The 57,671-nt window shown below is 51.7% G+C and carries 52 protein-coding genes and 1 tRNA gene (1 of these 53 running past the window's edge); 33 read left to right on the top strand and 20 right to left on the bottom strand.

The genetic code is table 11. The features are described 5' to 3' along the window. The first annotated feature begins 358 nt into the window (after positions 1-358). The 7 genes from sapA to fabI all read left to right on the top strand — a co-directional run bounded on the left by sapA (position 359) and on the right by fabI (position 9,339). Positions 359-2,053 carry an ABC transporter substrate-binding protein SapA gene (sapA, locus tag K6K13_RS09145; protein WP_222160509.1) on the top strand — a complete coding sequence of 565 codons (1,695 nt, stop codon included), beginning with the start codon at positions 359-361 and terminating at the stop codon, positions 2,051-2,053. Further along, positions 2,050-3,015 (top strand): putrescine export ABC transporter permease SapB, encoded by a 966-nt coding sequence (gene sapB / locus K6K13_RS09140; protein ID WP_222160508.1) that lies wholly within the window; start codon positions 2,050-2,052, stop codon positions 3,013-3,015. The genes sapA and sapB overlap by 4 nt, the downstream gene beginning before the upstream one ends. Before the next feature lie 1,262 nt (positions 3,016-4,277). Next, a complete protein-coding gene (locus tag K6K13_RS09135) occupies positions 4,278-5,357 on the top strand; it encodes a linear amide C-N hydrolase (protein WP_222160507.1) in 1,080 nt (359 codons plus the stop codon). Positions 5,358-5,670: 313 nt separating this feature from the next. Continuing rightward, on the top strand, positions 5,671-6,561 hold the full coding sequence (gene sapC / locus K6K13_RS09130; protein WP_222160506.1) for a putrescine export ABC transporter permease SapC: 891 nt from the start codon (positions 5,671-5,673) through the stop codon (positions 6,559-6,561). Between the two features lie 15 nt (positions 6,562-6,576). Continuing rightward, the gene (sapD, locus tag K6K13_RS09125; protein WP_222160505.1) at positions 6,577-7,569 is read left to right on the top strand and encodes a putrescine export ABC transporter ATP-binding protein SapD; all 993 of its coding nucleotides are present in this window, start codon (positions 6,577-6,579) and stop codon (positions 7,567-7,569) included. Continuing rightward, positions 7,569-8,384, top strand: a complete 816-nt coding sequence (gene sapF, locus K6K13_RS09120) for a putrescine export ABC transporter ATP-binding protein SapF (protein WP_222161026.1) — start codon at positions 7,569-7,571, stop codon at positions 8,382-8,384. Before sapD ends, sapF begins: the two co-directional genes overlap by 1 nt. Before the next feature lie 166 nt (positions 8,385-8,550). Then, entirely contained in the window at positions 8,551-9,339 is a 789-nt protein-coding gene (gene fabI / locus K6K13_RS09115) for an enoyl-ACP reductase FabI (RefSeq protein ID WP_222160504.1), read from the top strand. A 58-nt stretch (positions 9,340-9,397) separates the two neighbouring features. Here fabI and K6K13_RS09110 read toward each other — a convergent pair whose 3' ends face one another. Beyond that, positions 9,398-10,303, bottom strand: a complete 906-nt coding sequence (locus K6K13_RS09110; protein WP_222161025.1) for a LysR family transcriptional regulator — start codon at positions 10,301-10,303, stop codon at positions 9,398-9,400. A gap of 272 nt (positions 10,304-10,575) precedes the next feature. Here K6K13_RS09110 and K6K13_RS09105 point away from each other — a divergent pair, with 272 nt between their 5' ends. The 3 genes from K6K13_RS09105 (at position 10,576) to K6K13_RS09095 (ending at position 17,052) form a co-directional block, all read left to right on the top strand. After that, positions 10,576-12,891 carry an FdhF/YdeP family oxidoreductase gene (locus tag K6K13_RS09105; RefSeq protein ID WP_222160503.1) on the top strand — a complete coding sequence of 772 codons (2,316 nt, stop codon included), beginning with the start codon at positions 10,576-10,578 and terminating at the stop codon, positions 12,889-12,891. Positions 12,892-13,087: 196 nt separating this feature from the next. After that, positions 13,088-15,025 carry an exoribonuclease II gene (locus tag K6K13_RS09100; RefSeq protein ID WP_222160502.1) on the top strand — a complete coding sequence of 646 codons (1,938 nt, stop codon included), beginning with the start codon at positions 13,088-13,090 and terminating at the stop codon, positions 15,023-15,025. A 257-nt stretch (positions 15,026-15,282) separates the two neighbouring features. Further along, positions 15,283-17,052: a carbon starvation CstA family protein gene (locus K6K13_RS09095; protein WP_222160501.1), complete on the top strand. Its 1,770-nt coding sequence runs from the start codon at positions 15,283-15,285 to the stop codon at positions 17,050-17,052. 65 nt (positions 17,053-17,117) lie between these two features. On the opposite strand, the gene yczE is transcribed toward K6K13_RS09095, so the two are convergent. Beyond that, positions 17,118-17,729 carry a membrane protein YczE gene (yczE, locus tag K6K13_RS09090; RefSeq protein WP_222160500.1) on the bottom strand — a complete coding sequence of 204 codons (612 nt, stop codon included), beginning with the start codon at positions 17,727-17,729 and terminating at the stop codon, positions 17,118-17,120. A 140-nt stretch (positions 17,730-17,869) separates the two neighbouring features. On the opposite strand from yczE, the gene yczR reads away from it, so the two are divergent. Further along, on the top strand, positions 17,870-19,297 hold the full coding sequence (yczR, locus tag K6K13_RS09085) for a MocR-like transcription factor YczR (protein WP_222160499.1): 1,428 nt from the start codon (positions 17,870-17,872) through the stop codon (positions 19,295-19,297). A 2-nt stretch (positions 19,298-19,299) separates the two neighbouring features. On the opposite strand, the gene araD is transcribed toward yczR, so the two are convergent. After that, on the bottom strand, positions 19,300-19,995 hold the full coding sequence (gene araD, locus K6K13_RS09080) for an L-ribulose-5-phosphate 4-epimerase (RefSeq protein ID WP_222160498.1): 696 nt from the start codon (positions 19,993-19,995) through the stop codon (positions 19,300-19,302). A 328-nt stretch (positions 19,996-20,323) separates the two neighbouring features. On the opposite strand from araD, the gene osmB reads away from it, so the two are divergent. Next, positions 20,324-20,536, top strand: a complete 213-nt coding sequence (gene osmB, locus K6K13_RS09075) for an osmotically-inducible lipoprotein OsmB (RefSeq protein ID WP_222160497.1) — start codon at positions 20,324-20,326, stop codon at positions 20,534-20,536. Positions 20,537-20,578: 42 nt separating this feature from the next. Here the strand turns inward: osmB and yciH are convergent, their stop codons facing one another. The 5 genes from yciH to pgpB form a co-directional block, all read right to left on the bottom strand. Then, a complete protein-coding gene (gene yciH / locus K6K13_RS09070) occupies positions 20,579-20,905 on the bottom strand; it encodes a stress response translation initiation inhibitor YciH (protein ID WP_222160496.1) in 327 nt (108 codons plus the stop codon). Further along, entirely contained in the window at positions 20,902-21,639 is a 738-nt protein-coding gene (gene pyrF / locus K6K13_RS09065) for an orotidine-5'-phosphate decarboxylase (RefSeq protein WP_222160495.1), read from the bottom strand. Before pyrF ends, yciH begins: the two co-directional genes overlap by 4 nt. A 232-nt stretch (positions 21,640-21,871) precedes the next feature. Next, positions 21,872-23,041, bottom strand: coding sequence for a lipopolysaccharide assembly protein LapB (lapB, locus tag K6K13_RS09060; protein WP_222160494.1), 1,170 nt, complete (start codon positions 23,039-23,041; stop codon positions 21,872-21,874). A 12-nt stretch (positions 23,042-23,053) separates the two neighbouring features. Further along, the gene (locus K6K13_RS09055) at positions 23,054-23,359 is read right to left on the bottom strand and encodes a LapA family protein (protein ID WP_222160493.1); all 306 of its coding nucleotides are present in this window, start codon (positions 23,357-23,359) and stop codon (positions 23,054-23,056) included. Positions 23,360-23,866: 507 nt separating this feature from the next. Continuing rightward, positions 23,867-24,634: a phosphatidylglycerophosphatase B gene (gene pgpB, locus K6K13_RS09050; RefSeq protein WP_222160492.1), complete on the bottom strand. Its 768-nt coding sequence runs from the start codon at positions 24,632-24,634 to the stop codon at positions 23,867-23,869. A 307-nt stretch (positions 24,635-24,941) separates the two neighbouring features. Between pgpB and ribA the strand changes: the two genes are divergently transcribed. Next, positions 24,942-25,541, top strand: coding sequence for a GTP cyclohydrolase II (ribA, locus tag K6K13_RS09045; protein WP_195312282.1), 600 nt, complete (start codon positions 24,942-24,944; stop codon positions 25,539-25,541). An 88-nt stretch (positions 25,542-25,629) separates the two neighbouring features. Here the strand turns inward: ribA and acnA are convergent, their stop codons facing one another. After that, positions 25,630-28,302, bottom strand: a complete 2,673-nt coding sequence (acnA, locus tag K6K13_RS09040; RefSeq protein WP_222160491.1) for an aconitate hydratase AcnA — start codon at positions 28,300-28,302, stop codon at positions 25,630-25,632. 415 nt (positions 28,303-28,717) lie between these two features. Here acnA and gstA point away from each other — a divergent pair, with 415 nt between their 5' ends. After that, on the top strand, positions 28,718-29,326 hold the full coding sequence (gene gstA / locus K6K13_RS09035; RefSeq protein WP_222160490.1) for a glutathione transferase GstA: 609 nt from the start codon (positions 28,718-28,720) through the stop codon (positions 29,324-29,326). Between the two features lie 39 nt (positions 29,327-29,365). Here gstA and pdxY read toward each other — a convergent pair whose 3' ends face one another. From pdxY to anmK, 5 genes are all read right to left on the bottom strand, one after another. After that, a complete protein-coding gene (gene pdxY / locus K6K13_RS09030; protein WP_222160489.1) occupies positions 29,366-30,226 on the bottom strand; it encodes a pyridoxal kinase PdxY in 861 nt (286 codons plus the stop codon). Positions 30,227-30,314: 88 nt separating this feature from the next. Beyond that, entirely contained in the window at positions 30,315-31,592 is a 1,278-nt protein-coding gene (gene tyrS, locus K6K13_RS09025) for a tyrosine--tRNA ligase (protein WP_222160488.1), read from the bottom strand. 136 nt (positions 31,593-31,728) lie between these two features. Next, entirely contained in the window at positions 31,729-32,412 is a 684-nt protein-coding gene (gene pdxH, locus K6K13_RS09020) for a pyridoxamine 5'-phosphate oxidase (RefSeq protein WP_222160487.1), read from the bottom strand. A gap of 84 nt (positions 32,413-32,496) precedes the next feature. Further along, entirely contained in the window at positions 32,497-32,829 is a 333-nt protein-coding gene (locus tag K6K13_RS09015; RefSeq protein WP_222160486.1) for an MliC family protein, read from the bottom strand. Positions 32,830-32,951: 122 nt separating this feature from the next. Further along, positions 32,952-34,064: an anhydro-N-acetylmuramic acid kinase gene (gene anmK, locus K6K13_RS09010; protein WP_222160485.1), complete on the bottom strand. Its 1,113-nt coding sequence runs from the start codon at positions 34,062-34,064 to the stop codon at positions 32,952-32,954. A gap of 518 nt (positions 34,065-34,582) precedes the next feature. On the opposite strand from anmK, the gene K6K13_RS09005 reads away from it, so the two are divergent. Beyond that, a complete protein-coding gene (locus K6K13_RS09005) occupies positions 34,583-35,050 on the top strand; it encodes an outer membrane lipoprotein (RefSeq protein ID WP_222160484.1) in 468 nt (155 codons plus the stop codon). 398 nt (positions 35,051-35,448) lie between these two features. Here K6K13_RS09005 and slyA read toward each other — a convergent pair whose 3' ends face one another. After that, positions 35,449-35,895 carry a transcriptional regulator SlyA gene (gene slyA, locus K6K13_RS09000; protein WP_222160483.1) on the bottom strand — a complete coding sequence of 149 codons (447 nt, stop codon included), beginning with the start codon at positions 35,893-35,895 and terminating at the stop codon, positions 35,449-35,451. A 229-nt stretch (positions 35,896-36,124) separates the two neighbouring features. Continuing rightward, positions 36,125-36,373: a DUF1289 domain-containing protein gene (locus tag K6K13_RS08995; RefSeq protein ID WP_222160482.1), complete on the bottom strand. Its 249-nt coding sequence runs from the start codon at positions 36,371-36,373 to the stop codon at positions 36,125-36,127. A 328-nt stretch (positions 36,374-36,701) separates the two neighbouring features. Between K6K13_RS08995 and gloA the strand changes: the two genes are divergently transcribed. Then, on the top strand, positions 36,702-37,109 hold the full coding sequence (gene gloA, locus K6K13_RS08990) for a lactoylglutathione lyase (protein ID WP_195312293.1): 408 nt from the start codon (positions 36,702-36,704) through the stop codon (positions 37,107-37,109). Positions 37,110-37,300: 191 nt separating this feature from the next. Beyond that, a complete protein-coding gene (gene rnt, locus K6K13_RS08985) occupies positions 37,301-37,951 on the top strand; it encodes a ribonuclease T (RefSeq protein ID WP_222160481.1) in 651 nt (216 codons plus the stop codon). Positions 37,952-38,062: 111 nt separating this feature from the next. Here the strand turns inward: rnt and K6K13_RS08980 are convergent, their stop codons facing one another. Continuing rightward, entirely contained in the window at positions 38,063-38,419 is a 357-nt protein-coding gene (locus tag K6K13_RS08980) for a Grx4 family monothiol glutaredoxin (protein ID WP_222160480.1), read from the bottom strand. A 409-nt stretch (positions 38,420-38,828) separates the two neighbouring features. Here K6K13_RS08980 and K6K13_RS08975 point away from each other — a divergent pair, with 409 nt between their 5' ends. After that, positions 38,829-39,740, top strand: a complete 912-nt coding sequence (locus K6K13_RS08975) for a C40 family peptidase (RefSeq protein WP_222160479.1) — start codon at positions 38,829-38,831, stop codon at positions 39,738-39,740. Between the two features lie 74 nt (positions 39,741-39,814). Here K6K13_RS08975 and cydH read toward each other — a convergent pair whose 3' ends face one another. Then, a complete protein-coding gene (gene cydH, locus K6K13_RS08970) occupies positions 39,815-40,075 on the bottom strand; it encodes a cytochrome bd-I oxidase subunit CydH (RefSeq protein WP_222160478.1) in 261 nt (86 codons plus the stop codon). 222 nt (positions 40,076-40,297) lie between these two features. Here cydH and purR point away from each other — a divergent pair, with 222 nt between their 5' ends. Further along, a complete protein-coding gene (purR, locus tag K6K13_RS08965; protein ID WP_222160477.1) occupies positions 40,298-41,323 on the top strand; it encodes an HTH-type transcriptional repressor PurR in 1,026 nt (341 codons plus the stop codon). Positions 41,324-42,029: 706 nt separating this feature from the next. After that, the gene (gene cfa / locus K6K13_RS08960; protein WP_222160476.1) at positions 42,030-43,181 is read left to right on the top strand and encodes a cyclopropane fatty acyl phospholipid synthase; all 1,152 of its coding nucleotides are present in this window, start codon (positions 42,030-42,032) and stop codon (positions 43,179-43,181) included. A gap of 67 nt (positions 43,182-43,248) precedes the next feature. On the opposite strand, the gene K6K13_RS08955 is transcribed toward cfa, so the two are convergent. Beyond that, entirely contained in the window at positions 43,249-43,899 is a 651-nt protein-coding gene (locus K6K13_RS08955) for a riboflavin synthase subunit alpha (protein ID WP_222160475.1), read from the bottom strand. Between the two features lie 462 nt (positions 43,900-44,361). Between K6K13_RS08955 and K6K13_RS08950 the strand changes: the two genes are divergently transcribed. From K6K13_RS08950 to K6K13_RS08910, 9 genes are all read left to right on the top strand, one after another. Beyond that, a complete protein-coding gene (locus K6K13_RS08950) occupies positions 44,362-45,732 on the top strand; it encodes an MATE family efflux transporter (protein ID WP_222160474.1) in 1,371 nt (456 codons plus the stop codon). A 205-nt stretch (positions 45,733-45,937) separates the two neighbouring features. Then, positions 45,938-46,014, top strand: a tRNA-Val gene (locus K6K13_RS08945). A gap of 587 nt (positions 46,015-46,601) precedes the next feature. After that, positions 46,602-47,585: an NAD-dependent epimerase/dehydratase family protein gene (locus tag K6K13_RS08940; protein WP_222160473.1), complete on the top strand. Its 984-nt coding sequence runs from the start codon at positions 46,602-46,604 to the stop codon at positions 47,583-47,585. Further along, a complete protein-coding gene (locus K6K13_RS08935) occupies positions 47,586-48,749 on the top strand; it encodes a DegT/DnrJ/EryC1/StrS family aminotransferase (protein ID WP_222160472.1) in 1,164 nt (387 codons plus the stop codon). A gap of 29 nt (positions 48,750-48,778) precedes the next feature. Next, a complete protein-coding gene (locus tag K6K13_RS08930) occupies positions 48,779-49,225 on the top strand; it encodes an NUDIX hydrolase (RefSeq protein WP_252120459.1) in 447 nt (148 codons plus the stop codon). Further along, positions 49,207-50,088, top strand: coding sequence for a DMT family transporter (locus K6K13_RS08925; RefSeq protein ID WP_222160470.1), 882 nt, complete (start codon positions 49,207-49,209; stop codon positions 50,086-50,088). The genes K6K13_RS08930 and K6K13_RS08925 overlap by 19 nt, the downstream gene beginning before the upstream one ends. A gap of 482 nt (positions 50,089-50,570) precedes the next feature. Beyond that, on the top strand, positions 50,571-51,053 hold the full coding sequence (locus K6K13_RS08920) for a cold-shock protein (protein WP_222160469.1): 483 nt from the start codon (positions 50,571-50,573) through the stop codon (positions 51,051-51,053). Positions 51,054-51,196: 143 nt separating this feature from the next. Further along, positions 51,197-51,736, top strand: coding sequence for a DUF2058 domain-containing protein (locus tag K6K13_RS08915; RefSeq protein WP_222160468.1), 540 nt, complete (start codon positions 51,197-51,199; stop codon positions 51,734-51,736). Between the two features lie 80 nt (positions 51,737-51,816). Beyond that, entirely contained in the window at positions 51,817-52,062 is a 246-nt protein-coding gene (locus K6K13_RS08910) for a DUF2543 family protein (protein ID WP_222160467.1), read from the top strand. A 100-nt stretch (positions 52,063-52,162) separates the two neighbouring features. Here the strand turns inward: K6K13_RS08910 and K6K13_RS08905 are convergent, their stop codons facing one another. Then, the gene (locus K6K13_RS08905) at positions 52,163-53,053 is read right to left on the bottom strand and encodes a LysR family transcriptional regulator (RefSeq protein WP_222160466.1); all 891 of its coding nucleotides are present in this window, start codon (positions 53,051-53,053) and stop codon (positions 52,163-52,165) included. A gap of 115 nt (positions 53,054-53,168) precedes the next feature. On the opposite strand from K6K13_RS08905, the gene K6K13_RS08900 reads away from it, so the two are divergent. From K6K13_RS08900 to nhaC, 4 genes are all read left to right on the top strand, one after another. After that, the gene (locus tag K6K13_RS08900; protein ID WP_222160465.1) at positions 53,169-54,590 is read left to right on the top strand and encodes a coniferyl aldehyde dehydrogenase; all 1,422 of its coding nucleotides are present in this window, start codon (positions 53,169-53,171) and stop codon (positions 54,588-54,590) included. Positions 54,591-54,621: 31 nt separating this feature from the next. Beyond that, entirely contained in the window at positions 54,622-55,320 is a 699-nt protein-coding gene (locus K6K13_RS08895; protein ID WP_222160464.1) for a type 1 glutamine amidotransferase domain-containing protein, read from the top strand. An 80-nt stretch (positions 55,321-55,400) separates the two neighbouring features. Next, positions 55,401-56,399 (top strand): LacI family DNA-binding transcriptional regulator, encoded by a 999-nt coding sequence (locus K6K13_RS08890; protein WP_222160463.1) that lies wholly within the window; start codon positions 55,401-55,403, stop codon positions 56,397-56,399. Between the two features lie 155 nt (positions 56,400-56,554). Next, positions 56,555-57,671: the 5' portion of a Na+/H+ antiporter NhaC gene (gene nhaC / locus K6K13_RS08885; protein ID WP_222160462.1), read on the top strand. 332 nt of this gene lie beyond the right edge of the window; the window shows 1,117 of its 1,449 coding nt (coding positions 1-1,117); its start codon is at positions 56,555-56,557; the stop codon falls past the right edge of the window.

The raw sequence follows: 57,671 nt of genomic DNA, 5'->3' as shown, positions 1-57,671 counted from the left end.
CTGGCTAAAATAATACTGGAAGCAATGTGAGCAATGTCGTGCTCCCCTTGCGCGCTTACGAGAAGCCGTTTGGAGTGCGAGATTAATGATAATAGTTATCAGTATCAGTTGTAAAGCACTTTGTTGAGAATTTTTCTCATTTCCGTAGTAACGGTAGGGTTCTTTCTGGTTTAGCTTTACCTCTGTGACACTATGCACCCGGCACGTTATCGCCCCCCCCCTGACGAACCATGTTCATGTTTTATCGAATTTGGTGGAAAATACAGCAGGTGAGCATCGACACAGTGGGGCACTTTAGCAGAGTGCGGTACACTCTTATCATGACAACTCTGATTTTTAGCCAACGTAAGCGCATCGTATGTCTGGATACACCTCCTGCCTGATCAAAATAGGCGCGCTGTTCTCCGCCTGCCTGATAGGGTCTGCGTTCGCTGCAGCCCCCGCACAGACGCAGCGGGAAGATATCCGCCACAGCGGTTTCGTGTACTGCGTCAACGGCGTGGTCAACACCTTCAACCCGCAGATGGCGCGCAGCGGCGTAATAATCGATACGCTGGCGGCACAGCTTTACGATCGGCTACTGGATGTGGATCCTTACACCTACCGCTTGATGCCGGAACTGGCCCAGCGCTGGGAGGTTCTGGATAACGGTGCGACCTACCGTTTATATCTGCGCCACGATGTGCCGTTTCAAACCACCGATTGGTTTACGCCTACCCGCCCGTTAAACGCCGATGATGTGATTTTCAGCTTGCAACGAATGCTGGATAAAACCCACCCGTATCATGACGTGAACGGCGGTGAATACCCCTATTTCACCAGTTTGCAGTTTGCCGATGTGGTACAAAGCATCCGCAAGCTGGGCGACTATGCGCTGGAAATCCGCCTTAACAGCCCAGATGCCTCTTTTTTGTGGCACCTGGCAACCCACTATGCACCGGTACTTTCTGCCGAGTATGGCCAGCAGTTGATCAAACAGGACAGAAAGGAACTGTTAGATCGTGAACCCGTCGGTACAGGTCCTTATCGGCTGGAAGCCTATCGCAGCGGGCAGTATCTGCGCCTGATGCGCAACGATCGCTACTGGCGTGGAAAACCACGAATGCAGCAGGTGGTTGTCGATTTGGGCGTCGGAGGCACCGGTCGTCTCTCTAAATTACTGACCGGCGAGTGCGACGTGCTGGCTTACCCTGCCGCCAATCAGTTGCCTATTTTGCGCAACGACCCGCGGTTACGGCTCTCGCTGCGTCCCGGGATGAATATCGCATATCTCGCCTTCAATGTGCGTAAACCGCCGTTGGATGACATGCGCATTCGCCGCGCCATTGCGCTGGCAATTAACAATGATCGTTTGATGCAGTCCATCTATTACGGCACGGCAGAAACCGCGGCGTCTCTGCTACCCCGCGCCTCTTGGGCTTATGACAGCGAATCGCGCATTACCGAATACAACCCGGAAGAAGCACGCCACCTGCTGACAACGCTTGGGGCAACCGACCTTAACCTCAAGCTGTGGGTGCCAGTTGCATCGCAATCCTATAATCCCAGCCCGTTAAAGACCGCTGAGCTGATTCAGGCGGATTTGGCGCAAGTGGGAGTTAAAGTGACCATTGTTCCGGTCGAAGGCCGTTTTCAGGAGGCTCGCCTGATGGAGATGAGCCATGACCTGACGCTCTCCGGCTGGATCACCGACAGTAACGATCCTGACAGTTTTTTCCGCCCGCTGCTCAGTTGCGCTGCCATTCACTCGCAAACCAACTACACGCATTGGTGCGATCCTACGTTCGACAGTGTGCTACAAAGCGCCCTTACCTCACAGCAGTTGGCCAAACGCATTGAGTACTACCAACAGGCCCAACAGATATTAGCGCAGCAATTACCAGTGCTGCCGTTGGCCTCTTCGCTGCGTATGCTGGCTTACCGTTATGACATGAAAGGGCTGATATTGAGCCCCTTCGGCAATGCCTCTTTCGCCGGCGTGTATCGCGAGTTAGGTGAGACCCCGACGCCGGAAGCACCACCGCAGGTGGGTAAAGAGGGAGAGCAGCCATGATCATTTTTACCCTGCGTCGCCTGTTGCTGTTGCTGATAACCCTGATGCTGCTCACATTGGTCGGCTTCAGCCTCTGTTACTACACCCCCAACGCCCCACTGGGCGGCGCCACGCTGTTCGACGCCTACGGCTTCTTTATGCGCAGCCTGATGCGCGGCGATCTGGGTATTTCGTCGATTAACGGCGAATCGATCAGTGTGCAATTAAAGGAAGTGCTTCCCGCCACCATTGAACTGTGCGTGTTGGCCTTCTCACTCTCTTTGTTAGTCGGCATCCCGCTCGGCGTCACCGCGGGGGTGATGCGCAATAAAACGCCTGACATCATCATCAGCGCCATCGCGTTGGTGGGTTTCTCTATTCCGGTATTTTGGCTGGCGCTGCTGCTGACGTTACTGTTCTCACTGCAACTCGGCTGGCTGCCGGTTTCAGGCCGTTTCGATCTGCTTTATCAGGTTGAGCCGGTGACTGGGTTTGCGCTCATTGACGCCTGGTTGTCCAATTCTCCTTATCGCGATGAAATGCTGATCAGCGCCGTGCGCCATCTCATTTTGCCGATTATTGTGCTGGCCGTCGGCCCCACGATGGAAGTCATTCGTCTGATGCGCATTAGCACCACGGATGTGATCAGCAAGAATTATGTCAAAGCCGCCGCCACCCGCGGTCTGTCGCGCCTTACCATTATTCGCCGCCATGTGCTGCGTAATGCGCTACCGCCCATTGCACCGCAGCTAGGACTTCAGTTTCCCACCATGTTGACGCTGGCGATCATTACCGAAGTGGTGTTCAGTTGGCCCGGTATAGGACGCTGGCTGGTGGATGCCATTCGCCAGCAGGATTATTCCGCTATCTCCGCCGGCGTTATGGTGGTCGGAGCGATGGTGATTACGGTTAATGTGCTGTCCGATATTTGGGGCGCAATGGCGAATTCACTGAAACATAAGGAATGGTATGCCCTGCGATAGGGCTATCACAGAATAATAAATAGACATCAACCGATTGAGTAATCACTCATGCGTTAAGGTGATCAACACACCGTATCTACATCTCATCATGAGTGAAGACCTTCATGGGTAGCCATACAAGGACCACTCACCCCAGCCCTTTTTCACGCTTGAAGATGCACTCGACATTATCGGCGTGCGCTGAGGCATTTTCACTTTGCAGGTTTAACATGCGCTGGCAGCGACGCCCGTAGCACAATAATGTTTTTTGATATTACCTATTCTCTCTTTCGGGGAGAATATTCAGCAGTCCATTCATTGGCGGAGCACGACGATACGATATTCATTAATGATTAATCATTAAGGATAACACCATGAACAGAGTCGGTTCAGAACGTCATCAACACCCTATGTGGCGGACATTACAAGACAATGTCGGCCCCCCCAAGGGCTGCAACCTATAACAAAGGGATCATTAATTCTTACGTAACCGAATTAAACGCTTATCACAAACCCGAGCCGGATTACAGCTAAAGAAAATACATTTCTGAATTAATCTCTAACATGAAGCATGCCGACAGTGATGACGTGCAATCTTCTTTAAAAACCGAGTTAAAAATGGCTATAGCAGGCCTCATTAGGGATATAACGCTAACACGACATAACACATTCGTGATACATAATGAGTATACCAAAGATGTTTATGGGGTTTTGGCAAATAACTGCACAACCAATGAGTGCGATAACTAGGTGAAAAGTGTTGTGATTCTACATGAATTAATCAACGACGCTAGCCAACTGGCTGACACGCCATCTAACTATCACTCTTAATATCCCAGCGTTGAAGGACCCTACCTCTCTTTCATTCAGACCCTATCTTGTTTATAGACAAATAAACCGAACGGTTACTGTCGTCACTTTATATCGTTGCCATTTCGTTAATCGTCATCACCACAGGGTTCAGCACAGCCGGTGCTCTCGGGCAGCTATAATCGGCGTTGGTTTCTCTCCGCGTGTATCATCACCGCTCTCATATCGGCTAACAGCGCGATGCCCACCAGTGATTGACTCTGTTCTTCAAAAAGAGCCTCCCTCTGCCAAAGGGTGCTCTGACACTCGAAATAATCACGTGTTCTGATATAATTAACAGCGTTGAATCCTTGATATGTTGCTCTAACTTGAACTGATTTAGCGCTCTGATCGAGTATCATTACAATAGACTGTATGCGGTAGAGATACTTAATTGATAATCATTATTACTTTAATCATAAGGAGTATCTTGAATGAAAAAACACCTTCTTTTTTTTATGTTTTTGCTGATTTCCTCTGCCCCCTTTAGCGCAGAACCCTCTACCTGCTTGGCCATTCAGGACATCAATAATAATCTATATCATGGCCGCACGCTTGAATTAACCACAGATTTACCTTCATGGATAACCTATTACCCAGAAAATACCCTTTTTCAGAATAAAACACCCGATGGCAAAGCGGGAGCTCGCTATCAGTCTCACTATAAAATACTTGCCATTAGTACCAATGTATATGACGACGGTGATATTTATAACATTTTCCAGGGTATGAACAGCGGGGGGCTTTCATTCAGTGCGAGTCTGATAAACAGTGCGGATCTTGATGATGTAAAGCCTAATGAATATCAAAATGCTATCCCGGTAACGGCGATCGGCGAATGGGCCCTGTCTCAATTTTCCCGCGTCAGTGAAGTCAAAGCATCTGTCGAAAAGACCAAATTCCGGCCTCCTGTTATTAACGGATTTGGTAATATTAAAGCGCCACTTCATTATGCTTTCTATGATAAAGATGGCGGCAGTATCGTGATTGAAGCTGTTGATGGTAAATTAACCGTTTATGAAAATCCAACTCGGGTTATGACCAATGGACCAGGTTTCCCCTGGCACTTGCAGAATCTCAATAACTATACGCATTTGACCAATATAGATCGTTCTCACGCAACGCTTGGCAACGTATCAATCCGTCAACCAGACAGCGGTATTGCCATTGCGGCACTCCCCTCTTCAGACACGTCTGTAGGCCGATTCATTCGTGGTGTATTTTATACCACCTCTGTACCTAAACCGGTAAATGCTGCGCTCGCGATGAATACGCTAGCTCATATTATGAACAGGTTTGATCGTATTAAAGACATCACGGTAGACGAGCGGCAGGCGCGCGGAGAGGTCAAAACGTCACAGACGGAATATACCGTATGGACCAGCCTGTCTGACCTTAAGGAAGGAAAGATGCTGGTGAAAGGATATGCTGATATTAACTATACCAAATTCTCTTTTGATAAAATGAAAGACAAAAAAATGCCTTATTTTGAAAGAATAAATGCAGAGCAGTAAACGGCATTCCGGTAGCTCGACACACAGGTCATAACCGTCGGTGATCCTCCAGAGAGCAAATTGCTGCCCACGCTCTCTTGCCTGCGACAGGGATATAGAAGGATAATCACCTATGCTTAACGCTATGGGCTTCTTTCCCCGGCGGTATCGGTAAAAAAGCGGCAGCACAGGACATCACGAACCTGACATCCAGTCAGTGTGAATCAGCGATTATCTCTACTTTGTCTCGGTGTTTTTCTGACCCAAGGTAATGATATGATTGATATAAGTAGAGTAACACCACATGCATCAAAAGCAGTTCAAGTGAAATCATATGCCCTTCGATAACGTTTACAGTGAAAAGCGCCTGCCCAGCCGCGTGCGGGATATCTGGCAATTTTTCCATCGCGATACGCTGGCGATGATTGGGCTATACGGATTTTTGGCGCTGCTGTTTCTGTGTCTGTTTGGTTCGGCCATCGCCCCTTATGCTGTCGATCAGCAGTTTTTGGGCTACCAGTTGTTGCCCCCTTCCTGGTCACATTACGGTGAAGTCTCCTTTTTTCTCGGAACGGACGATCTGGGGCGCGACCTATTGAGCCGGTTATTGACCGGTACTGCGGCGACCGTCGGTTCAGCGCTGATCGTCACCTATGCGGCGGCCTTCTGCGGCATTGTGCTCGGCACATTAGCAGGCGTAACACACGGCCTGCGCTCCGCATTGTTGAAACATATTCTTGACACGTTACTGTCAATACCCTCATTACTGCTGGCTATCGTGGTGATTGCCTTTATCGGCCCGGATTTGACGCACGCTATGCTGGCCGTGTGGCTGGCGCTGCTGCCGCGCATGGTGAGAACGCTCTACACTGCCGTACACGATGAGATGGATAAGGAATATGTGATCGCCGCCCGGTTAGACGGCGCATCAACCCGCTATATCATTTGGTACGTGGTGTTACCCAATATCGTGCCGGTGCTGGTGTCCGAGTTTACCCGCGCGCTCTCTATCGCCATTCTGGATATTTCAGCACTGGGCTTTCTCGATCTGGGCGCTCAAATGCCAACGCCCGAATGGGGTGCCATGTTAGGCAATTCGCTGGAACTGGTGTATGCCGCGCCCTGGACGGTGATGTTGCCGGGTGTGGCCATTACCCTCAGCGTACTGATTGTGAATCTGCTGGGCGATGGCATCCGTCGTTCCCTGCTGTCACAAATGGATTAATGGCGGAGAAGAACCATGGCACTACTTGATATTCGTAATCTGACCATTGAATTCCTTACGCCTGACGGCCCGGTCAAGGCCGTCGATCGTGTCAGCATTACCCTGACTGAAGGGGAAATCCGCGGCCTGGTCGGCGAATCAGGATCGGGCAAGAGCCTTATCGCTAAAGCCATCTGCGGCGTAACCAAAGATAACTGGCGAGTGACGGCTGATCGCTTCCGTTTTGATGATATCGACTTGCTGCAACTCTCACCCCGCGCACGGCGTAAGCTGGTAGGCCACAATGTGTCGATGATTTTTCAGGAGCCGCAATCCTGTCTCGATCCCTCCGAGCACATTGGCAAACAGCTGATGCTTGCCATTCCCGGCTGGACCTACAAAGGTCGTTGGTGGCAACGCTTTCAGTGGCGCAAACGCCGCGCCATCGAACTGTTGCACCGGGTCGGCATTAAAGATCATAAAGATATCATGCGCAGTTACCCCTATGAATTGACGGAGGGTGAATGCCAGAAGGTAATGATTGCCATCGCCTTGGCGAATCAGCCGCGTCTGCTGATCGCCGATGAACCAACCAATGCGATGGAATCGACCACGCAGGCACAGATTTTCCGGCTACTGTCGCGGCTGAACCAAAACAATAACACCACCATTTTATTGATCAGTCATGACCTGCAAACCATGAGCAAATGGGCCGATCGCATCAACGTGCTTTACTGTGGACAGACGGTGGAAAGTGCGCCAAGTGAAGAGTTGATCACCGCGCCCCACCACCCTTATACCCAGGCGCTGATCCGCGCCATGCCCGATTTCGGGCGTTCGTTGCCGCACAAAAGCAGACTCAACACGCTGCCGGGTGCGATTCCGTCTCTGGAGTACCTGCCGGTAGGCTGCCGTTTGGGCCCACGCTGCCCCTATTCGCAGAAAAAATGCATGCAGACACCGCTGTTGGTCTCGACCAAAAATCACTGGTTTGCCTGCCATTTCCCGCTTAATACGGAGGAGCAATGATGGATGACATTCTGCTCGAAGCTCGCAACCTGACCAAAACGTTCCGCTACCGTACCGGGTTGTTTCACCGCCAACACGTTGAAGCCGTGAAATCGGTGAGTTTCACGCTGCGAGAGCGGCAGACGCTGGCGATTATCGGTGAGAACGGCTCCGGCAAATCGACCCTGGCGAAAATGTTGGCGGGCGTCATTCCACCGACCTCCGGTGAACTGCTGATTAACGATCACCCTTTGTGCTACGGCGATTATCGCTTCCGCTGCCAGCAGGTGCGCATGATTTTTCAGGACGCGGGCAATGCGCTCAACCCACGTCAGCGTATCGGCCAACTGCTTGATATGCCGCTGCGGTTGAATACCACATTGAACGGTCATGAGCGGGAAAAAATGATCAACCAGACGCTTCAACAGGTAGGCCTGCGCCCGGACCACGCTTACTACTACCCGCAGGCGCTGGCGCCCGGCCAAAAACAACGCGTGGGATTGGCTCGGGCGTTAATCTTGCAGCCCAAGGTGATCGTGGCTGATGAGGCGCTGGCCTCATTAGATATGTCGATGCGCTCGCAAATCATTAATTTGATGCTGGAACTTCAGGAAGAACAAGGGATCTCCTATATTTATGTCACTCAGCATCTGGGCATGATGAAGCACATCAGCGATCAGATCGTGGTAATGCACGACGGTGAAGTGGTCGAGCGAGGCAGCACCGCAGACGTGTTGGCCGCACCGCTGCACGATTTGACCAAACGCCTGATTGCCAGCCACTTTGGCGAAGCGCTCAGTGCCGATGCCTGGCGCCGTGACGGCGCGCAGTTTTAACCAGATTCGCCAGTGCCACATCGCGGCAAACGCACGGGCGATACTGCTCGGAGTACCCCACGGGGGGCAACCATGCTAGAATCTCCCGGTTTACTCACTTCGAACGCCCTGATTAACGCATTCTGTGCAGACGTTCGCAGCAACTATAATCACAAGGATTACTGCTATGGGTTTTCTAACCGGTAAGCGCATTTTGGTAACGGGTGTTGCCAGTAACCGCTCAATTGCATTCGGTATCGCACAGGCGATGCAACGCGAAGGCGCTGAACTGGCGTTTACGTACCAGAACGATAAGCTGAAATCGCGTGTTGAAGGCTTCGCACAAGAGCTGGGTTCCAGCATCGTACTGCCGTGCGACGTTGCGGAAGATGCCAGCATTGAAGCGCTGTTTGCCGAACTGGCTAACGTATGGCCGACCTTTGACGGTTTTGTCCACTCCATCGCGTTCGCTCCGGGCGATCAATTGGATGGTGATTACGTCGACGCCGTGACCCGTGAAGGGTTCAGCGTTGCACACGATATCAGTTCCTACAGCTTTGTGGCGATGGCAAAAGCCTGCCGCGCCATGCTGAACCCGAACTCTGCGCTGGTCACGCTCTCCTATCTGGGTGCCGAGCGCGCTATCCCGAACTACAACGTGATGGGCCTGGCCAAAGCCTCTCTGGAAGCGAACGTTCGCTACATGGCGAACGCCATGGGCGCACAAGGTGTGCGCGTTAACGCCATTTCCGCAGGCCCCATTCGCACGCTCGCAGCGTCTGGCATCAAGAACTTCAAAGAAATGCTCTCCCACTGCGAGGCCGTTACGCCTATCCGCCGTGTGGTCACGATTGAAGACGTGGGCAACACGGCTGCGTTCTTGTGCTCGAATCTGGCTGCGGGTATCTCCGGTGAAGTCCTGCACGTGGATGGCGGCTTCAACATCGCCGCCATGAATGAGCTGGAACTGGATTGATTTCCAACCGCTATTAGCAAAAACCACCGGTATCCGGTGGTTTTTTTTTCGTCTCAACTCAATCCGCGTGTGCTGCCAGCCACGTCTGCGCGAAAACAAAGAAATTTTGCGCCAGGGCAGTAACCTTGCCAACCGGAGCCACAACCAGCGCCGCCTGACGCTGCATCGGTGGCAACGTGAGTGGGCGAAAACGCAGTGCGGGTATCATTTCCGGCAACAGGCTTCCCTGAGGCACAACGGCGCAACCCAATCCTAAAAATACGCTTTGCATCAATTGCATCACCGAGGCACTTTCCACCTTCACCCTCGGCGTCACGCCCGACTCGCGAAAGTGTCCATCAAGATAACGCCGAAAATAGCGGCTGGGCTCAGCCAGACACAGCGGTATATCCGCCAAATCCGATAATGCCAGCGGCGTCTCTCCGACCATCTGCGGGAATGACTGCGGGTGGTACACCAGAGAAATCTCACGGCGTTGCACGGGAGCCGCCTGAAAAGCCAGCTCTTTGAGCGTGGCAAGCTCGAAAAAACCCAGACCGATATCCACCGCATGGGCATTCAACGCCTCAAGAAGCTGATCGGCACTGAACAAGGAGACCTGATAGTCGAGCTGCGGGTAGATCTCATGGGCGGCAGCCAGCAGTTGCGGCAGCACCATTCCCGATTGCGGCACCGCACCAATGCGCAATACGCCGCTCACGCCACGCTTGAGCGACGCCACTTCCAGCTTCAATCCCTGATAAATCGACACGATTTCTCGCGCCCAGGCCAAAACGCGCTCACCCTCTGCCGTGAATCCTTCAAAATTGTTCCCGCGATTGATCAGCGCCAAATCGAGCTCGCGCTCCAGGTTTTTTAGCCGCATTGAGAGCGTGGGCTGGCTGACGAAACTGGCCTCCGCCGCACGGCCAAAATGACGTTCTTTCTCAAGATTGCACAGGTAAATAAGCTGTTTGATGTCGATGATATCGCTTCCTGTCTGGCGTGAACATTAAGGGGAACGTCCCATTGAAGTGACAGTGAAACCAATTTCTCCGTGTACCGCAAGTCATTCACCAATAAGGGGTTATAAAATACGAAATGTACCAAGTACATAAATTCAATAACCCTGACTAATCGCGCCATAGTCACAGTCGATTAGACGACCGACGCCCTCACTCTTAGACTGACCACACATCGCAAATATTTAATATAAAATTTACATAACACAAACATTTAACACCTGCGGACACCACCATGAAATTTAAACCCGCCATCAAGCCATACCAGAGCGCAGCAGGTGGTTGGGGCTCTTTAGAAGCCACAACCCGCTTTGTGCTCGACAGCAAGCAAGCGCTGAAAAATATCCGAAACTTGCTCCGCGTCAATAAATCGAAAGGCTTTGACTGTCCCGGCTGCGCCTGGGGTGACGATAACAGCAGCACCTTCAGTTTTTGCGAAAACGGGGCCAAAGCAGTGAGCTGGGAGGCCACGCGCAAAGCCATCGATCCGGCGTTCTTTGCCGCCCACAGCGTGAGCCGACTGCGCCAGCAGAGCGACTATTTTCTCGAGTATCAGGGACGGTTGACCCATCCGATGCGCTATGATCGCGCCAGCGCTCGCTATGTCCCGATTGCGTGGCAGGACGCTTTTGCGCTGATCGCCCGGCATCTCCACGCCCTGGAGCACCCCAATCAGTTGGAGCTGTACACCTCGGGACGGGCCAGTAATGAGGCCTCTTACCTGTATCAGCTGTTTGGTCGCCTGTTTGGCACCAATAACTTCCCCGACTGTTCCAATATGTGTCACGAAGCCAGCGGCACCGGTTTAAAGCAAAGCATCGGTGTCGGCAAAGGCACCATTCGCCTTGAAGATTTTGAACATGCCGATGCCATTTTCGTCTTTGGACAAAATCCCGGCACCAACCATCCGCGGATGCTCCACAGCCTGCGCCATGCCGCCGATCGCGGCGCACACATCGTGTCATTCAATACGCTGCGCGAACGCGGTCTGGAACGCTTTGCCAACCCGCAAAACCCGCTGGAACTGCTGACACCGCTATCTGGCACCATCAGCGAAACCTACCTGCAACCCCATCTCGGCGGCGATATGGCCGCAGTGCGCGGCATGGTCAAAGCCCTGCTTGAAACAGATCGCCTGCGTCTGGCACAGCAGCAACCGGGACTGTTTGACCGTGCGTTTATCGCCAGCCACACGGCCAACGTTGAGGCGTATCTGGCAGTGGTCGATGCCACCACGTGGGCCGAGATTGAACAGCAATCGGGTTTACGCGAAGCACAATTACGCGCCGTGGCCGATATCTATCAACGCTCGCCGCGCGTCATTTGTACCTGGGCCATGGGTGTCACACAGCATAAACACTCCGTTGCCACGGTGCGAGAGATCGCCAATCTGCAACTGTTGTTTGGTCAGTTAGGCAAACCGGGCGCTGGGCTATGCCCGGTGCGCGGACACAGCAACGTGCAGGGTAATCGCACCATGGGCATTGATGAGAAACCGAGTCGAGCGTTTCTTGACAGCCTTGGTGCGCACTTTGGTTTCACCCCTCCCCAACACCCCGGCCATAACACCGTGGAAGCGCTGGAAGCCATGCTGCGCGACGAGGTTCGCGTGTTGATCGCGTTGGGCGGTAACCTTGCCGCCGCCGCGCCGGACTCGCCTCGCGCCGAAGCCGCATTGCAGCGCTGTCAGCTCACGGTACACATCAGTACCAAACTTAACCGCAGCCACCTGATCACAGGTAAGCAAGACGCGCTGATCCTGCCGACGCTGGGACGCACCGAGCGTGACATTCAAGCCAGCGGCCCACAGTTTGTGACCGTCGAGGACTCATTCAGCATGGTGCACGCCTCGGAAGGTGTGGGCTATCCCCTGTCTGAGCAGCAGCGCTCTGAGACCGCTATCGTGGCTGGCATTGCCAATGCGACGCTGGGCAACCAACCGGTGGATTGGCTGGCACTTGCGGGAGATTATTCTCTGATCCGCGATCATATTGCCGCCACCTTGCCCGGCTTCAACGATTTCAACCTCCGTTGCGAACAACCCGGTGGATTCTATCTGGGCAATGCGGCGGCTGAACTACGTTTCAATACGCCGAACCAGAAGGCCAACTTCGGTGTCGCCGAACTGCCGAAAACCCTGTTCCCGCAGCTTGGCTGTCAGCAGGCTCCTTTTACCCTGCAAACCCTGCGCTCGCACGATCAGTACAACACCACCATTTATGGCCTTGATGACCGCTATCGCGGCGTTTATGGACAACGCGAGGTGCTGTTTATCAATCCGCAGGATATCGCCGCATTGGGGTTGGCTGACGGTGACAACGTGGATATCGAGACACTGTGGCACGATGGCATCACACGCAAGGTAAGTGGATTTCGTCTGGTCAGCTATAACATTCCTCGCGGTAATCTGGCCGCCTACTATCCGGAAACCAATCCGTTGGTGCCGCTCTCAAGCGTAGGTGATGAAACCTTTACGCCGACCTCAAAATCCGTACCGGTGGCCATAACCCGCAGTCAACGCAATACAGATACTGAGCGACGTATCGCCTGATACACAGGCGTCTCGGCACTGGCCGGGACGCCTGTGTTCTGCTCCCGTTACGCGCTGCATTGCGGTTACTCTTAAAACGCGAAGATTGCTCTTATTGATATACATCACGCTTGCCGCCAGCACGGGTTTCGCGTAAAACTGTCTGCCATTGATTAGTGTCGTTAATAACCGCATCTGGACATCTCTTTTACTCATTATGTTTCAAGATAATCCGCTGCTTGCCCAGCTAAAACAGCAACTTCACTCCCAAACTCCGCGTGCTGAAGGCGTGGTGAAAGGCACTGATAAAGGGTTCGGCTTTTTAGAAGTCGACGCACAAAAAAGCTACTTTATTCCACCGCCGCAGATGAAGAAGGTGATGCATGGCGATCGTATCGTTGCGACGCTGCACACCGACAAAGATCGCGAAATAGCAGAACCGGAATCTCTGATTGAACCTTTTTTGACGCGCTTTGTTGGCCGGGTGCAGAAAAAGGATGACCGCTTTGCCGTCCTGCCCGATCATCCGTTGTTGAAAGAGGCGATTCCCTGCCGTACCGGGCGCGACGTAAATCACACCTTTCAGGATGGTGATTGGGCGGTGGCGGAAATGCGCCGTCATCCTCTCAAAGGCGATCGCAGTTTTCATGCTGAATTAACACAATACATCACCACTGGCGACGATCCGCTGGCGCCGTGGTGGGTGACGTTGTCACGTCACAATCTTGAGCGTACCGCGCCAGAAATGGACAGCGAATTGACGCTCAATGATAGCAATCTGACGCGCGAAGATTTGACCGCATTGACCTTTGTTACCATCGACAGCGCCAGCACCGAAGACATGGACGATGCGCTGTATGCCAAAGACAACGGCGACGGCACCTTGGAACTCACTATCGCCATTGCCGATCCGACTGCCTATGTGGAAGCGGGCAGTACGCTGGATACGCTGGCGCGTCAACGCGCGTTTACCAACTATCTGCCGGGATTCAATATTCCGATGCTGCCGCGCGTGCTTTCCGACGATCTCTGCTCCCTGCGCGCGCTAGCGCGCCGCCCGGCAGTGGTGTGCCGCGTCACCGTCGCGGCTGACGGTACGCTGGGTGATGATGTGCAGTTCTTTGCCGCCTGGGTAGAATCCAAGGCCAAGCTGGTTTACGACAACGTTTCAGACTGGCTGGAGCAGCAGGGTGAATGGCAGCCGGAGAACGATGCCGTTGCCGAACAAATCCGTTTGTTGCACCGCATCGGTCTGGCCCGTAGCACCTGGCGCGCCACCCATGCGCTGGTATTTAAAGACCGTCCCGATTACCGTTTCCTGCTCGGCGAGCAGGGCGATGTGTTGGATATCGTGGTTGAGCAGCGCCGTATCGCCAATCGCATCGTCGAAGAAACCATGATCACCGCCAATATCTGCGCTGCGCGCATGCTTAAAGAGAAGCTGGGCTTTGGCATTTACAACGTGCATAACGGCTTCGAACCGACACAGGTCGATCAGGCCGTGACGGTGTTAAGCAACAACGGCATTGAAGCGGATGCTGCCGCGCTGTTAACGCTAGACGGCTTTTGCAAACTGCGCCGTGAGCTTGATGCGTTACCGACGTCATTCTTAGACAGCCGCATTCGCCGCTTCCAAACCTTCGCTGAAGTCTCTACCACGCCGGGTCCCCATTTCGGTCTGGGGCTGGATGCGTATGCCACCTGGACCTCGCCCATTCGTAAGTTCGGTGACATGATCAACCATCGCCTGTTGAAAGCGATTATTTGCCAGCAGCCAGCAGAGAAACCGCAAGATGACATCACGCAACACATGGCGGAACGCCGCCGTTTGAACCGGATGGCAGAGCGTGACGTCGGTGACTGGCTGTATGCCCGTTTCCTGAAACCGAAAGCCGGTACCACTGCCCGTTTCCGTGCCGAGATCATCGATGTGACGCGCGGAGGTCTGCGCGTGCGTTTGCTGGACAACGGTGCCGTTGCGTTTATCCCGGCTTCGTTTATTCACGCCGTGCGCGATGAATTAGTCAGCAGCCAGGAAACCGGCACGGTCTCCGTCAAAGGTGAAGTAGTCTACCGCCAAAGCGATACGCTGGACGTAGTATTGACCGACGTGCGCATGGAAACGCGTAGTATCATTGCCAAACCCGCAGCATAATCCTCTGGTGTCGCCACCCTCTGGGTTGGCGACACCGTTTTTCCCGCATCAGGCTCTCTCTTCGCACATCGTCAGTAGCTAAAACTGAATTTAATTTACAAAAATTCACTCTTGCTCACATTTTCTCATCTGCACCTGCCGCGCATCACGCTGAAATACAATATGTTTTTAAGGGCTGCGCCGTTCGCTATGGCGTTATGCCCTAAAAGCCAGCAAAACTCTCGCCCCATTAGTTGGGTAACGAAGGAGCCGTTGTCATGAATAATGTCAAGAGCATAGTGATCTGGCTGTTGGTCGCATTAGCGGGGGCTATCGCCTTCGCTATGCTGGCCTTAAGCCGCGGAGAGCACGTTAATGCCGTGTGGTTGGTCATTGCCGCCGTATCCTGCTACAGCATTGCCTACCGCTTTTACAGTCTGTTTATTGCTAAAAAAGTGTTTGAACTGGATGACCGCCGTGTCACGCCGGCTGAACGTCACAATGACGGGTTAGATTATGTTCCTACCAACAAGTGGGTGCTGTTTGGTCACCACTTTGCCGCTATCGCCGGGGCAGGCCCGTTGGTTGGCCCGATTCTCGCCGCGCAGATGGGTTTTCTGCCGGGCACCATCTGGATTTTGGTTGGGGTAATGTTCGCCGGTGCGGTACAGGATTTTCTGGTTCTGTTTATCTCGACGCGCCGCGATGGCCGTTCGCTCGGGGAGATGGCAAAACAAGAGCTGGGCACTTTTGCAGGCGTGGTCACCATGCTGGGCGCGCTGGGTGTGATGATCATCATTCTTTCCGCACTGGCACTGGTGGTGGTCAAAGCGCTGGCTCACAGCCCCTGGGGGGTGTTCACCATTGCAGCAACGATCCCGATTGCGCTGTTTATGGGTGTTTACATGCGCTTTCTGCGCCCCGGAAAAATTGCTGAAGTCTCACTGATCGGTTTTGTGTTGATGATGATGGCCATTGTGTACGGCGGCGACATCTCTGGGTTCCACGCGTTGGTCTCCAGCGGTACTACGCCTAAGCTGATTGAACGTGAAAGCCACATTCGCATGATTGGCTATGGCGCGATGCTGATGGAATCGTTTGTGGCGATCATGGCGCTAATTTGTGCTTCGGTTATCGATCCGGGCGTCTATTTCGCCATGAACTCCCCGTCAGCACTGATCGGTACCACCGTTGAACAAGCCTCGCAGGTGATCAACGGCTGGGGCTTTATGATCACACCGGAAGCCCTGAGTGAGATTGCCAAAGACGTGGGCGAAGCCTCTATTCTGTCACGCGCCGGGGGGGCACCGACCTTCGCGGTGGGTATGGCGCATATCATCACCGAAATCTTTAACAGCCGGGCCATGATGGCATTCTGGTATCACTTCGCCATCCTGTTTGAAGCGCTGTTCATTTTGACTGCCGTCGATGCCGGTACCCGCGCCTGTCGCTTCATGGTGCAGGATCTGGTTGGTCTCGCGGTTCCTGGCATGGGCAAGAGCCACTCCTGGCTGGGCAACATGGCGGGCACCACAGTAGCAGTGGCCGGTTGGGGCTTCTTTGTCTATCAGGGCGTTATCGATCCCCTTGGCGGAATTAACACCTTGTGGCCGCTGTTTGGTATCGGGAACCAGATGCTGGCGTCCATGGCACTGATTCTTGGCACCGTTGTGCTGTTCAAAATGAAGAAACAACGCTACGCCTGGGTGACCATCTTGCCGACCATCTGGCTGTTTATCACCTCGATGACCGCAGGTTGGCAGAAAATTTTCCATGAAAAGGCCAGCATCGGTTTTCTGGCTCAGGCTAAACGCTTCTCGCTGGGCATTGAGCAAGGTACGTTAATCGCTCCGGCCAAGACCATCAAAGATATGGAAACCATTGTGTTCAGCAACCAGATCAACGCCGCACTGTGCGGATTCTTTATGCTGGTCGCGGTCACCATGCTCATTTCTGCCTTTTTCGTGATTCGTCGTGCGCTGGCAAGCGAGACGCCGACGGCAAAAGAAGTGGCTGTTATCTTACGTGAAGAAACTACGCACCGTTAATCGCCTCATTAGCGGTGCTGTGTGCCCATGCCCGTCAGCAATGACGGGCATTTTTTTCCATTATGCTACGAGGATGAGGCCTTCGGTTGCAGGGTGCGTTCGCGCGACTGCCCGACAAAATAGGGTAAAAACAGTTGGATCAGCGGGCCAATCGCAAAGGCATACACTACCGTACCCACGCCGACCGTGCCGCCGAGTATCCACCCCACCACCAGCACCGTCAGTTCGATGCCGGTTCGCACATAGCGAATTTGCCATCCGGTGCGTGCCACGATGCCGGTCATCAAGCCATCGCGAGGACCAGGGCCAAAACCGGCACCGATATACATGCCCGTGGCTAGCCCATTGGTGATGACGCCCCCTACCAACAGCGCCGTGCGTGCTCCGAGGTGTTCTATTTCTGGCAGTAAATCCAATCCCACGTTGGTTGCCAGCCCAATCACGATAACGTTACTGATGGTCCCCAATCCCGGTCGCTGGCGCAGCGGGATCCACAGCAGCAGCAGCAACGCGCCCATCAGGATGATGATAGTCCCCACACTCAGTGGCAAATGCTGCGCTAACCCGAGGTGAAACACGTCCCACGGGTCCACCCCTAAATTTCCCCGGATCATCATGGCGATTGCCATGCCGTACAGCGCTAATCCCACATACAGTAACCCAAGCCGATACGCCATAGTACTTCACCCCACCATAAACCCTTCGTCACCAACAGTATGACGTCATCAAGGAAGTTGTGCTACATTGACGAAAAATGGACTTTATTTTAAGGTCCAGTTTATCGAAAGTGGCTTTTTAATCCGTCTGGGAGTTTACCATGGCTGCACGGCGAATCGGCTCGGCCTCATTACAGCGTCTGCTCGGTAACTGGCAGCAACCCGAATCACGCACTCCTGCTTATCGCCAGTTGGCAGATGGCTTGCGGTTGCTGATCCTGGATGGACGTTTGCCGCTGGATACCCGTCTTCCGGGCGAGCGCGACGTGGCAGAAATACTGCACATCAGCCGTACCACGGTAACGGGTGCCTTGGCCGAACTGCGCAGCGAGGGTTATCTTGCCAGCCGCCAAGGTTCTGGCTCTCTCACAACACTGCCCATTGCGCGCACTGAGCCTGATATAGCCCGTTTGCCGTTGCCTGCGGTCGATCTCTCCTGCGCCGCCCTGCCCGCAGGTCCGGAAATCCATCAGGCCTATACCCGCGCCCTGTCTCAGTTGCCAGAGTATCTCGAACACAGCGGCTACGACGCCGCTGGACTGCCACGACTGCGCACCGCGATTGCGCAACGCTACAACGATCGTGGTCTGCCCACCACCGCGGATCAAATCATGGTGGTGAACGGCGCGGTCAGCGGTTTTACCCTGCTGCTGCGGCTGTTTACCGGTCCTGGAGACCGCGTGATTATTGAACACCCGACCTATCCTCACGCGATTGGTGCGATAAAAGGCGCGGCCTGTCGCCCGATTCCCGTGGCACTGCCCGATCAGGGATGGGATACCGATGGTCTTGCCATCACAATTGCTCAGGCAGCGCCGCGGCTCGCTTACCTGATCGCCGATTTTCATAACCCCACCGGTCGCTGCATGGACAGCGCTACGCGCCAGAGTGTGGCGGAGATCGCAGCACGTACGCGCACGCCGATGGTGGTGGATGAAACCATGTCTGAACTGTGGTACGACGTACCGCCGCCACCGCCGCTCGCCGCCTTTGATGACAGCGGACACGTCATCATGCTGGGTTCGGCGGGCAAAAGCTTTTGGGGTGGGCTGCGACTCGGCTGGATTCGTGCCAGCGCTCGCACCATCGCCGCACTAATACAGATGCGCGATACCATGGATTTAGGCTCTCCGCTATTGGAACAGCTCGCCTGTGCAGAGTTGTTGCAGGATGCAGAACAGATCTTGCCTGCACGCCGCGCCGGTTTGCGCCAGCAGCGGGACCAAACCGGGGCTGCTATCGCGCGCCAGTTTCCTGAGTGGCAGTTGAATACGCCCAGTGGTGGCCTCTGTTGGTGGGCAGAACTGCCACAGCCGGTCTCCACCATGTTGGCAGCCAATGCAGAAACCTTGGGGATACGAATTGGCGCAGGGCCGCGTTTTGGGATTGAAGGGGCTTTTGAACGCTTTTTGCGCGTCCCTTTTACGCTGCCAGTCAGTCAAATTGAAGATGCGTTGACACGCATCAGGCCAGTGTGGGATCGCATTGCAGCCCACCGAGTCAGTTATCCACGCGGTGGGCTGATTTAAGGTTATTGTCCGTAATAGGCGTTTTTACCGTGCTTACGCAGGTAGTGTTTATCCAGCAGTTGCTGCTGCATCGGGCCAACGTCCGGTGTCAACTGGCGGGTAAAGATGCCCATATAGGCAATTTCTTCCAGCACCACCGCGTTGTGCACCGCACTGTCGGCGTCTTTTCCCCAGGCGAAGGGGCCGTGCGCGTTGACGAGCACGGCGGGGATATCCAAGGGGGAAAGCTGGCGTTGATGAAAGGTCTCTACAATCACATTCCCCGTTTCCCACTCATAGCGGCCGTCGATCTCTGCGTCGGTCATCAGACGAGTGCAAGGGATTGCGCCGTAAAAGTAATCAGCATGGGTGGTACCAAAGGCCGGTAAATCTTTACCCGCCTGCGCCCAAATTGTCGCATGACGTGAATGCGTATGCACAATGCCACCAATTTGATCAAACGCCAGATAGAGTACGCGATGAGTGTCTGAATCCGATGATGGCTTCTTGCTGCCTTCAACTACCCGCCCGGTTGCCAGCTCCACCACCACCATATCTTCAGCGGTCATCACCGGGTAAGCCACACCCGACGGTTTAATCACCATCACTCCCTGCTGACGATCGACTGCACTGACATTTCCCCAGGTAAACGTCACCAGGTGATGCGCTGGCAGCGCCAAATTCGCCTCCAGCACCTGCTGCTTAAGTTCTTCTAACATCGTTCGCCCCCTTTAATCCGATAGGATATTGTCGGGGAGTCGAGGAGCCGCACCTATGGGCTAACTGGCTAAAAACCCTGCTACGTTCTGCTACGCATTACCCTTTATGACAGGGAAGTCATTTATCACCACGCACAGCGTGATGACACTACGGTCATTTACGACACACTCGCATGAAGCAATTAGGATTTTTCCACCTGCCCAGAGCACTTCCGACGATTATACTGAGAGAAAGAGAGAGATGGCCGACAAGGTCAGATTAAATAGTGCAAATATCGTGTAATGCGATATTTTCCCGCGTCGCGGGCGAAAACATCAGGAGATCACCATGGTTGTAAAAAAAGGTTTCGTCGTTACTGCCCTTGCCGTTGCAGTAGTCATGACGCTCAGCGGCTGTTCCAACATGTCCAAACGCGATCGTAATACCGCCATTGGCGCTGGGGCTGGCGCGGTTGGTGGGGCAATCCTGACCGGTGGCGGCACGCTGGGCACACTGGGTGGTGCAGCCATTGGCGGCATTATTGGTCATCAGGTCGACTAATAGCGAGTGACAGCAGGGGCCGCCCTGCTGTCAGATTCTGTATTAACCGCCCGCCAGCTTGACCTTCAACCCCTTCGCTTCTAATAGCTGTTTTAACAGATCGCGCTTATCGCCCTGAATCTCAATGGTGCCCTCTTTGACTGCGCCACCACAGCCGCATTTCTTTTTCAGCTCTGCACCCAACGCAGTAAGCGCAGCATCATCCATATCGAGACCCGTGATAATACACACCCCTTTTCCTTTGCGCCCACTGGTTTGTCGTTGAATGCGCACTACGCCGTCACCTTTGGTACGGGCCACCGGAGCGGGTTCTTCCTTGATGCGTCCGGTGTCGGTGGAATAGACCAACCGGCTGTTACTGTCACTCATGCCTGCCCTCCCGCCAATAACGAACGCCGAATCTGCGCCAGCGTGTGCGCCGGATCGGCAGATTGGGTGATCGGACGCCCAATGACCATATAATCAACGCCGGCCGCCTGCGCCTGTTCCGGCGTCATAATGCGACGCTGATCGCCACTGGCACTGCCCGCTGGACGAATACCCGGCGTGACCAGCTGAAATGCGCTACCACAAACCTGTTTCAGGCGCTGCGCTTCCTGGGCTGAACACACCACACCATCCAATCCACAATCACGGGTCAGCACCGCAAGGCGCTCCGCTTGCTGCGCCGGTGTCGCAGTGATGCCTAACGCCAGCAGATCGTCGGCTTCCATGCTGGTCAATACGGTAACAGCAATCAGCAACGGTGCATCGGCTCCAAAGGGCTGCAATGCCGCTTTCGCCGCTTCCATCATCCGTCGGCCGCCACTCGCATGGACGTTGACCATCCACACCCCTAGTTCTGCCGCCGCCGCCACCGCATGCGCAGCTGTGTTAGGGATATCGTGAAACTTGAGGTCGAGAAAAATGTCAAAACCGCGCTGCTGCAATGCCTTAACAAATTGCGGACCGAAGAGGGTGAACATCTCTTTGCCCACTTTCAGCCGACAATCCTGTGGATTGATGCGATCGACAAACGCCAACGCCTGATTCTGGTCAGCATAGTCCAATGCGACAACGATCGGCGACGTAACGGCATGCGGTGGGGTGATGTGTTCGCTCATGTGGCCCTCAGTTTTGCTTGGCGATTAAATCCGTGGAGTGAGATTGGTCCGCGTATAAAAATTTTCCGCCGCATTCTACCCTTCTCGCCCGCGAAAGCCCAGCGGCCCTGCCGGACTGTGCGGCATTTCGCGCGGTGTTCATCGCGGATTCGTGCTTAATTAAAAGCATGTTGTAACTAAATCGCGTTTTATAAAATGGACAATAAGCATTAGGCACACTGCACGCCTCAGGCTATTGTCCATCCAGACCGCGAATCGGTTTGATGCTGGCCCATGAGCGGCATGAAGGACAGTGCCAGTAGAGGGATTGCGAGGTGAAACCACACTTCTGGCAGCTGTAGCGTGGTTTGGTGCGTATCTGTTCTCCCACCATATCGCGCAGCACCAGCAAGCTCTCTTTAGCTCGACCATCTTCGGCTTCACTCAGGTGAAAATCCATCAAGCGATGGAAAACACGCATAGTCGGGTGGCGCTGTAACTGGCGGTTGATGTAGACCTGCGCCACCTCAGCCCCTTCCTTGCGCTCAAGGATATCCGCCAACATCAGGTCGGCGCTGGCGCCGGTGTTCTCTTCAACACAGCGTTTGAGAAAATCCTCCCAGGCCTCCGACGCAGGCAAATGCTGATAACAGGTCTCCAGCATCGGCAAGGTTTCACTGACAAAGGCTTTATCTTGTTCCAGAACCTGCTGGAGCACCTCTGCCGCAGGCGCATAGCGTTCCTGGGCAATATGAATACGCCCCATCATGATCGATGCACGTGCGCACGCTTTGTCCGTTGCTGCGCCCTTTTTGAGTAGCGTCAGGGCTTTATCCAGATCGTCACTGCTCATCGCTTGCAGCGCCAGTTCGCAGTAGAAATGGGCGATTTCCGTATTCAACTGCGGCTGGCCAAGTTTGACCAGTTTTTCCGCAATATCGATCGCCTTCTGCCACTCACTGGTAGCCTGATAAATCTGCAACAACTGTTGAAGCGCGCTGCGACGAAAATCTTCTTCATCCACCAGTTGGGTGAAGATCTCTTCAGCGCGGTCATACAGCCCGGCGGCCATATAATCACGCCCCAGTTGCTGCACCGCCAACAAGCGCTGTTCGAACGATAACGACGCGCTTTCCGTCAATGCCTGATGAATGCGAATAGCGCGGTCGACCTCACCGCGAGAGCGGAACAGGTTACCGAGGGTCAGGTGCGCTTCAAAGGTGTTACTTTCGTCCTTGATCATATCAAGGAACAGCTCTACCGCTTTATCTTGCTGATTGGAAAGCAAAAAGTTTACACCTGTCACATACTCTCGCGACAAGCGGTTGGCTTCCTGATCTTTGTCCTGCTGCGCGCTTCTGCGGCCCATGTACCACCCGTATGCGGCGGCCACCGGCAATAACAGAAACAGCAGTTCTAACATAGAGGAGGATCCTTAGTGGGAAACAGAGGGCGCAGAGGGCGATGGTTCGCTCTCTGTTACAGACTGCTGCTGTTCCAGACGTTTGATTTTACGCTGCGCACGACCCAGCATGATGCGCAATCGCAGGTAGAATAAACCGCAGATCACCCACCCCAGCACAAACCCCACGGCAAACAGCGTCGCAAGTAGCGTGGAAACACGATATTCGCCCTGCGCCAGCAGATAGTTGAAGGTAACAACCTGCTCGTTGTGTGCCCCCAACGTAATGGAAATGATGAATATCGCCAGTACCAATAAGAAGATCAGCAAGTATTTCACGTTCTTGTTCCTGTGATATCGTCTTAACCTGATGATTATGCCAAATGTTGGCGCTAAACCCCATAGAATTATCCATTATAGCCGGAGAAAGGACACGGCTAACGGAGGTAGGATCAGGCAAGAGCGGCAGCGCCATCTGTTTTTGCTCAATCTGCTTACAAAAAGCGATGATCGACAAAACGCGATTCAGGCAAAAGCAATTTTATATAGGGCAAGAGCGCGTGGCGAGTTTCCGCCGGAGGCATGAAATGGCCGCTGGCATTACGCCAAAAAGCCAGCCGCTGTTGCACGAATTTCAACACCCCGGCGAAATGCACCTTGGGGATTTCTGCACCGCTGAGGCCAACTTCCGATTACGGATATGTGTATTGGTCACAGAGACGGTTTTACGCATCAGGCCGTTCAAGGACAGTCGGCGCAAGTGATGATCGCTGACCAAAGTCCATCGACCTGAAACACCAGTTGGGTTCAGGGTCTGAACCGCAATGTCTGACATCATGAACGGCGTCACTGGTGCTCCTGCTTCACGTTATCATCACCTTGTTTTTCCTGAGGCGATCGCGTTAATGGACCACACCAGCGCTGCGCCAGCGTACACGCCAGCACCACTAACACCCAGCTCATCAGGGTGGCCGCAATCAAATCCTGCGGCCAGTGCATGCCCAAGGCTAAACGACTGGCCATCACTCCCGACGCCCACACCATCAATACCGCCACGGTTTTATAGTGCCGCCGCGCCCACAACAACCCTACCGCTAGCAGCGCCCAGGTTGCTGCGAACAGGGTATGCCCCGAAGGAAAAGCAAAACCGGTTTCAAATTGCCAGTGGGCGCGCAGCCATTCAGGGATCTGCGTTTGTGCGCTCAGTTGCTGCGCCACCAGACGCGCGCGTTCAGGACGCGGCAAAGAATAAAAATAGCGTTCGTCGACATGGTACGTTTTTTCCAACCAGACGACAAAGGGGCGCGGCTCCTGAAGCCGCTCTTTAATGAACGACTTCATGCACTGACCAACCAGCACCGTCAGCGCCATGATTGCCAGCACGCCCAACGCCGGTTTGAAACGAAAACGTAAACACCACAGAAACCAGAGCGCCAACAACGCGCTGGTCACTATCCCCCAGGGGCGTGTCACCGTTTCCGTAACCCAGAACAGTCCACGCAGCCAAAGTCCCTGTGTTTCGGGTTGCCATTGCCAGCCGCTCACTCCTACGGCAATCGGCAATATCAGCAAAATTCCCGCACCGAGGGCAGTGCGCTTGGCAATGTCGTACATAGCTTCCCCTGTTTCATCCTTCGCCCACAAACGCAGAAACACACGGTTGAAGCGTGGGCGTAAATCGCATTTTTTTCATAAATTTATCACGAAATCGCCCCGCCTTCGTAAATGGAACGTAAACTACTCAATCGTTATGTCAGTACCTGTGCTGCTGTACAAACATCGTGCTGAGGCACAATCCGGATGAACACAGCTGAGCACCTGCACGGTTTAGCTTGGTTTTACTCCTCAATGGCGTTTTTACTGGTTAATTGCGTTATCCGGCAGTAGGATATGCGCAATCTTTTTGTGTTGGAGATGTAAAATGCAGCTTAAACGGGTGGCCGAAGCAAAATTACCCACCCCCTGGGGCGATTTCCTCATGGTAGGATTCGAAGAGTTAGCCACAGGACACGATCACCTCGCACTGGTTTTCGGTGATATCTCCGGTCCAGCGCCTGTTTTAGCTCGTGTCCATTCAGAATGTTTAACCGGTGATGCATTGTTCAGCCTGCGCTGCGATTGCGGATTCCAACTGGAAGCCGCATTGGGCCATATTGCTGAAGAGGGGCGTGGTGTGCTGCTCTATCACCGACAAGAAGGGCGTAACATCGGCTTGTTGAACAAGATTCGTGCCTATGCGTTACAAGACCTGGGGGCGGATACCGTCGAAGCGAATCATCAACTCGGGTTTGCGGCTGATGAGCGCGATTTCACGCTGTGTGCGGATATGTTCAAGCTATTGGGCGTGAATGAAGTCCGCTTGCTAACCAACAATCCGCAAAAAGTAAAAATCCTCAATGACGCAGGCATCAACATTGTTGAACGTGTGCCGTTAGTCGTGGGACGTAACCCTAAAAATGAGCGCTATCTGGCAACGAAAGCGGCCAAAATGGGCCATATGTTGGATCTCCCTCCACGTTAATCTGTGTCTATAACGATTTACCGCTATCAGCAACACGCTGACGTTGTTATCGGGGCCTTCGGGCCCCGATATTTTTGCTCACTGCCCATCACAGCATCTTGCGAATGACGTAGTGCAAAATCCCGCCGTGCTGATAATAGGTCAGCTCATTACGGGTATCGATACGGCATCGCGTTTGAATAATCTGCGCCCGTCCCTGACGGTCTGTGAGGGTGACATCCACCGTCGCACCCGGTGTCAACGCTTGCAGGCCTGCTACCGAGATGCATTCTTCCCCCGTCAGCCCTAAGGTTTTACGCGTTACACCCGGAGCAAACTCCAACGGCAAAATCCCCATGCCAATCAAATTGGAGCGGTGAATACGCTCAAACGACTCTGCAATTACCACCATGACCCCGAGCAACCGCGGCCCTTTTGCCGCCCAGTCGCGGCTGGAACCCGAGCCGTACTCCTTTCCGGCAATCAACGCCAACGGTACCTGTTCATCCTGGTAGCGCATTGCCGCATCGTAAATGGCCATGACGTTTTGTGAAGGGATATGCCGCGTGTACCCCCCTTCCGTGCCCGGCGCCATCTCATTGCGGATGCGTACATTGGCGAACGTACCGCGCATCATCACCTCATGGTTACCCCTACGTGAACCGTAGGAGTTAAAATCCTCCACGCTGACCCCGCGTTCGAGCAAGTAACGGCCCGCGGGGCTCTCTTTTTTGATGCTGCCCGCAGGAGAGATATGGTCGGTGGTAACCGAATCCCCCAGCAGAGCAAGAATTCGCGCCTCGTGGATATCCTGTATCGGATCGGGATCTTTGCCCATGGTGGTGAAAAACGGGGTTTCGCGAATATAGGTAGAATCCTGCGGCCATTCGTAAGTCGGATTATCCCCTACGGCTATCGCCTGCCACTCAGGCGTACCGTCAAAAACCGCAGCGTACTCTTTGTGAAACAGGTCAACGCTGACATGTTGCACCGCGTCGGAAACTTCCTTCGCTGAGGGCCAGATATCTTTCAAAAATACCGGTTCACCGTTGTGTCCGACCCCTAGCGGATCAAGGGTCAAATCCAGCGTCATATTGCCTGCCAATGCATAGGCTACCACCAACGGCGGCGAGGCCAGCCAGTTAGTTTTCACCAGTGGATGGATGCGTCCCTCAAAGTTGCGGTTGCCCGAGAGAACGGCCCCCACCGTTAAGTCGGCGGTTTTAATCGCGTGTTCGATGGGCTCCGGCAATGGCCCTGAGTTACCAATACAGGTGGTACAGCCATACCCTACCAGTTGAAAACCCAGCGCATCGAGGTAAGGCATTAATCCCGCTTTAGCGAAGTAATCCGGAACCACTTTGGAACCGGGTGCCAGCGAGGTCTTCACCCACGGTTTACGCCGCAGACCGCGCTCTACCGCATGCTTTGCCAATAGTCCCGCCGCCATTAACACGCTGGGATTGGAGGTATTGGTGCATGAGGTGATCGCCGCAATGACGACGGCCCCCTGCCGTAACGAGAAGCTTTCATCCGCCCATGTGACATCAACCGCGTCGACCGCCGCACTGCCACTGCTGACATCCAGTTCACGGCTGGCGGTAAACGCAGCCGGCACCTGTGCCAACGCCACGCGATCCTGTGGGCGTTTTGGCCCTGCCAAACTGGTTTCCACCGTCCCCATATCCAACGCCAGCTGACTGGTAAAACGGGGTTCATCCCCCGGATGCCGCCATAGTCCTTGTGCTTTGCTGTAAGCTTCTACCAGCGCAATCTGTTCGTCGCTACGGTTGGTTAAACGCAAATATGCCAGGGTGACATCGTCGATAGGAAAAAAGCCGCAAGTGGCGCCATATTCGGGTGCCATATTGGCAATGGTTGCCCGGTCTGCCAGCGCCAGGTTGTCCAGCCCGTCACCGTAAAACTCAACAAATTTCCCGACAACGCCGTGCTTACGCAGCATTTGCGTCACGGTGAGCACCAGGTCGGTTGCCGTGATCCCCTCCCCCAGCTTTCCGCTGAGTTTGAAACCCACCACATCCGGCAGCAGCATCGAAACCGGCTGTCCTAACATGGCGGCCTCGGCCTCAATACCACCCACGCCCCACCCCAGCACACCTAACCCATTGATCATGGTGGTGTGTGAATCGGTGCCGACCAGCGTGTCGGGATAGGCGATAGTTTTATCCTCGACGGTTTCACACCACACGGCGTTAGCCAAATACTCCAGATTGACCTGATGGCAAATGCCGGTGCCCGGCGGCACGACGCGGAAATGGCGAAACGCCTTTTGTCCCCAGCGTAAAAACTGGTAACGCTCATGGTTACGCGTCATCTCCAGGCGCGTGTTTTCTAGCAGCGCCTGTGGATTACCAAAATGGTCAACCGTCACCGAGTGGTCTATCACAAGATCGACCGGGGAGAGCGGATTCACCCTGCTGACCTCCCCCCCCAGACGGTGCACCGCATTGCGCATTGCCGCCAGGTCCACCACGGCAGGTACGCCGGTAAAATCTTGCATCAACACGCGTGCTGGGCGATAGGCGATTTCACGATCAGAATGGCCGTGTTCCAACCACGCGGATACGGCGTCGAGATCGGCCTGTTGCACCGTTTCACCATCGAGATGACGCAACAAATTCTCCAGCAGCACGGCCAGAGACTTCGGTAATTTTGTTAATGAGCCTAACGATTTCTCAGCCTGTGACAGGCTGTAGTAGTGATAAGTCTGTTGCCGGACACTGAGCCTATCCAGATAAGCATTGTGTAGCGCCTGTGACATGCTGCCTCCCAATGGCTTGACAGGTTATCTGTATTATTGCGCCGTCATGTCACAGGAGAGAGATACCCCGCTGCTTCATGCGGTCTTGTTTAAAGATAACACAAACAAAAAATAACGTTTTAGTAACAAGGAGGTTATTCAGCTATCACTGCAATCATCGTTACAAATCGGCTTTTTTGAAAAATTCAGGGGAAAGCGAGTACAAAAGCGTAAAGACATCGCTTAGTTATTGTCAGTAATATGAATTTTTTATATCACAATCTAATTGCGAGTGATCGCACACCTTGTTGAATGGATTTCGGGCACGATAGAGGGTGGTTGGGGCGTTTGAAACACACCACGGTCTGGCGCATTTTTTTGTGGAAAGGGTCTTCCGCTCTCCATGTCCTAATCTAATGATAAGAAGGAGCTGTTCATGAAGTTGTATTATACAGCAGGAAGTTGTTCTCTTTTTCCCCACATTGTTTTACGCGAGGCCGGTCAAGGTTTCACGTTAGAAAGCGTCGATATTAAAAAGAAAAAAACGGCTGGCGGTAAGGATTTTACGGCTATCAACCCGAAGGGGATGGTGCCGGTACTTCAACTGGACGATGGTACGGTGCTCACGGAAGGCGTCGCCATCGCGCAATACATTGCGGATAAAGTGCCCGAATCCAACCTGATTGCACCGATAGGCACCATGGCGCGTTATCACTGTGTTGAGTGGCTTAACTATATTTCCGCCGAACTGCACAAAACGTTTACCCCCATTTTTCGCCCAGGTACACCGGAAACCTATAAGGAACTGCTACAGGAATACCTTCAGGTTCGTTTCCGCTATATCAATATTGTGCTCAGTGAACAAAACTATCTGGTGGGAAATCGTTTTTCCGTCGCGGATGCCTATCTGTTTACCATGATGCGGTGGGCGCAGTCGTTAAAACTCGATATGTTCCGCTATCCGGCCCTGGCTGCTTATCTCGATCATATTGCAGAACGCCCAGCGGTATTGACGGCATTGAAGGTTGAACGATTGAAAGGGTAAGAGAGAGTGCGGCACCCAAGGGTGCCGCCTAACGCGCCATTAACCGAGGCGTTCCGCCTGAAAATGATGACGCGGATTGGCAATGCCATCTTGTGCCGCCACCAATTGCAGTTCGTACTCGTCCATCTCTTTGGTTGCCAGCATCACTTCATATACCGCTGCCGTGGTATGTTCCAGCGCCTTATCTAACGCCACGCCTTTGAGCAGGTTCACCAGTAACAGGCCGCTGGTCAAATCCCCGACACCAACAGGCTGACGTTCGAATTCCACCAGAGGACGGCGAATATGCCAGGCGTCAGTAGGCGTAACCAGCAACATTTCAAAACTGTCAGCACGGCGCGCTGCGCGGCTGAGGTGTTTAACTAACACGATTTTCGGTCCGCGTTCACAGAGCTGACGCGCTGCGGTAACGGCCTCATCCACATTGTGCACCGTCACACCTGCCAGCAACTCCAGTTCCGGCAGGTTCGGCGCAATCACATCGGCTGCCAGCAGCGACTGGTTACAATGGAAGCCCGAAACACCGGGTGCAACAAAACAACCTTTCTCGGGCGTGCCCATCACCGGATCGCAAAAATAGATCGCCTGCGGATTCACTGCCTTGACCTGACGGACGATATCCAGAATGCTGGCACCCTGCTCGGGGGAACCGATATAGCCACTCAGCACCGCATCACAGCGCGCCAGTCTGTCAATATTGGCAATGCCCTGCACAATGTCGGTCAAATGGCTAGCGTCCATCACACTGCCGGTCCACTGACCATACTGCGTATGATTGGAGAATTGCACTGTATTAAGCGGCCAAACGTTTGCGCCCATACGCCGCATCGGAAATTCGGCGGCACTGTTCCCTGCATGTCCAAAAACCACATGGGACTGAATAGAAAGAATGTTTTTCATTTATCAACAACCTGACCTTGCTTATCACTGACTTCGGAGTATTACCAAGAATAAAGGGAGCCTTCGCTCCCTTGTGCATGCTGTTTTCTTATGCCGTCCAACAAATCAGGCAGTAGTGCTTTTTACCACGGCGTAGCAGCGTATAACGGTCAAACAGACGATCGCTATCCGCGAAAACATATTCCGGGTTAGCCTGTTTTTCACCGTTAATGGTCACCGCATTTGAGGCGATCATGGTACGCGCCTGACCACGCGAAGGGACCAGTTCAGCCGTGACCAATGCCTGCTGCAAGTCAGCGTCGCGCGCCAGTTCAATAACCGGCATGCCGTCTTGCGCCAACTGGGCAAAGTCATTTTCTGTCAGCGCATTCAGTGCACCTGAGAACAGGCTCTGCGTAATGCGCTGCGCCGCTTGCAGACCCTCTTCACCGTGCACCATCCGCGTGACGTCTTCTGCCAGCACATACTGGGCGCGCGGCGCCTTGCCACTGTTTTTGTCCTCTTCTTCCAGCGCCATAATCTCTTCAATGCTGAGGAAGGTAAAGAGCTTCAGGAAACGATAGACATCCGCATCGGCGGTATTGATCCAGAATTGGTAGAATTTGTACGGGCTGGTTTTCTTGGCATCCAACCAGACCGCGCCGCCTTCCGTTTTACCAAATTTGGTGCCATCTGATTTGGTGATCAACGGAACGGTCAGGCCAAACACCGTATTCTGGTGCAAGCGACGGGTCAGATCGATTCCGGAGGTAATATTGCCCCATTGGTCTGAGCCGCCGATCTGTAACGCAACGCCATATTTCTCGTTCAACGCCGCGAAATCATACCCTTGCAACAGGTTGTACGAAAACTCGGTAAAAGAGATACCGACATCATCACGGTTCAGACGCTGTTTCACCGCTTCGCGGTTAATCATTTGGTTAACGGAGAAGTGCTTACCGATATCGCGCAGGAAAGTCAGCACGTTCATGCCGCCAAACCAGTCATAGTTGTTCGCCATGACGGCGCTATTTTCCCCGCAGTCAAAATCCAGGAACGGCGACACCTGATTGCGGATCTTTTCCACCCACTCGCCCACAGTTTCGCTGGTATTGAGTTTACGCTCTGTGGCTTTAAAACTCGGATCGCCGATAAGGCCGGTAGCCCCACCGACCAATGCCACAGGTTTATGCCCTGCAAGTTGGAAGCGGCGCAGGCACAACAGCGGCACCAGATGCCCCAAGTGCAAGCTGTCAGCGGTCGGATCGAAACCGCAATACAGTGCAATTGGCCCTTGCGCCAGCTGCTCTGCTAACGCGTTTTCGTCCGTTACCTGAGCAACCAGGCCCCGCTCTTGCAATTGTTGAATCAGGTTACCACTCGCCATCAATAGCTCCATTTTCGTAAAAGAAACGATGTTTGAAAAACTGTATTCCAAGGGAAATAACGTAACGTCATAGAATAAAGCGCCCCCGAGGGGAGCGCCAGTATTTAAAGGGGATATTTGCTACAATTCACAGCACTTACGGTGCCAGACGATCAATTTGCCAGTTATCACCATCTCGCTGATAGATAAAGCGGTCATGCAGGCGATGCGCCCCGCCCTGCCAAAATTCGACAGTATCAATGACCACACGGTATCCGCCCCAAAAACTCGGTAACGGCACCTCGCCTTTCATGAATTTTTGTTTCAGCTCTAAAAACTTGCTTTCCAGCACGCCACGGGCCGATATGCGGCTCGACTGTTGTGAAACCCAAGCGCCTATCTGACTCTCTTTTGGCCGGCTGTGGAAATATTTCAGCACCTCGATGGTGGATAAGCGTTCAGCATGCCCCGTCACAATCACCTGACGATCCAGGCTGTGCCAGGGAAACAGCAAGCTGATACGCGAATTCAGCGCCAAATGCTGTGCCTTGCGACTGCCCAGATTGGTGTAAAACACCATCCCTTGCTCATCGACGTGTTTGAGCAACACGATGCGCTGGTAGGGCTGGCCCTGCTCATCAACGGTGGCAACACACATCGCAGTGGGATCGGACAGGCGCGCATCGCACGCCTGTTTGAGCCACTTGTCGAACAGATCGAGGGGGTTAGCGGTCAATTCATTGCGGCGTAAACCGCCGCGGGTATATTCGCGTCTGACGTCCGCAATTTCATCTTCGGTCGGAAATGCGGCGGAGGGAGGTGAAGTGTTGTCCTGTGTCATAACATCCTGCTGTGGTGTATCGGGACGAAAATCATCATTCCATTCTGCGCCCACAGCGGGAAAATCTCAATGTAACACGTTGCGTCAAGGTGCATTCTCTAGGAGGCAATCATCCGCGATGATGTGTCCGCTGCGCTCAATAAAGGCGCGCTCCCCCTTGCTCCAGAAGGTATACCGGTTATTGCTGTATTTGGTGCCTGAGGCAGAAACCACCTGCGGAAGTTGCAAACGTTCGCCATCCAGCAAGAAATGCACTTCCGCTGGCTGGATATCTTGTTTCAGCGTCACGGTGAGCGGCAGGGTGCCACATTGATAATGCAACGTTGTTACCAGTGCCTGCCGGTTAAAACCGCTACAGCCGGACAGCACCATAAGCCCTAACAGCAGGCCAGAACGGCCCGATAGCATTAATGTCATTGTTATTTTCCCGTTGTTACCTGTCTGAAGGTTATCGCCACGTGACCACGACGCAGCCAGTCGAGTCACAGATAACAGCAGTGTAACAACGGGGTCTACAACGACTTCTAAGCAAAATCTGATTAGTCGTTCAGAACGGGGAAAATGGCCCCCAATATCGTCGCTTTGCTGGCACCGGTCACTGACGGCAAGTTACCGGGCAGGCCCGACAAGGTGCGCGCTGCAAGCCAGGCAAAAGCCAGCGCTTCCATATCGTCGCCGTTCACGCCGCACTCATCGGTGGTGTTGACCTCAATACCGGGCATCAATGCGGACAGACGCGCCATCAGCAGGGGATTACGCGCCCCACCGCCGCACACCAGCACACGTTCACAGCCCCCCGTCAACAGCACCTGATCGGCAATGCTGACGGCGGTTAGCTCCGCCAGCGTAGCCTGTACATCCTGAGGAGCAAGGGTGCCATACCCCACAAGCTGCTTTTCCAGCCAGCCCAGATTAAAGTATTCACGCCCGGTGCTTTTAGGTGCAGGTAAAGCGAAATAGGGATCGGCCAGCATGCGGCGCAGCAAGGGGATATTCACGCGCCCAGTTGCCGCCCACTGCGCGTCTTTATCATAGGGTTGCCCCTGACGACGCCAGATCCAGGCATCGAGCAACATATTGCCGGGTCCGGTATCATAGCCGCGTACCGGACAGTCAGGAGCCAGCAGAGAGATGTTGGCAATCCCCCCGATATTGAGCACGACGCGACGTTCATCAGGATGCATCAGCAACGCATAGTGGAACCCCGGCACCAGCGGCGCACCTTGCCCGCCAAGCGCAATGTCACGTCGGCGAAAATCGCCCACCGTAGTGATACCCGTCAACGCTGCGATTTGGTTATTATCACCGATTTGCAGCGTACAAGGCGCGTCACCGAGCGGTTCGTGCCACACCGTCTGTCCATGACAGCCGATCGCCATGATGTCGCTGGCATCGAGTTCGGTCTGCTTCAACAACATTTGCACCGCTTCAGCAAACAGCTTGCCGAGGCGTGTATCCAACTGACCTAATGTAGACAGCGTTACCGCCTGCCCCTGGCATACGTCCAGAATGGCTTGCTTCAATGTCAGTGGCATTGGATGACAATAGCTCGCCTGCTGCGCGACCGTGTGCTCATCAATCGCTGCCAGGACCACATCGACACCGTCCAGACTGGTGCCCGACATCACTCCGATGTATCTGCCTGATTTCATAACGGTGTATTTCCCATCCCGCGCTGTACACGCACACAAAATTCCCATAAACCAAGCTGCACTTGTTTACAAAATAACATGGCGAGCGGGCAAACGGCTCAGGTATTCTTCATTCTACGGCGGATTCGACGTCCTATACTTTGAATGCGCGTTTATTTTGAGGAAAAAAAGGCCGTTTTTTGCTATAAAATGAACATATGCGCCAATAGGATGAGAGAGAATTGTGGCAGCAAGGAACTTTAGCCATTTTTCATTATCAATATATACCCTAAATAATTCGCGTTGCAGGAAGGCGGCAAGGGAGTGAATCCCGATGAGCTTACTCAGGTAAGTGATTCGGGTGAGCGAGCGCAGCCAACGTACCTGCAATGCGAAGTATGACGGGTATAACCCTATTCTATCAGGGTGCGTTGTGCGCAACGGCCATTCGACGTTTCGCAGTAACCGTTTGATAAGCATTACCACGTCGGCTTTCAGTAACAGAAAACTGACACATTGCGATTACAGGAGTCTTACATATGATGAAGCGTTTACTTGTGATTACTTTAGCCGGTATGACATTGGCGGGCTGCGCCAACACCAGTTCGCTTTCCGGTGACGTTTATCGCGCCTCTGAAGCCAAACAGGTTCGTACTGTAACTTATGGCACCATCGTTTCATTACGACCTGTACAAATTCAGGCTGGCGATGAGAATGGCACCATGGGCGCTATTGGTGGCGCAGTGCTGGGTGGGTTCTTGGGTAACACCATCGGAGGTGGATCGGGTCGCTCACTGGCAACCGCAGCAGGCGCGGTGGCGGGTGGCGTAGCGGGTCAAAGTGCACAAGGTGCGATGAACCGCGTTCAAGGCGTTGAGTTGGAAATTCGCCGCGACGATGGTACCACCATCATGGTTGTACAACGCCAGGGCGATACCCGTTTCAGCGTGGGCCAACGTGTTGCCATGTCCAGCAACGGCCAAAACGTGACAGTTGCACCACGATAAACACCCCCTGTTTTCTGTTATCACCACCAGCACGGTGGTGATAACCTAGATTATTGCTTAGATCAATAATGTCACTTCACATGAAAAACTCATTCTGACAACGAGCGGCCTCAATCGTACAGGCAATAATTGCGCTGGCTCAAAACACGTCGGGTACAACACGTTTTTAACGAAAAATAGCACATTGTCTAAGAAAGATACCAAAAGGTATATCCTCTGCCCAGGCTAAAACCCATCAGTTTTTTCAGTAAAAAACATCCACACGACATCAATAATTCACCAGAAATAGGGTTCAGGTAAAGGATCGCAGCGTGATGCCATGTTTGAATGCAGCGCAGTATTCAATTCGGCTTGATGGACATTTATTCTACCCAAGCATTATTTTGTCTGATGATGCTTCAATGACGACTTTCATGACTCTCATGTAAAGCGAGAATATTTTTCTCCAAGCGGGCAATAAGGCCCGTCAGGGCACTGACTTCCTGCCCCGATATACCCAGCAATATCTCACCACGCGTTTGGCTTATCACATCGTCCACCGCTTGGATGATCGGCTCTGCCGCATCGGTCAACGCGATGCGCTTTGCGCGCCGATCGTGAGCACAAATACTTCGAGTAATCAACCCCTTCTCCTCTAACTGATCCAAGGTTCTTACCAGCGATGGCTGCTCGATGCCAATGGCTTTTGCCAATTGAATCTGCGACTGTCCAGGAGGCAGTTGGTATATATTATGCAGTGTAGCCCAATGGGTTTGGGTTAATTCCAGTGGTTTCAGACGAAAATCAATTAATGATCGCCACACCCGAACCAATCTGGCCAAATCAGAACCTAACGGCAATTCCATAACACCTCCTTATTATTAGCGTACTAAGTTATATCCCTGGATTGCAATCAACTCTGATTTTAAAAAAAATGAAAAAGGTGCTCTGCTTAATAATTTATCGATAAATAGCGGTAACCACGTTGCTGTTATACCAAATATATTCACCTTGAGGAAATTCTCTCAACGCGTGCAGTGGAAAAGATTGTTCTCTCTACATTATGCAACATAAGTTATTAGAGCCCACAGCACACTACTCATCGTTGAATAATGAGGGCTGCTGCCACTCGCTATTCAGTGTCGCTTTTTCCGAACGAACCATCCGTTTCTCGCGATGCCTGCAAAGCCTTAGCACGTCCTGTTTTTGCGTATCGCTCATTTCCCCCCAGGAGAAACGCTCACTGCGACTGCGAAAGCAACCCAGACAATAACCGCGCGCATCCGTTTGGCACACGCCACGACAGGGGTTGGGAACAGCAAAAAGCTCAAGTTGTTCAGGCACTGCACCTCCGCTATCCATCACGTTCATTGAAGCGTTACAGGGCGACAATGGCAAGCTTTAGGTGTAGAGCGGCGCTGGTTGTAAACGATACTCAGTATTATATATTGTAGCGCCGAAGATTTCTCTAGCGACACTATTTATTTGGCTTGTTATTAATATACCGCAAAGCTATGGCATAAATGTGATTGCCGTCTACTGTGGCACCTTAAGTGTGCCTTCTACATCAAGGGTTTGGACTCAACCTCGTTACAACGGTATACTTTGTAACGAGCCTTTGCGCTGTCGCCCCGGTGATGGCGGTCAACCACAGTAGTCAATCGAGGATATTATGCGCTTACTTCATACCATGTTGCGTGTTGGGGACTTACAACGCTCAATCGATTTTTACACCAAGGTACTGGGGATGCGTTTGCTGCGAACCAGTGAAAACACCGAATACAAATACACGCTCGCCTTCGTCGGTTATACCGAAGAGAGCGAAGGGGCCGTCATTGAACTGACGTACAACTGGGGCGTTGATAAATACGATTTGGGTAATGCTTACGGGCACATCGCACTGGCGGTTGAAGATGTTGCCGCAACCTGCGAGCGTATTCGTCAGGCAGGCGAAAAAGTGACGCGCGAAGCTGGCCCAGTTAAGGGCGGCACCACGATCATTGCCTTTATCGAAGATCCCGATGGTTACAAGATTGAGCTGATCGAAAAAGCGCAATCAGGAAACGGGCTCGGCAACTGATTGTCAGACGATGCTCTGCGGCGGCTTCTGCCCGCCGCTTTTTTGCTTTCTCTCTTCCCCTTCTCTCATATATGTCGTTCATGTCATTGCGCTCGCATTCCTTTCAAGGCGTTCAAGACATCAGGTTTACTGCATTGGTGGCAGGAATTTGCCATAATGCGCGCTGCATTTAGTAAATGATTAAAGAGAACATGGCTGATAAAAATAACCTGAACGCACTGAGTGGCCGTTTCCGCGGGTTTTACCCGGTTGTTATTGATGTTGAAACCGCAGGGTTCAACGCGCAAACTGACGCACTGCTGGAAATTGCCGCCATCACGATGAAAATGGATGATAACGGTTGGTTACAGCCCGATGAAACGTTGCATTTTCACGTCGCGCCATTCGAAGGCGCGCTGCTTGATCCCGCAGCGCTGGCGTTTACCGGCATTGATCCCCACAACCCATTGCGTGGTGCCGTCTCTGAATACGAAGCGCTGCATGAAATATTCAAAATGGTGCGTAAAGGCATTAAAGACAAAGGCTGCAATCGCGGGATTATTGTCGCCCACAACGCCAACTTTGATCACGGTTTTCTGATGGCGGCGGCAGAACGCTGCGGACTCAAGCGCAACCCGTTCCACCCCTTTGCCACCTTTGACACCGCCGCACTGAGCGGATTAGTGCTGGGACAAACCGTATTGGCGAAGGCCTGCATGACCGCTGGCATCGCCTTCGACTCCGCGCAGGCACACTCAGCGCTTTATGATACCCAGCAAACCACGGCGCTATTTTGCGAACTGGTGAATCGGTGGAAGCGACTGGGCGGTTGGCCACTGCCCCTGGAAGATCAAACAGTCTGAATTCTCCGAGTGGGGTCATCAACAAATTTGATACCCAAAAAAAGGGGACCACGGTGCTGGGTCCCCTCTTTAACCTCAAATACCGGCGGAATACCCGCCAACAGGCGCAATTTACTGCGCGCTGTCTCCATCCTGCGGTTCACGGTATTTGTCTGCGGTTTCTTTGATCAGTTGCTGCAATTCACCACGTTGATACATTTCAATGATGATGTCGCATCCGCCAACCAGCTCACCGTCAACCCACAGTTGGGGAAAGGTCGGCCAGTTAGCATATTTCGGCAGCTCAGCACGAATATCCGGGTTTTGCAAAATGTCCACATAGGCGAAGCGTTCACCGCACGCCGACAGTGCCTGTACAGCCTGGGCGGAAAAACCGCAGCTCGGCAACTTCGGTGAACCTTTCATGTACAACAAAATCGGGTTTTCTGTAATCTGGCGCTGAATTTTTTCAATCGTTGTCGTCGTCATGCTTTTTGCTTCCTCAAACGGTGTTTCTGCGAGCCATCACGCTACCCCATTCCTGTCGGAGGGATCGCTCGGCATCATTATGTAACGGAGTATTATCGCACCATTGTCGCGTATGCGCTTTGTCATCCAAGTGATTGCAAAGCGCATTTACCGTTGCGTCATTGTAGCGAGAGCGGTGATGACAAAAAAACGCCATTTTTTGTAGGGTTTTTCCTGCCACCGTTCCCCCTCAGTCCCCTCGGTGAAATATGCCGCAATAAATGATGATATTTACAGCGGGAAAACAATTATTAACGTTTTCTCATGATTCTGTTAAGCGAAAAGGTGATTTCCTGCTTTTTTCTCATGGCGTTTTCGTGAATACTGTTCGAATTGAGCGAGTTAAGGATTGTATTCGGTCTCTTTTATCATGCGCGTATTTATTACTCTGATCTTTGTTTTCTTCAGCCATCTGTTTGTTAATGTTGCTCAGGCAGCTCCGCATACCAATGCGGAAAAGAAAGCCAGCGCCAGCACGGATGACAAACACCTGAAAAAAAACCAGACCACCAAAACCGCTAAAAAGCCACAAACCCCACCGGAACCACCGAAGAAGAAGACAACGCAGGAAAAAGCTAAAACGCAGCCAGAAAAAAAGATCGTTGAGAAAAAGGCCGTTGAGAAAAAAACCAAGATAGCGCAAAGCACGAAACCGACCAAAACGACCACCACTAAAAAAAGTTCTGCTGACGTCGACATCAAGAGTATCGCGTCAAAAACCGCGTCATCCCGCTACCACAGTGCAACGCCCGCAAAACTGGTGAAGGGGCTCAAAAAAGGGGCTGATGCCACTGAAAAGAAAACGGCGGCAATAAAACCAGGCACCAAGAAAGCGGGCAAAGAGGTAGTACTCAGTGAAGCGCATAAGCGCCGTTATCAGCATGCAAAAATGACGGCAATGAACAAGCTGATGAGTCAGATCGGTAAACCTTATCAATGGGGTGGCAACTCCCCCTATACCGGTTTTGACTGTAGCGGCCTGGTCTATTATGCCTACAAGGATGTGGTGAAAATCCCTATCCCGCGCACCGCCAATGAAATGTATCACTTGCGCGATGCAGCCCCCATCAATAAGGGTGAACTGGAGATTGGCGATCTGGTGTTCTTTCGCATCAACGGTCGCGGCACCGCAGATCATGTCGGCGTTTATCTCGGCAATGGTAAGTTTATTCAGTCACCGCGAACCGGTGCCGATATCAAGATCAGTAAGTTGAGTGAAGACTACTGGCAGGAACACTACATTGGTGCACGTCGCGTGGTGACACCACAAACGATTCGGTGATCGCCAAATCGACATGTTATCGATAATAAAGACCAGGTGATGCCTATGCAGCCTGGTCTTTATTTTAATCGCGATCAGTTCAACACGGCAACAAAGCTAAATACCATGATCATGACTAACGCCCCAACCGTGGTCATTAATGACATTTTAAAATCAGTATTCATTCTATCTCCTTGAAACACAGAAACGCGTAAACGTTGCCGCCGCACCGGATGCTTCGTTGTTTCCTGCACACCAATACCGCAGCACAATGATGCTAAAAGATCATTGTTACACATTTTATAGGGAAAATCTCCGATCCCGGCTGCACTAATTAAATCAATTAACCCTTTCACTTTCGCGGTAAATCAGCCAAAATTCGCAGTTTACCGTGCGCTGCGTCGGTGTCCGAACACGTCATCTTCGATGGGATCAACACGTCCCCTTTAGGTACAAAGTACGTCGGCAGTCTCCTTCTGATATCCTGTTTATACCATCGGAAAGAGAACATTACGCAAAAGCAAACGATTAACAAACTATATACTGCCGTAACAAGTAGGTTCAGGAGTCATGTTTAGATGGCAACGATCAAAGATGTGGCAAAGCGTGCTGGCGTTTCAACAACAACCGTCTCTCACGTCATCAACAAAACACGTTTCGTCGCCGAAGAGACCAAAACGGCCGTGCGGGAAGCCATCAAGGAATTACACTACTCCCCGAGCGCAGTGGCTCGGAGCTTAAAGGTCAATCACACCAAATCCATCGGATTGCTCGCCACTTCGAGTGAAGCGCCCTACTTTGCGGAAATTATCGAAGCGGTTGAAAACAGTTGTTATGCCAAAGGCTACACCCTGATTCTGTGTAACTCGCATAATAACCTGGAAAAACAGCGTGCTTATCTTTCCATGCTGGCGCAAAAACGGGTCGATGGCCTGTTGGTGATGTGTGCGGAATACCCGCCTGAACTATTGAGCATGTTGTCCGATTACCGCAGCATTCCCATGGTGGTAATGGATTGGGGTCAGGCACACAGTGATTTTACGGACACCATTATAGATAACGCCTTCGAAGGGGGATATCTGGCTGGGCGCTATCTGATTGAGCGCGGCCACCGCGACATTGGTGCCATTCCCGGTATTCAGGAACGCAACACGGGCAGCGGACGTTATCTGGGTTTTCTCAAAGCCTTGCAGGAAGCGGATATCACAGTTCGCGATGAATGGATTGTTCAGGGGGATTTCGAGCCGGAATCCGGTTACAAAGCCATGCACCAGATTTTGGCGCAAAAACAGCGCCCGACCGCTATTTTCTGCGGCGGCGACATCATGGCTATGGGCGCTATCTGCGCGGCTGATGAATTGGGGCTACGCGTACCGCAAGATATTTCCGTGATTGGCTACGATAATGTTCGCCATGCACGTTATTTCACCCCAGCCTTAACCACGATCCACCAGCCAAAAGAGCGTTTGGGCCAATCGGCTTTTACCATGCTGCTCGATCGCATCACCAGCAAGCGCGAAGATACACAGATGATTGAGGTTCACCCAACGCTTATCGAGCGTCGCTCTGTGGGTGACGGCCCTTCCCGCGACTACCGCAGTTGATGCTCAAGACGGTTTTCTTATATACCCTAAATAATTCGAGTGACAGGAAGGCGGCAAATGAGCGACAACTCCGTCTGGAACAGATTTGAACAGCGCAAGCGCTGGCCCGAAGGGTGAATCTCAGGGATGAGATTCATTAATCCCGATGAGCTTACTCGGTTAAGTGATTCGGGTGACAAACCTGCCCGGAGCAGATTTGAACGCCGCGTGCGGCGGCCTCGTAAGCGGTGAGGCCCAGGGATGGGCCGAATAATGAGTGCAGACAACGCACCTGCAACGTGAAGTATGACGGGTATAGCACGTTGATTTGTAAATTCTTCATGACTGCATCAATCAATTTTGACTTGTCCTCTGATTGAAGCAGTCATACACTGTTTTTCATTCGGACAATATCCCTACACTTATCCTTATTATAACGAACGCACGACTGCGTATCAGGATATATGCCCCTACGTGTTACTACGTACCGGCGTTGACACTTCATTCCCTCTGGGTATCCAGAGAGTAGACGATGGATGTTATGCCCGCTGCCACTGTGCAACGGGCAAGCATAAACGGCTGCGCACGAATGCAACCGCTTACAATTTGAACAACGGGTAACTTGCCCGTGATTCGAACACGCTGTGTACAAACCGCAGCGTTCGGGTTGATGAGAGACTATCTATGCTGTTCCTTGCAGCGCTGTCTGGCAAGGTTGGGAGAAATTATGAGTTCATCATATGTAGAGGAACTGGCAGAACATAACACGTCCTGGTTCCGGATCGTACACGCGTTATTAGCTATCGCCGATATTAAAATCAATGGTTCACGCCCGTTTGATATCCGGGTACGTAACCCCGATTTCTACAAACGCGTTCTGCGTGAAGGCTCACTGGGGCTCGGGGAAAGCTATATGGACGGTTGGTGGGAGTGCGAGCGTTTAGACTGCTTTTTTCGGCGTATCTTACGTGCAGGGCTTGAGAAAAAAGCCCCCCATCACCTCAAAGACATTTTCCATATTGTCGCTGCACGCTTGATTAACCTGCAATCCCGCAAGCGGGCCTGGATCGTCGGCGAGGAGCATTACGACCTGGGCAACGATCTGTTTAGCCTGATGCTCGATACACATATGCAATATTCCTGCGGCTACTGGAAAGAGGCCACAACCCTTGAGCAGGCGCAACAGGCCAAACTGCGCATGATTTGCGAAAAGCTTCAGCTTCAGCCAGGCATGACACTGTTGGATATTGGCTGTGGCTGGGGCGGGCTTGCCGCTTATGCGGCACGCCATTATGGCGTATCGGTTTACGGCGTGACCATCTCGCGTGAGCAGCAAAAATTGGCTCAGGCACGCTGTAGCGATCTCAATGTCACCATTGAATTGCAGGATTATCGCGACCTTAACCGACATTTCGATCGCATCGTTTCTGTCGGCATGTTTGAGCATGTAGGACCGAAAAACTACGATACGTACTTTCGCGTCGTCAGCAAAAATCTCAAACCCGAAGGGTTGTTTCTACTGCATACCATTGGGGCAAACAAAACCGATTCACAGGTTGACCCCTGGATTAACAAATACATCTTCCCCAACGGCTGTCTGCCCTCCGTACGCCACATTGCCGCACGCAGTGAACCCTATCTGGTGATGGAGGATTGGCATAATTTTGGGGCCGATTACGATAAAACCTTGATGGCCTGGCACGATCGTTTTATCGCCAATTGGCCACAGTTAGCGAACCGTTACTCACCGCGTTTTAATCGTATGTTCCGTTACTACCTGAATGCATGTGCCGGGGCGTTTCGCGCGCGGAACATTCAACTGTGGCAGGTGTTGTTTAGCCCCCAAGGGATTGAAGGCGGCGTGCGTGTAGCGCGCTGATTTCAGTCAGCATAACGCCGTACAGCCAAGGGTGTACGGCATTTTTTATCGCTTTTCAGCTCAGGCGTCAGGCACTCTGCGCGGCATTTGCCGTTACGGCCTCTTGTGCCTGGCGCTGTGCCAGCACACGTTCAACCGTGTCGATCACCGCCTGAGTTTGTGGATCGATTTCAATATTGATCCGGTTTCCCAATCGCTTCTGACCGAGTGTGGTGCGTTGCAGCGTTTCGGGAATCAAATGCACGCAGAAACGGCTGCGTGTCACTTCGCCCACCGTAAGGCTGATACCATCAATCCCGATAAACCCTTTGTGCAGCACATATTTCATCTGCGATTCATCGGCCAGTCGGAACCAGATTTGGTGGTTATTTTCCGAGGTGAGAATTTTAACCACTTCAGCCGTGCACATAATGTGCCCGGACATAACATGTCCGCCGATCTCATCGCCGTATTTTGCGGCACGCTCAATATTCACCAGATCGCCCGGCGTAATATCGCCCAGGTTGGTCAGGCGCAGCGTCTCTTTCATTAAATCAAAACTGACCCGATCGCCATCAATCGCCGTCACTGTCAGGCAACAACCGTTATTGGCAATCGAGGCACCTGTCACCAGGCCGGTCAGTAATTCGGGAGGAAGTTTTACCACATGCGTGCGGAAGTTCGTTTTTTCATCGATGGACACCACCGGCGCGGTGCCTTGAACAATACCGGTAAACATACGCTTGCCTCATAATAAATCAGTGAAATAGCTGAATGCTACTGTGCCAGCCTCTCCCCCTACGCTACGGTGGCTCGCTGCGAGGAAATAAAGGCTGACAAATCATTTTGCAGTTTGCCTCATAACGACTGGAAATCCAAACGTATTCCCACCTTTGGCACCTGACAAATCCGATAAGGCAACAGACCCTCTCTTGTGACACAATATCTTACGAAGAAGTTGGTTTACTTATGCCAAGCCGCTACACTAGAACAACGTTCTGTCATCGATTGATTTTCCATCTCAGATGGATGGCTTCAAAAGCCATTTATGCTCGTTATCTCGCTTGCGGTTGTTTACTTTCATTCATCCCAACCCCCTGCTGGAAAAGTAACGCGCTACCTCGCCGAGCTGTCGTATAACAGAACGCGAGGTGGTATCGACGTCAGTTTTTCGTTTTAACAATTCAAGGAAGGTGTTTGCGTGCAGAAATATTTGTCAGAGGCGCGGAGCCTGTTAACGCTCGCGGTTCCTGTCATTATTGCGCAGGTTTCCCAAACGTCCATGGGTGTCGTTGACACCATTATTGCGGGTGCCTATAGCGCCACCGATATGGCGGCGGTTGCAGTCGGCACCTCCGTGTGGTTGCCGGTCATCCTGTTTGGACATGGTTTATTGATGGCGCTCACGCCAGTGGTGGCCCAGCTCAACGGCTCTGGTCGACGCCCTCGCATCGCCCATCAGGTTCAGCAGGCGTTTATTTTGGCCGCGATCGTTGCGGTTATCACCATGGTGGTGCTGTATAACGGCAAACACGTTATTGCCATGATGCACACCGACTCACCGGAACTGGCGAATGTTGCCATCGGCTATCTGCACGTGATGTTACTGGGGGTGCCGGGCTATCTGTTCTATCAGGTGCTGCGCTGTCAGTGTGAAGGGTTGTCCAAAACCAAGCCGGGCATGGTGATTGGTTTTATTGGTGTGCTGATCAATATTCCCCTGAACTATATCTTTATCTACGGCAAATTTGGCATGCCAGAACTGGGGGGCGGCGTGGGGTGCGGCGTCGCGACTGCCTCTACCTACTGGATAATGATGCTGATGATGGCGTTTTACAGTATGCGTGCTCACTGGCTGCGCGACATCAAATGGCAGCGCTGGCAGATTGATTTCTCCGCCATGCGGCGTCTGTTTTCACTCGGTTTACCCATTGCACTCGCCCTGCTGTTCGAAGTGTCGCTGTTTGCCATCGTCGCCCTGCTGATCCTGCCACTCGGTGTGATTGACGTTGCCGGGCACCAGATAGCACTGAATTTCAGTTCACTGATGTTTGTGCTACCGTTGTCTATCAGCATTGCCTCGACGATCCGTGTTGGTCACCGGCTGGGAGAAGGCTCAGTGGAAGATGCGCGTGTCGCGGCCTATACCGGCATCGCGACCGGCGTGATGCTGGCCTGTTGTACCGCCATTTTCACGGCACTGCTGCGTGAACAGATCGCTTTGTTGTATAACAAAAACCCGGAAGTGGTCGCTATGGCAGCGCAGTTGATGCTTTTGGCCGCGATTTATCAGATCTCTGACGCGGTGCAGGCTATCGGCAACGGCGTATTACGTGGCTATAAAGACACGCGTTCCATTTTCTACATCACCTTCGTCTCCTACTGGATACTCGGTTTACCCAGCGGTTATCTGCTGGCAATGACCGATTATTGGGTACCACGCATGGGTCCTGCCGGTTTCTGGTGTGGCTTTATCATTGGGCTCACGGCTGCCGCGATCATGATGGTGCTACGTATCCGTTACTTACAACGTCAACCCCCTGGCGATATTCTGGCGCGCGCGGCGCGCTAACGCTGAGATCACCCAGCGCAAGGGGCTGCACGCAGCCTGCGCTGGGTGAAAAAAACGCAAGGTGAACACAAGTGCAGCAGTCGTGCAGTTCAACCACATAAATGTTGTATTTGCGTCTTGCCAGCACCACGCTCACTCGCTACTATGCGCCCCGCACGGCAGCACAGGGCATCCTCCGCTGCTTTAGCAACCAGCCTCAAAAAATGCGTTCTTAGCTCAGTTGGTTAGAGCACCACCTTGACATGGTGGGGGTCGATGGTTCGAGTCCATTAGAACGCACCACTTCTTGTTTTCCAGTGTTTCAACAACGCTCACAGTTTACTGTTAAAACAGCGCCAGTCTGTTCCAATAACGTCTACTGAGCTTTACCTACATCCAGCGTATTTTAGTCCAAAGATCTTGCTCCCTTTCGCCTATCTCCTGGTCAAAAATACGGTTTTGATCCGCGTTCGATAGTCCCTATCTGTAGGCATTGATTGACGTCAATCTCCTGCCTAACCACGGCACTTGAAGAAGGGAATGCCCGAGTCACAAACCACTACCATGCTTGCAATAAGACTTGTGCTCAAATTCCTGCACTGTATCAACGCATTCAACTACTGCTTGCATAAAATATAAAAGGCCATTAATAAAAACTGAAATTATTTACTCTGTATGTTTTTCAAAGAATAGATGGATATTGATTAAATCGTTTTAAATTGATTCCTTCAGCTTAAAATTTTTAATAAAAGCGTTAACTAACGTTATTTTTTCATACAGAGTAAAATATCAACTTTCATTAAATGATTTTACATGCAAACAGTCATTGACGATTAGTCACAAAAGATATTAAAAAATCCCCTACCTAACCAAAACATGAAAGAGTAAAAATGGATAAAATATTGATAACAGGTGGTGCAGGATACATCGGAAGTCATGTTGTGGAAATTTTACTCATGAATAATAAGCAAGTTCGGGTATTGGATAACGGAATGTTTGGTTTATGGTCTCTGTACCCTTTTCACGAAAATCCAAACTTCGAGTTAGTAGAGGGTGATCTGAGAAATATTTCTGATATAAAAAAATCAGTCAGGAATATTGATGGGGTTATTCATCTTGGTGGTATCGTGGGTAATCCCGCATGCAGTTACGATAAATTAACCTGTCAGGATGTTAACGTGATCGCAACGGAACGTCTTGCTGCCGCATCAAGCGAAGCGGGCGTAAGTCGGTTTATCTTTGCCTCTAGCTGTAGTGTCTATGGCTTTGGAACTCAGGTGTTTACAGAAGACTCTGCCTTGAACCCGGTAGATTATTATGCAGAAAGTAAAATTGCTGGAGAAGAAGTATTAAAAAAATTTAAGACAGATATGATTATGTCTACCTGTAGGTTTGCGACCGTTTTTGGTGCATCACGTAGGATGCGTTTTGACCTTGCTGTAAATGGTATGACAGCTTCAGCTCTTTATGACGGTGTATGCCATGTTCACGGCGGAGCAGAATGGCGACCATTTATTCATTGTCATGACATAGCTATTGCCCTTTGTAAAATCAGCTGCGCATCTGAAAATCTTGTCAGAAATCAGGTTTTCAATATCGGTTCAGATGACATGAATATCACTCTTGCTGAATTGGGATATAAAATAGGGAAACTGATAAAAGCATCACGCGTTGAAATTAATGATACTCTATCTGATAACCGTAGCTATCAAGTTTCTTTCAAGAAAATAAGAGAATGCTTGGGGTTTACGTCAAAAGTTTCAATTAATGAAGGCATCGTCCAGATTAAAAATATTATAGAAAGTCATATCATCCCCATTCCCACACTGCGCATTTACAGTAACCTTAAAACGACTGAACAACTGGTGGTGTAAATGATAAATTTAATAAAACCATTTACAGCCGATAACAACACTAAGATATTTCCGGATGGACTCCCTTTTCTTAAACCCTATCTTCCCTGCTTTAGTGAGATCGAGAATAACCTTAGATCAGTCATATCTTCAGGAATGCTGACTAAGGGTAATTTCAACGCACTTTACGAAAAAAATATCGGCGAGTATATAGGAACACCAAACGTGATTGCCGTCTCTTCTGCAACCACAGGCCTGATTTTGACTCTACTGGCGATGAACATAACTGGGGAAGTCCTTGTTCCTGCATTCACTTTCTGTGCAACGGCAAATGCAATCGTAAGAGCCGGCGCTACACCCGTGTTCGTGGACTGCAACCCCGATACATATACGATCTGTCCAGAGGATCTGGAAAGGAAAATTACTTCTGGAACTCAGGCTATCATGGCCGTTCACGTTTTTGGCGTACCCGCAGAATGTGAAAACCTGAAAAAAATCGCTGAGAAAAATAATCTAAAACTGATTTTTGACTCCGCTCATGCCATGGGATCCGAGGTCAATGGCAGAAAGGTTGGAGGATTCGGTGATGCAGAAGTGTTTAGTACCACCCCAACAAAAACGTTGGTAACTGGCGAGGGTGGGCTAATTTCGACGAACGATAATGCCCTTGCAGAACGTATAAGGATAATGAAGGAGTATGGGAATAACGGCGATTATGACAATGCGTTTGCCGGGTTAAATGGGCGACTGAGTGAGATGCAGTGCGTACTTGGAATAGCGTCTCTTCAGTATCTAAAGAAAAGTATAAGCTTTCGCAATGTACTCGCGGAAATCTATAAGTCAACGTTAAGTGATGTATCTGGCATTAAGTTTCAGATGGTGCCTGAAAATATTAAAACCACTTATAAAGATTTTTCCATTGTGGTTGATGAAACACTATTTGGATGTAGCAGAGACGGACTAGCGGAAGAATTACAGCTGATGGGGATTGCTACGAGAAAATATTTCTATCCTGCCTTGCATGAAATGAAAGCATTTCGTAACTATTTTCGTTCCGGCCTTCCTATCACTGAATATATTGCAAGAAATATATTGTGCCTTCCTCTGTATCCAGATTTGGCAGAAGAAGACGCCAAAAAAGTAGCAGTGGCAATACGCTCTGTTCAACGAAAAAATTTTAAATAATCAGGTAAAATATGTCATACGTAAAACACATGAGAAGTATGATAGGTCACCAGCTACTGCTTCTGGCTGGCGCTAACATAATTGTCCTGGATGGCAGCAAACGTGTTCTTCTACAACACCGTACCGATGGAAGCTGGGGACTTCCAGGTGGACTTCTTGAGCCGGGAGAATCATTGGAGCAAACGGCTCTTCGTGAGGTGAAAGAAGAGACGAACATCGATATTCATGAGTTAACACATCTTGCTGTTTTTTCTGGCCCAGAATATACATTTACTCTTGCGAATAATGATAAAATAAATGTCATCACCTCTCTCTACTTTACTAATAAATGGTCTGGGGAAATAATAAACAATATTGAGGAAGGTCTATCGCTTGATTTTTTTGACATAAAAAAACTGCCTAAGAATATGGATGCGGAGTATGTTAATTACATCCATTATTATCAGAAGAAAATGCAATGTCTCAGCCAGGTGTAAGTTCTAATGATTTTATTTTACGGGCTTCGGCCCGTTTTACATGTAAAAAATGGTCAGTTTTTATCGCATTGCTTTCTTTATTATTGTACATTGGTTCAGATTTCCTTTCAAAAATACTGCTAAGTAACATTCCAGTTTCATGGGTATCACTTTTCCGATTTGGTTTCGGCGTGCCACTTTTATTGTGCTGCAACTTTCACGCTTTTAAGAACAGGAAAGTAATTACTTTTGCAAGCGCCAATATCATTAATTCAATATGTGGAGTGTATGCGATTTTGGCTGGTAGTTTATCTGGCTTTGCATTGGCTGGCCAGCTGAGTCCAGTTTTCATTGTGTTTTTTAGCGTGATACTCTTCAAGTTAACTTATAACATGAAGTCATGGCTGTTGTTTTCAATCATCGTCATTATAAGTCATTTTTTGTTCGCATTTGACAAAAACATTGGTTCTCAAGCAAACTACATTTATATTGGCAGCGTGGCTTTTCAGGCATTTGTATTCTCCAGACTGTGCCGTAACAACGATAGTCTCGTTAGTTATCTTGCAGTCTATAACACCTACGGATTCATTCTGACACCTCTCTATATATTTTATAACCAGCTGCCCTTTCCGGACACACTCAGTATTCATGGATTGGTTTTGAGTGGAATTCTGGCTATGGCTGGGAGTATACTGAGCATTATTTCATTAGCCACACCGTTCAGGGTTGAGGTTAGCTCCGTGAGCTATATTCGGCTCCCTCTAACTCTACTTCTTTCATGGCTACTTTTGGGAGAAAGCACCCCTGCTTTAACATGGGGGGGATGCACAATTATTCTCTTGCTTGTATATTTACTTAACAAAACAGCATCAATGAAAAAGTAAGTTTTAGGTTACTGACTTATATAAGAAACACACGCCCGAATTCTGTTAAGCCATGTTTGATCTGGCCGAGGCATAGGTGTGAAGACTGCCGTGCGTGATCTATGCTTTCACCAATCCCGGTGTATACTTGGTGTAGCAAGCAGCAGCATCTTACGACTTCCGCTGAGCGCTGATATAAGTAGGCGTGTGTTGATTTTGCTGTCAGCCTAAGCGCTATGTTCAACACGCTAAGCCTATAGATACGCTGAGTATGTTCTGGCCAGTACGTCAATGCCAGCGACATCTTACGTGAAGTAACAGACAAGGAGGGAATGATATAGCCTCAGGCTGCTTGACGGACATTATCGATGATCAACTCGAAACATTCTTCGTCCATTCGACATTTATCAGCAAGAGGCAACCCAAAGAAGTGGTCTGCGCCAGGATTGTGCTTTACACTGCGCGCTGCAAAAATAAGGTGATAAACGATTAGGTAGGCGGTAATGGCGATGAACGGAACGATTACAACCTGGTTTAAAGATAAAGGTTTTGGGTTTATCAAAGATGAAAACGGTGATAACCGTTATTTTCATGTGATTAAGGTTGCCAATCCAGACCTGCTTAAAAAAGGCGCGGCCGTCAGTTTCGAACCCACCACCAATAAAAAGGGTCTATCGGCTTATGCCGTGAAAGTCGAACCAGAAAGCAAATACATTTATATCGCGGGCGAACGTATCAAGCTTACCGCCATTAAATCCTTTCTGGTATTCAGCGAAGAAGTGTCGGCTGATACCCGTATTGATAAAGAAAATACGGTGCTTTCTGTGGGAGCGCTGATGGGAAATATCAGACCAAAATCAGCCGCTAAACCCAGTGACGTTCGCGCGATGAAAAAATTGGCGATCACCACCTTTCAGGGGTCGACGTTAATTTTTACTGAAGATGAGATAGACATTGAGGCCACGGTGAAACTGCTCAAGGTGTGACGTCATTTCGCTGTCGTATTCACTGCGCCCCTGATGGCGTCTTCCACATTCAAACGCCGTAGCGTTCGGGCTTTGCGCCCGGTTACAGCCTTGGCGATTACAGGTATAATTCCACAAATTTTTCTACGGGTTTCGAAACGACGATGACAAAACTCACCTTACAAGAGCAGATGCTGAAAGCGGGATTAGTGACCAGCAAAAAAATGGCCAAAGTTGAAAGAACGGCCAAAAAATCACGCGTTCAGGCGCGTGAAGCCAGAGCCGCGGTAGAGGAAAACAAAAAAAATCAGCTTGAACGCGATAAACAACTCAGCGAACAACAGAAACAGGCAGTGTTATCTAAAGAGTATAAAGCACAGGTGAAGCAACTGATTGAAATGAACAAAATCGACATTTCAAAAGGTGATATTAGCTTTAACTTCACAGATAACAATGTCATCAAAAAAGTGGTTGTTGATAAACTTACACAAACGCAACTGATTAATGGTCGTCTCGCCATCGCACGTTTGGTTATTGATAGCAAGGGCGAGAGCCAATACGCGATTATCCCCGCGAGCGTGGCCGAAAAAATTGCCCAGCGGGATGCAGGCAGTATCGTTTTACACAGTGCGCTGAGTCAGGAAGCGCTAGATGAAGAAGATCCCTATGCTGACTTTAAAGTACCCGATGATTTAATGTGGTAATTGACGCGGTATGCGGTAGTCATTCGCAGAATGTGGTCACCAGGCCGTACTGACAAACACCTTACCCCACGGGACGACGTATGAACAATGAAATACCCCTTAAATATTATGATATTGTGGATGAGTACTCGACGGAATCCGCTGAGCTAGTGGGCGAGTCAGAGCGTGACGCGCTGGCACACTATTTCCAATTACTGCTCACTCGCTTAATGAATAATGAAGAGATCAGTGAGCAGGCCCAGCAGGAAATGGCGCGTGAAGCCCATATCAACGAGCAGCGCATTGATGAGATAGCGACGTTCTTGAATCAATGGGGCAATGAGTAGTTTTGCACCGCACATAAACCAAGGGCGATGCAGAGGTGTTGTTTCTCGCACATCGCCCTTCAATAACGTGCGTCGCGCCTGTGCTCTGCCCCCTCCCCCTTTAATCTGGATTGCCCAACTTGTGCAGCAGAATCTGTCGGGTATGAGCCAGGCGCGGCTGACGCAACGCACTCGGCAGCCACACCAGGTTGTAACGAATTTCCGTGTCTCCCACCGGGGGGTTAAGACGGGCCAGCTTACCCTCATCAAGGTGCGCCCGGCACAAAAACTCCGGCATGACCGTCCAACCAAATCCTTTACACAACAAGCTTCTCTGACCGCGTAAATCCTGACCGACCATAGCAGGAAGCAACGAACTGAATTTTATTCGGTTCTTACCCAGCCAGTGTTCGATCAGTGAAAGCTCAAGATTGTAGGCCAGCAGCGGCTCATTCAGTAAATCCCGGCCAAAATGCTCACTGCTATTCAGACGCTCGGCGAGCTCGGGTGATGCAATCGCGATCACGCGGTCGGTAAAAATGACATCCCCCTTCAATCGCGTATCGGTAACCGGATGCGCCGTGATGCCTAAATAACAATGTCCTTCTATCACCATCTGGGTGACCATCGGGCCATCTCCGGCATGTAAATGCACGCGAATACCACTTTCCAGTAAGGGCAACAATTCCCCCGCCAATTTTTCTGCCATGAAGTCAGAATGACCAATGATCTGTAGCGTCCCCGCAACATCCATGGACCTGGCCCTCGCAGAGGCGAGCGCGGATTCAGCATCATCCAGTTTGTTGCCAATATCTGCCGCAAGATCGTCAGCGACCACGGTCGGCTTCACCCCCTGCGGCTGCCGTTCAAACAAGGGCCTTCCGATGGCCACTTCAAGGCCAATGATATGCTGAGAGACCGCAGGCTGAGTCAGGTTCAGCACCCGTGCCGCACCTGAAATCGAGCGTTGCCGATACACTTCCATAAAAGTACGTAGACGTAACAATGACATAGCTTAGCCATAAATTAATTTATACCCCTGACAAAATAGCGTTGTTATCCGTAAACATCCAGTTCCTTTATGCTGTTTCCAACCCAAGAAACCTCCGCACTAACAGGACAGTGACATGAGCGAACAACATCATTTTCAGGCGTTATCACACATTCTTGACGCCATGAAAAAGCACCATCGACACAATGAGCCCGCTACGGCTGCCTTACGTCGCGATCGTCTTATGCGCAGCGCTGCCTTGATTCGTGACAACCATGCGGCCCTGACCGCTGCGATCGGACGCGATTTTGGTCACCGCAGCGGTTATCAAACACAGGCTGCCGACCTGATAACCACCATCAATATGTTGACGCATTCCGCTGAAAAGCTGGAGCAATGGATGCAACCAGAGGTGGCCGAGGTACCGGTTCCGGGGATGCAGGCATGGATCGAACCACAGCCGCTGGGCGTTGTGGGCATTATCAGTCCGTGGAATTTCCCGATAAACCTCGCCTTCGGTCCGCTGGCGGGTGTCTTTGCGGCGGGCAACACCTCGATGCTGAAACCCTCCGAGCTGACACCGTTTACCTCTGAATTGCTTGCGGAACGTGTTCCCCATTATTTTGATTCGAATGAGCTCGTGGTGGCATTGGGTGATGCGAAAGTAGGCCAGGCGTTTAGCCAGTTACCGTTCGATCATCTGGTCTTTACCGGCAGCACCGCAGTTGGCCGTCACGTCATGCGCGCGGCTGCCGAAAATCTGGTTCCTGTCACGCTTGAACTGGGTGGAAAATCGCCGGTGGTGCTGGATACCGATGCAGACATCAGTATCGCCGCTGAACGGATACTGACAATAAAGACGTTCAATGCCGGGCAAATCTGTATCTCCCCGGATTATGTCCTGCTGCCGGAATCATCCGAAGCAGACTTTGTCGACGCGGCAAAACGTTTTATGCATGAGAGTTATCCAACACTTCAAGGCAATGTGGATTACACCGCTATCATTAACGACAGACACTATCACCGCTTGCTCATGCTGCTGGACGATGCCGCCCGCAAAGGGGCTAACATCATCAGTCTCGCGCCCGACAACGAACCTGATGCCGATCCACACAGCAGAAAGATCGCGCCACATCTCATTCTTGGCGTCACAGAAGAGATGCTTGTGATGCAGGAAGAGATCTTCGGACCCCTCCTGCCGTTAAAAACATACACAGCCGGGATCGGTGAGGCTATTCGTTACATCAACGCGGGCCCACGCCCACTTGCTGCCTACTACTTTGGTCATGACACGGAGCATCAACGTCATATAGCCACAAGGACAACGTCTGGTGCCTTGGTTATCAACGATGTCATGACCCATGCCGCAATCGACAGTCTGCCCTTTGGCGGCATCGGGGCGTCAGGAACCGGTGCGTATCACGGTATCCATGGTTTCAGACGTTTCAGTCACGCAAAACCGGTTGTTGTTCAGGAGAGCGCCGGCATGACCAATCTTCGACTTCGCGCGCCTTATCAGGATAAAGCGGCTGTTGCCGAAGCGTTCCTGAACAACTAATTCACCTGCAGCAGCACTATCGAGGTTAACAATGAAAATTTTAATGGTTCTGACATCCCATGCCGAACTGGGCAACACAGGAAAGAAAACAGGTTTTTGGCTGGAGGAATTTGCCGCACCCTACTACGTCTTTAAAGACGCGGGGGCTGAGGTGGTTCTCGCCTCCCCAGCCGGTGGCCAGCCGCCGCTGGATCCCAAAAGCGATCTTCCTGAATTTCAGACGGCACTGACGGCACGTTTTAAAGCCGATCAAGACGCACAGGATGCGCTGTCTCAAACGGTCAAACTAGAAACCGTGTCTCAGGAGGCGTTTGACACCGTGTTCTATCCCGGCGGCCACGGCCCACTGTGGGATCTTGCGGAGTCAGCAACGTCGATTGCGCTGATTGAATCGTTCGATCGCGCCGGAAAACCGGTGGCCTTTGTCTGCCATGCACCGGGCGTGCTGCGTAAGGTTACTGCCAAGACCGGCGCTCTGCTCATCAAAGGACGCCACGTTACCGGCTTCACCAACAGTGAAGAAGAGGCCGTTGAATTAACTCATGTCGTCCCGTTTTTAATCGAAGATACCTTTATTGCCGCTGGCGCACATTACCAAAAAGGTGCCGATTGGATGCCGTTCGTCGTGGAAGATGGCAATCTGGTAACAGGGCAGAATCCGGCCAGTTCAGAAGCCGTCGCCGTCGCCTTGCTGAAAAAATTGAATAACGAAAGCTCAATGAGCCATTAAAAATTACAGAGTGTGCTGTTGGGCTAGGACAATTAACTATGATAACAAAGTAGCTATCAATGCAATGACAGGGAGTTATCATGGCTACAATGAAAGATGTAGCCCGCCATGCGGGTGTTTCTGCGGCAACAGTATGCCGAGTGATTAACAATAACGTTTATGTTAAGCCGGTCACTCGCGAACGGGTTGAGACGGCGATGCGTGAGTTCAACTATCAGCGTAATGTTACCGCACACGCCATGGCGAAAAGGAGTGGCAAGACTCTCGGGCTGCTTACCGGCAACCTGGACGATCCCTTCTTCTCGCGCATGGCGCGGGGCATTGAAGATACCACGCGTAAAGCCCGGGTACAGTTGGTCGTTTGCAGCGGCGGACATCGCGCCGAGCAGGAAAAGGCCGGGCTTGATTTACTGATTAATCAGGGGTGTGAAGCCATTGTCGCTCATCTGCCCCGTATGAATGAAGAGGATATCTTGCGCTATGCGGCCCATACGCCTGCATTGGTGGTGATAAACCGCTATTTACCGGTCATCGCCAACCGCTGTGTGTGGCTGGATAATGTCAGTGCCGCTCAGGCCGCAACCAACCAGCTTATTCAACATGGCCATCGGAAAATTGCCTGCATCACGGCAGATATTCCCATCGATGATAGGACCCACCGTGTCGAAGGCTACCGTAAAGCCATGGACATCGCCGGGATCCCGGTAGCCGATGATTGGATCATCAGCGTTCCATTCAATGAACACGGCGGGGAGCTGGCAGCAGAAAAATTGTTACAGGCTGGGCTTAACTTCACTGCGTTGGTCACCTTTAATGATGTCATGGCCGCTGGCATCATGCGAACCTTTCACTACCATCAGGTTCGCGTACCCGACGATATCTCCTTGGTGGGCTTTGATGACATAGCCTGGGCCAAATATCTGCATCCTACCTTGACGACCATGCATAATCCTATTGAGAAAATGGCGCGCCGTGCCGCGACGCTGGCGTTACAACTTAATGCCGGTATCGTCGGGCTACCACAACATAATGGCTATTGCGCTGAGCTTATCCCTCGGGCATCGGTTAAACCGCTTTAATTCTGCGTTGTCAGCCCGGTGTAGGCCAAAAAAATGCGAATGACTTCGCAGTGATTAAACCCATGAAACCCGTTACACCCACAGCGGTCCGGGATCACATTTATGCTGCCTCACTCTCACTACGCTGGCCTCTTCAATGCTTAAAGGAGTGAGAAATGAAAGCCAAAAAGGAGCTTAATCTGGGATTGGCACTGCTTCCCATCGTTGCCATGCTCATGTTATTGGTTATTGGTTATGGTCATTATAAATTGCCCATTGAGTCGTTATTGTTGGCGTCGGCAGCCGTTGCGACAGCCGTTGCCTATTGGCAAGGCTACCACTGGGTAGACATCATGGACGCGATTGTTGCTAAGCTTGCCAAAGCGATGCCCGTGATACTGATATTGATCTGCGTCGGTGGCATGATCGGTGCCTGGATGTTAAGTGGTACGATCCCTTACATGGTGTATTGGGGACTGAAGCTGATCAGCCCTCAATATATCGTTATCACGGCTTTTCTTATCACCTGCGCAACGTCAGTTTGCACAGGCACATCGTGGGGCACAGCAGGCACCGTGGGGGTGGCGTTGATGGGCGTCGCCGCTGGCCTTGATGTCTCGTTACCCGCCACGGCGGGTGCAGTGGTTTCAGGGGCCTATTTTGGCGATAAGTTGTCACCGCTGTCTGATTCCACCAATTTCGCCGCCATCGTCGCTGAGACCGATCTCTACAGCCACATCCGCCATCTTATGTATACCACCCTGCCGAGCTTTGCTTTAGCCGCTGGGGTCTATCTGCTTTTTGGCTATAACCACTTGCCCAATCATGCAGCCAATCTGGACAAGGTTGATCAAATCATAACGTCGATAGCGAGCCTGTATCACCTTAACGCTATCCTGCTCGCCCCTCCCATCTTGGTATTGTGGGGCGCCATTACCAAACGCCCTGTGATACCCGTTATGTTGGCAGCGTCCGTCATGGCAATAAGTATCGGGGTCGGCCTACAGGGGTTCACCGTGCAACAAGGGTGTATTTCATTGATTCACGGTTTCAGCACGTCAATGTTTGCAGCACAGGGCACAGAGGTAACCGGCTTGGTCAACGACATTCCCCGCTTGCTCGATCGCGGAGGGATGTTCTCCATCATGAGCACCATCCTCTTGGTGCTCTGCGCATTTTCCTTTGCAGGGGCCTTGACCTTGACGGGAGCCCTGACCGTGATCATTAACCGGTTGCTAAAGGCGATTCGCAGTGTGGGTCAGTTGATTGCCGCTACCGTGGCAACCACGTTAT

Source organism: Symbiopectobacterium purcellii (genome assembly GCF_019797845.1).
Lineage (GTDB): Bacteria > Pseudomonadota > Gammaproteobacteria > Enterobacterales > Enterobacteriaceae > Symbiopectobacterium > Symbiopectobacterium purcellii.
The sequence above is the reverse complement of the archived record's forward strand: the minus strand, read 5'-3'. Positions and strand labels throughout refer to the sequence as shown.

Bases quoted from the DNA above. Each gene is read 5' to 3' on its own strand.
- acnA (WP_222160491.1), bottom strand. From the start codon at position 28,302: ATGTCACAGGCGCTACACAATGCTTATCTGGATAGGCTCAGTGTCCGG.
- pdxH (WP_222160487.1), bottom strand. From the start codon at position 32,412: ATGACACAGGACAACACTTCACCTCCCTCCGCCGCATTTCCGACCGAA.
- K6K13_RS09100 (WP_222160502.1), top strand. From the start codon at position 13,088: ATGTTTCAAGATAATCCGCTGCTTGCCCAGCTAAAACAGCAACTTCAC.
- K6K13_RS09135 (WP_222160507.1), top strand. From the start codon at position 4,278: ATGAAAAAACACCTTCTTTTTTTTATGTTTTTGCTGATTTCCTCTGCC.
- sapB (WP_222160508.1), top strand. From the start codon at position 2,050: ATGATCATTTTTACCCTGCGTCGCCTGTTGCTGTTGCTGATAACCCTG.
- sapF (WP_222161026.1), top strand. From the start codon at position 7,569: ATGGATGACATTCTGCTCGAAGCTCGCAACCTGACCAAAACGTTCCGC.
- K6K13_RS09095 (WP_222160501.1), top strand. From the start codon at position 15,283: ATGAATAATGTCAAGAGCATAGTGATCTGGCTGTTGGTCGCATTAGCG.
- K6K13_RS08905 (WP_222160466.1), bottom strand. From the start codon at position 53,053: ATGTCATTGTTACGTCTACGTACTTTTATGGAAGTGTATCGGCAACGC.
- K6K13_RS08895 (WP_222160464.1), top strand. From the start codon at position 54,622: ATGAAAATTTTAATGGTTCTGACATCCCATGCCGAACTGGGCAACACA.
- tyrS (WP_222160488.1), bottom strand. From the start codon at position 31,592: ATGGCGAGTGGTAACCTGATTCAACAATTGCAAGAGCGGGGCCTGGTT.
- yczR (WP_222160499.1), top strand. From the start codon at position 17,870: ATGGCTGCACGGCGAATCGGCTCGGCCTCATTACAGCGTCTGCTCGGT.
- K6K13_RS08890 (WP_222160463.1), top strand. From the start codon at position 55,401: ATGGCTACAATGAAAGATGTAGCCCGCCATGCGGGTGTTTCTGCGGCA.
- yczE (WP_222160500.1), bottom strand. From the start codon at position 17,729: ATGGCGTATCGGCTTGGGTTACTGTATGTGGGATTAGCGCTGTACGGC.
- sapA (WP_222160509.1), top strand. From the start codon at position 359: ATGTCTGGATACACCTCCTGCCTGATCAAAATAGGCGCGCTGTTCTCC.
- araD (WP_222160498.1), bottom strand. From the start codon at position 19,995: ATGTTAGAAGAACTTAAGCAGCAGGTGCTGGAGGCGAATTTGGCGCTG.
- sapC (WP_222160506.1), top strand. From the start codon at position 5,671: ATGCCCTTCGATAACGTTTACAGTGAAAAGCGCCTGCCCAGCCGCGTG.
- sapD (WP_222160505.1), top strand. From the start codon at position 6,577: ATGGCACTACTTGATATTCGTAATCTGACCATTGAATTCCTTACGCCT.
- K6K13_RS08935 (WP_222160472.1), top strand. From the start codon at position 47,586: ATGATAAATTTAATAAAACCATTTACAGCCGATAACAACACTAAGATA.
- gloA (WP_195312293.1), top strand. From the start codon at position 36,702: ATGCGCTTACTTCATACCATGTTGCGTGTTGGGGACTTACAACGCTCA.
- ribA (WP_195312282.1), top strand. From the start codon at position 24,942: ATGCAGCTTAAACGGGTGGCCGAAGCAAAATTACCCACCCCCTGGGGC.
- pyrF (WP_222160495.1), bottom strand. From the start codon at position 21,639: ATGAGCGAACACATCACCCCACCGCATGCCGTTACGTCGCCGATCGTT.
- K6K13_RS08940 (WP_222160473.1), top strand. From the start codon at position 46,602: ATGGATAAAATATTGATAACAGGTGGTGCAGGATACATCGGAAGTCAT.
- K6K13_RS09105 (WP_222160503.1), top strand. From the start codon at position 10,576: ATGAAATTTAAACCCGCCATCAAGCCATACCAGAGCGCAGCAGGTGGT.
- K6K13_RS08910 (WP_222160467.1), top strand. From the start codon at position 51,817: ATGAACAATGAAATACCCCTTAAATATTATGATATTGTGGATGAGTAC.
- K6K13_RS08975 (WP_222160479.1), top strand. From the start codon at position 38,829: ATGCGCGTATTTATTACTCTGATCTTTGTTTTCTTCAGCCATCTGTTT.
- K6K13_RS08920 (WP_222160469.1), top strand. From the start codon at position 50,571: ATGGCGATGAACGGAACGATTACAACCTGGTTTAAAGATAAAGGTTTT.
- K6K13_RS08915 (WP_222160468.1), top strand. From the start codon at position 51,197: ATGACAAAACTCACCTTACAAGAGCAGATGCTGAAAGCGGGATTAGTG.
- anmK (WP_222160485.1), bottom strand. From the start codon at position 34,064: ATGAAATCAGGCAGATACATCGGAGTGATGTCGGGCACCAGTCTGGAC.
- lapB (WP_222160494.1), bottom strand. From the start codon at position 23,041: ATGTTAGAACTGCTGTTTCTGTTATTGCCGGTGGCCGCCGCATACGGG.
- K6K13_RS08980 (WP_222160480.1), bottom strand. From the start codon at position 38,419: ATGACGACGACAACGATTGAAAAAATTCAGCGCCAGATTACAGAAAAC.
- K6K13_RS08900 (WP_222160465.1), top strand. From the start codon at position 53,169: ATGAGCGAACAACATCATTTTCAGGCGTTATCACACATTCTTGACGCC.
- K6K13_RS09015 (WP_222160486.1), bottom strand. From the start codon at position 32,829: ATGACATTAATGCTATCGGGCCGTTCTGGCCTGCTGTTAGGGCTTATG.
- yciH (WP_222160496.1), bottom strand. From the start codon at position 20,905: ATGAGTGACAGTAACAGCCGGTTGGTCTATTCCACCGACACCGGACGC.
- purR (WP_222160477.1), top strand. From the start codon at position 40,298: ATGGCAACGATCAAAGATGTGGCAAAGCGTGCTGGCGTTTCAACAACA.
- pgpB (WP_222160492.1), bottom strand. From the start codon at position 24,634: ATGTACGACATTGCCAAGCGCACTGCCCTCGGTGCGGGAATTTTGCTG.
- rnt (WP_222160481.1), top strand. From the start codon at position 37,301: ATGGCTGATAAAAATAACCTGAACGCACTGAGTGGCCGTTTCCGCGGG.
- pdxY (WP_222160489.1), bottom strand. From the start codon at position 30,226: ATGAAAAACATTCTTTCTATTCAGTCCCATGTGGTTTTTGGACATGCA.
- gstA (WP_222160490.1), top strand. From the start codon at position 28,718: ATGAAGTTGTATTATACAGCAGGAAGTTGTTCTCTTTTTCCCCACATT.
- K6K13_RS08930 (WP_252120459.1), top strand. From the start codon at position 48,779: ATGAGAAGTATGATAGGTCACCAGCTACTGCTTCTGGCTGGCGCTAAC.
- K6K13_RS09005 (WP_222160484.1), top strand. From the start codon at position 34,583: ATGATGAAGCGTTTACTTGTGATTACTTTAGCCGGTATGACATTGGCG.
- K6K13_RS08955 (WP_222160475.1), bottom strand. From the start codon at position 43,899: ATGTTTACCGGTATTGTTCAAGGCACCGCGCCGGTGGTGTCCATCGAT.
- osmB (WP_222160497.1), top strand. From the start codon at position 20,324: ATGGTTGTAAAAAAAGGTTTCGTCGTTACTGCCCTTGCCGTTGCAGTA.
- slyA (WP_222160483.1), bottom strand. From the start codon at position 35,895: ATGGAATTGCCGTTAGGTTCTGATTTGGCCAGATTGGTTCGGGTGTGG.
- cfa (WP_222160476.1), top strand. From the start codon at position 42,030: ATGAGTTCATCATATGTAGAGGAACTGGCAGAACATAACACGTCCTGG.
- K6K13_RS08925 (WP_222160470.1), top strand. From the start codon at position 49,207: ATGTCTCAGCCAGGTGTAAGTTCTAATGATTTTATTTTACGGGCTTCG.
- fabI (WP_222160504.1), top strand. From the start codon at position 8,551: ATGGGTTTTCTAACCGGTAAGCGCATTTTGGTAACGGGTGTTGCCAGT.